Source organism: Sulfolobales archaeon (assembly GCA_038897115.1).
Lineage (GTDB): Archaea > Thermoproteota > Thermoprotei_A > Sulfolobales > AG1 > AG1.
On the sequence record JAWAXC010000002.1, the window covers coordinates 1 to 57,671 of the forward strand.

Annotated in this window: 63 protein-coding genes and 1 tRNA gene (1 of these 64 running past the window's edge); 32 read left to right on the forward strand and 32 right to left on the reverse strand. The window is 43.5% G+C overall.

Features of this window, described 5'->3' with window-relative positions; translation table 11 throughout:
• The 5 genes from QXE01_00455 to QXE01_00475 form a co-directional block, all read left to right on the forward strand.
• On the forward strand, positions 1–397 hold a 397-nt coding region (locus tag QXE01_00455), incomplete at its 5' end, for a hypothetical protein (GenBank protein MEM4969703.1).
• 151 nt (positions 398–548) lie between these two features.
• Positions 549–1,499 carry an ABC transporter ATP-binding protein gene (locus QXE01_00460; GenBank protein ID MEM4969704.1) on the forward strand — a complete coding sequence of 317 codons (951 nt, stop codon included), beginning with the start codon at positions 549–551 and terminating at the stop codon, positions 1,497–1,499.
• A 26-nt stretch (positions 1,500–1,525) separates the two neighbouring features.
• A complete protein-coding gene (locus QXE01_00465; GenBank protein MEM4969705.1) occupies positions 1,526–2,299 on the forward strand; it encodes a hypothetical protein in 774 nt (257 codons plus the stop codon).
• Entirely contained in the window at positions 2,296–3,084 is a 789-nt protein-coding gene (locus QXE01_00470) for an ABC transporter permease (protein MEM4969706.1), read from the forward strand. The genes QXE01_00465 and QXE01_00470 overlap by 4 nt, the downstream gene beginning before the upstream one ends.
• A 125-nt stretch (positions 3,085–3,209) precedes the next feature.
• Complete coding sequence (locus tag QXE01_00475; GenBank protein MEM4969707.1) at positions 3,210–3,914, forward strand: VTT domain-containing protein; 705 nt, start codon at positions 3,210–3,212, stop codon at positions 3,912–3,914.
• Between the two features lie 9 nt (positions 3,915–3,923).
• On the opposite strand, the gene QXE01_00480 is transcribed toward QXE01_00475, so the two are convergent.
• Positions 3,924–4,169 (reverse strand): hypothetical protein, encoded by a 246-nt coding sequence (locus tag QXE01_00480; GenBank protein MEM4969708.1) that lies wholly within the window; start codon positions 4,167–4,169, stop codon positions 3,924–3,926.
• A gap of 5 nt (positions 4,170–4,174) precedes the next feature.
• The gene (locus QXE01_00485; GenBank protein MEM4969709.1) at positions 4,175–5,011 is read right to left on the reverse strand and encodes a sulfurtransferase; all 837 of its coding nucleotides are present in this window, start codon (positions 5,009–5,011) and stop codon (positions 4,175–4,177) included.
• A 156-nt stretch (positions 5,012–5,167) separates the two neighbouring features.
• Between QXE01_00485 and QXE01_00490 the strand changes: the two genes are divergently transcribed.
• On the forward strand, positions 5,168–5,611 hold the full coding sequence (locus tag QXE01_00490) for a 30S ribosomal protein S12 (protein MEM4969710.1): 444 nt from the start codon (positions 5,168–5,170) through the stop codon (positions 5,609–5,611).
• Between the two features lie 158 nt (positions 5,612–5,769).
• On the opposite strand, the gene QXE01_00495 is transcribed toward QXE01_00490, so the two are convergent.
• From QXE01_00495 to QXE01_00510, 4 genes are all read right to left on the reverse strand, one after another.
• Positions 5,770–6,225 carry a DUF151 domain-containing protein gene (locus tag QXE01_00495; protein ID MEM4969711.1) on the reverse strand — a complete coding sequence of 152 codons (456 nt, stop codon included), beginning with the start codon at positions 6,223–6,225 and terminating at the stop codon, positions 5,770–5,772.
• A 297-nt stretch (positions 6,226–6,522) separates the two neighbouring features.
• Complete coding sequence (locus QXE01_00500) at positions 6,523–6,774, reverse strand: Lrp/AsnC ligand binding domain-containing protein (protein ID MEM4969712.1); 252 nt, start codon at positions 6,772–6,774, stop codon at positions 6,523–6,525.
• Positions 6,775–6,841: 67 nt separating this feature from the next.
• Positions 6,842–7,975, reverse strand: a complete 1,134-nt coding sequence (locus tag QXE01_00505; GenBank protein ID MEM4969713.1) for a GTPase — start codon at positions 7,973–7,975, stop codon at positions 6,842–6,844.
• A gap of 112 nt (positions 7,976–8,087) precedes the next feature.
• Positions 8,088–9,671, reverse strand: coding sequence for an aldehyde dehydrogenase family protein (locus QXE01_00510; protein ID MEM4969714.1), 1,584 nt, complete (start codon positions 9,669–9,671; stop codon positions 8,088–8,090).
• A gap of 134 nt (positions 9,672–9,805) precedes the next feature.
• On the opposite strand from QXE01_00510, the gene QXE01_00515 reads away from it, so the two are divergent.
• From QXE01_00515 to QXE01_00535, 5 genes are all read left to right on the forward strand, one after another.
• Positions 9,806–11,362 (forward strand): glycogen/starch/alpha-glucan phosphorylase, encoded by a 1,557-nt coding sequence (locus QXE01_00515; protein MEM4969715.1) that lies wholly within the window; start codon positions 9,806–9,808, stop codon positions 11,360–11,362.
• A 311-nt stretch (positions 11,363–11,673) separates the two neighbouring features.
• Positions 11,674–12,228: an exosome complex RNA-binding protein Csl4 gene (locus tag QXE01_00520; GenBank protein ID MEM4969716.1), complete on the forward strand. Its 555-nt coding sequence runs from the start codon at positions 11,674–11,676 to the stop codon at positions 12,226–12,228.
• Between the two features lie 10 nt (positions 12,229–12,238).
• A complete protein-coding gene (locus QXE01_00525) occupies positions 12,239–13,087 on the forward strand; it encodes a TIM barrel protein (GenBank protein MEM4969717.1) in 849 nt (282 codons plus the stop codon).
• Positions 13,057–14,535 carry a preprotein translocase subunit SecY gene (gene secY / locus QXE01_00530; protein MEM4969718.1) on the forward strand — a complete coding sequence of 493 codons (1,479 nt, stop codon included), beginning with the start codon at positions 13,057–13,059 and terminating at the stop codon, positions 14,533–14,535. The genes QXE01_00525 and secY overlap by 31 nt, the downstream gene beginning before the upstream one ends.
• Positions 14,536–14,581: 46 nt before the next feature.
• Complete coding sequence (locus QXE01_00535; protein ID MEM4969719.1) at positions 14,582–15,049, forward strand: metal-dependent transcriptional regulator; 468 nt, start codon at positions 14,582–14,584, stop codon at positions 15,047–15,049.
• 95 nt (positions 15,050–15,144) lie between these two features.
• Here the strand turns inward: QXE01_00535 and QXE01_00540 are convergent, their stop codons facing one another.
• The 8 genes from QXE01_00540 to QXE01_00575 all read right to left on the reverse strand — a co-directional run bounded on the left by QXE01_00540 (position 15,145) and on the right by QXE01_00575 (position 21,367).
• Positions 15,145–15,984: an ABC transporter ATP-binding protein gene (locus QXE01_00540; protein MEM4969720.1), complete on the reverse strand. Its 840-nt coding sequence runs from the start codon at positions 15,982–15,984 to the stop codon at positions 15,145–15,147.
• Positions 15,962–16,837, reverse strand: a complete 876-nt coding sequence (locus QXE01_00545; protein ID MEM4969721.1) for an ATP-binding cassette domain-containing protein — start codon at positions 16,835–16,837, stop codon at positions 15,962–15,964. The genes QXE01_00540 and QXE01_00545 overlap by 23 nt, the downstream gene beginning before the upstream one ends.
• A gap of 13 nt (positions 16,838–16,850) precedes the next feature.
• Positions 16,851–17,666: an energy-coupling factor transporter transmembrane component T gene (locus tag QXE01_00550; GenBank protein ID MEM4969722.1), complete on the reverse strand. Its 816-nt coding sequence runs from the start codon at positions 17,664–17,666 to the stop codon at positions 16,851–16,853.
• A complete protein-coding gene (locus tag QXE01_00555) occupies positions 17,663–18,973 on the reverse strand; it encodes an amidohydrolase family protein (GenBank protein ID MEM4969723.1) in 1,311 nt (436 codons plus the stop codon). Before QXE01_00555 ends, QXE01_00550 begins: the two co-directional genes overlap by 4 nt.
• Before the next feature lie 18 nt (positions 18,974–18,991).
• Positions 18,992–19,831 carry a QueT transporter family protein gene (locus QXE01_00560; GenBank protein MEM4969724.1) on the reverse strand — a complete coding sequence of 280 codons (840 nt, stop codon included), beginning with the start codon at positions 19,829–19,831 and terminating at the stop codon, positions 18,992–18,994.
• Between the two features lie 5 nt (positions 19,832–19,836).
• The gene (locus tag QXE01_00565; GenBank protein ID MEM4969725.1) at positions 19,837–20,127 is read right to left on the reverse strand and encodes a hypothetical protein; all 291 of its coding nucleotides are present in this window, start codon (positions 20,125–20,127) and stop codon (positions 19,837–19,839) included.
• Between the two features lie 212 nt (positions 20,128–20,339).
• Positions 20,340–20,672 carry a methionine--tRNA ligase gene (locus QXE01_00570; protein MEM4969726.1) on the reverse strand — a complete coding sequence of 111 codons (333 nt, stop codon included), beginning with the start codon at positions 20,670–20,672 and terminating at the stop codon, positions 20,340–20,342.
• 17 nt (positions 20,673–20,689) lie between these two features.
• Positions 20,690–21,367 carry a metal-dependent hydrolase gene (locus tag QXE01_00575; GenBank protein ID MEM4969727.1) on the reverse strand — a complete coding sequence of 226 codons (678 nt, stop codon included), beginning with the start codon at positions 21,365–21,367 and terminating at the stop codon, positions 20,690–20,692.
• Positions 21,368–21,483: 116 nt separating this feature from the next.
• On the opposite strand from QXE01_00575, the gene QXE01_00580 reads away from it, so the two are divergent.
• Both QXE01_00580 and acs read left to right on the forward strand, forming a co-directional pair.
• Positions 21,484–23,130: a cation:proton antiporter gene (locus QXE01_00580; protein ID MEM4969728.1), complete on the forward strand. Its 1,647-nt coding sequence runs from the start codon at positions 21,484–21,486 to the stop codon at positions 23,128–23,130.
• Between the two features lie 211 nt (positions 23,131–23,341).
• Positions 23,342–25,312 carry an acetate--CoA ligase gene (gene acs, locus QXE01_00585; protein MEM4969729.1) on the forward strand — a complete coding sequence of 657 codons (1,971 nt, stop codon included), beginning with the start codon at positions 23,342–23,344 and terminating at the stop codon, positions 25,310–25,312.
• Here acs and QXE01_00590 read toward each other — a convergent pair.
• Positions 25,309–25,641, reverse strand: coding sequence for a rhodanese-like domain-containing protein (locus QXE01_00590; protein MEM4969730.1), 333 nt, complete (start codon positions 25,639–25,641; stop codon positions 25,309–25,311). The genes acs and QXE01_00590 overlap by 4 nt on opposite strands.
• A gap of 103 nt (positions 25,642–25,744) precedes the next feature.
• Complete coding sequence (locus tag QXE01_00595) at positions 25,745–26,341, reverse strand: hypothetical protein (protein ID MEM4969731.1); 597 nt, start codon at positions 26,339–26,341, stop codon at positions 25,745–25,747.
• A 254-nt stretch (positions 26,342–26,595) separates the two neighbouring features.
• Between QXE01_00595 and QXE01_00600 the strand changes: the two genes are divergently transcribed.
• The gene (locus QXE01_00600) at positions 26,596–26,916 is read left to right on the forward strand and encodes a hypothetical protein (protein ID MEM4969732.1); all 321 of its coding nucleotides are present in this window, start codon (positions 26,596–26,598) and stop codon (positions 26,914–26,916) included.
• Between the two features lie 40 nt (positions 26,917–26,956).
• Here the strand turns inward: QXE01_00600 and QXE01_00605 are convergent, their stop codons facing one another.
• Positions 26,957–27,709: a geranylgeranylglyceryl/heptaprenylglyceryl phosphate synthase gene (locus QXE01_00605; protein MEM4969733.1), complete on the reverse strand. Its 753-nt coding sequence runs from the start codon at positions 27,707–27,709 to the stop codon at positions 26,957–26,959.
• Positions 27,710–27,749: 40 nt separating this feature from the next.
• A complete protein-coding gene (locus tag QXE01_00610) occupies positions 27,750–28,067 on the reverse strand; it encodes a transcription elongation factor (GenBank protein ID MEM4969734.1) in 318 nt (105 codons plus the stop codon).
• Positions 28,068–28,220: 153 nt separating this feature from the next.
• On the opposite strand from QXE01_00610, the gene ppa reads away from it, so the two are divergent.
• The 5 genes from ppa (at position 28,221) to QXE01_00635 (ending at position 33,818) form a co-directional block, all read left to right on the forward strand.
• Complete coding sequence (ppa, locus tag QXE01_00615) at positions 28,221–28,742, forward strand: inorganic diphosphatase (GenBank protein ID MEM4969735.1); 522 nt, start codon at positions 28,221–28,223, stop codon at positions 28,740–28,742.
• Positions 28,743–28,785: 43 nt separating this feature from the next.
• Positions 28,786–29,994, forward strand: coding sequence for an Nre family DNA repair protein (locus tag QXE01_00620; GenBank protein MEM4969736.1), 1,209 nt, complete (start codon positions 28,786–28,788; stop codon positions 29,992–29,994).
• Positions 29,991–30,923, forward strand: coding sequence for a radical SAM protein (locus tag QXE01_00625; GenBank protein MEM4969737.1), 933 nt, complete (start codon positions 29,991–29,993; stop codon positions 30,921–30,923). Before QXE01_00620 ends, QXE01_00625 begins: the two co-directional genes overlap by 4 nt.
• 237 nt (positions 30,924–31,160) lie before the next feature.
• The gene (gene gatE, locus QXE01_00630; protein MEM4969738.1) at positions 31,161–33,089 is read left to right on the forward strand and encodes a Glu-tRNA(Gln) amidotransferase subunit GatE; all 1,929 of its coding nucleotides are present in this window, start codon (positions 31,161–31,163) and stop codon (positions 33,087–33,089) included.
• Between the two features lie 186 nt (positions 33,090–33,275).
• Positions 33,276–33,818, forward strand: a complete 543-nt coding sequence (locus tag QXE01_00635) for a hypothetical protein (GenBank protein MEM4969739.1) — start codon at positions 33,276–33,278, stop codon at positions 33,816–33,818.
• A gap of 11 nt (positions 33,819–33,829) precedes the next feature.
• Here QXE01_00635 and rpl7ae read toward each other — a convergent pair whose 3' ends face one another.
• Positions 33,830–34,219, reverse strand: a complete 390-nt coding sequence (rpl7ae, locus tag QXE01_00640) for a 50S ribosomal protein L7Ae (GenBank protein MEM4969740.1) — start codon at positions 34,217–34,219, stop codon at positions 33,830–33,832.
• Between the two features lie 72 nt (positions 34,220–34,291).
• On the opposite strand from rpl7ae, the gene QXE01_00645 reads away from it, so the two are divergent.
• The 5 genes from QXE01_00645 to QXE01_00665 all read left to right on the forward strand — a co-directional run bounded on the left by QXE01_00645 (position 34,292) and on the right by QXE01_00665 (position 39,993).
• Positions 34,292–35,062 (forward strand): isopentenyl phosphate kinase, encoded by a 771-nt coding sequence (locus tag QXE01_00645; GenBank protein MEM4969741.1) that lies wholly within the window; start codon positions 34,292–34,294, stop codon positions 35,060–35,062.
• Positions 35,059–36,171, forward strand: coding sequence for a type 2 isopentenyl-diphosphate Delta-isomerase (gene fni, locus QXE01_00650; protein MEM4969742.1), 1,113 nt, complete (start codon positions 35,059–35,061; stop codon positions 36,169–36,171). Before QXE01_00645 ends, fni begins: the two co-directional genes overlap by 4 nt.
• A 73-nt stretch (positions 36,172–36,244) precedes the next feature.
• On the forward strand, positions 36,245–37,609 hold the full coding sequence (locus tag QXE01_00655) for a glycosyltransferase family 4 protein (GenBank protein ID MEM4969743.1): 1,365 nt from the start codon (positions 36,245–36,247) through the stop codon (positions 37,607–37,609).
• The gene (locus QXE01_00660) at positions 37,610–38,377 is read left to right on the forward strand and encodes a mechanosensitive ion channel (protein ID MEM4969744.1); all 768 of its coding nucleotides are present in this window, start codon (positions 37,610–37,612) and stop codon (positions 38,375–38,377) included.
• Between the two features lie 161 nt (positions 38,378–38,538).
• Positions 38,539–39,993, forward strand: coding sequence for an aldehyde dehydrogenase family protein (locus QXE01_00665; protein MEM4969745.1), 1,455 nt, complete (start codon positions 38,539–38,541; stop codon positions 39,991–39,993).
• 517 nt (positions 39,994–40,510) lie between these two features.
• Here the strand turns inward: QXE01_00665 and QXE01_00670 are convergent.
• Entirely contained in the window at positions 40,511–40,705 is a 195-nt protein-coding gene (locus QXE01_00670) for a hypothetical protein (protein MEM4969746.1), read from the reverse strand.
• 85 nt (positions 40,706–40,790) lie between these two features.
• Positions 40,791–42,065: a transposase gene (locus tag QXE01_00675; GenBank protein MEM4969747.1), complete on the reverse strand. Its 1,275-nt coding sequence runs from the start codon at positions 42,063–42,065 to the stop codon at positions 40,791–40,793.
• Positions 42,066–42,290: 225 nt separating this feature from the next.
• Here QXE01_00675 and QXE01_00680 point away from each other — a divergent pair, with 225 nt between their 5' ends.
• A complete protein-coding gene (locus QXE01_00680) occupies positions 42,291–42,488 on the forward strand; it encodes a hypothetical protein (protein ID MEM4969748.1) in 198 nt (65 codons plus the stop codon).
• A gap of 10 nt (positions 42,489–42,498) precedes the next feature.
• On the opposite strand, the gene aspS is transcribed toward QXE01_00680, so the two are convergent.
• Positions 42,499–43,821, reverse strand: coding sequence for an aspartate--tRNA(Asn) ligase (gene aspS / locus QXE01_00685; protein MEM4969749.1), 1,323 nt, complete (start codon positions 43,819–43,821; stop codon positions 42,499–42,501).
• 137 nt (positions 43,822–43,958) lie between these two features.
• On the opposite strand from aspS, the gene QXE01_00690 reads away from it, so the two are divergent.
• Positions 43,959–44,573 carry a Snf7 family protein gene (locus QXE01_00690; GenBank protein MEM4969750.1) on the forward strand — a complete coding sequence of 205 codons (615 nt, stop codon included), beginning with the start codon at positions 43,959–43,961 and terminating at the stop codon, positions 44,571–44,573.
• Positions 44,574–44,913: 340 nt separating this feature from the next.
• Here QXE01_00690 and QXE01_00695 read toward each other — a convergent pair.
• A tRNA-Val gene (locus QXE01_00695) sits at positions 44,914–44,991 on the reverse strand.
• Between the two features lie 126 nt (positions 44,992–45,117).
• Here QXE01_00695 and hpaD point away from each other — a divergent pair.
• On the forward strand, positions 45,118–46,047 hold the full coding sequence (gene hpaD / locus QXE01_00700; protein MEM4969751.1) for a 3,4-dihydroxyphenylacetate 2,3-dioxygenase: 930 nt from the start codon (positions 45,118–45,120) through the stop codon (positions 46,045–46,047).
• 166 nt (positions 46,048–46,213) lie between these two features.
• On the opposite strand, the gene QXE01_00705 is transcribed toward hpaD, so the two are convergent.
• From QXE01_00705 to QXE01_00715, 3 genes are read right to left on the reverse strand one after another with little or no spacing between them, the layout of a single operon-like run.
• On the reverse strand, positions 46,214–47,044 hold the full coding sequence (locus QXE01_00705) for a rhodanese-like domain-containing protein (GenBank protein MEM4969752.1): 831 nt from the start codon (positions 47,042–47,044) through the stop codon (positions 46,214–46,216).
• The gene (locus QXE01_00710) at positions 47,045–48,223 is read right to left on the reverse strand and encodes a cobalamin-independent methionine synthase II family protein (GenBank protein ID MEM4969753.1); all 1,179 of its coding nucleotides are present in this window, start codon (positions 48,221–48,223) and stop codon (positions 47,045–47,047) included.
• A 3-nt stretch (positions 48,224–48,226) separates the two neighbouring features.
• A complete protein-coding gene (locus QXE01_00715) occupies positions 48,227–48,757 on the reverse strand; it encodes an OsmC family protein (GenBank protein ID MEM4969754.1) in 531 nt (176 codons plus the stop codon).
• 168 nt (positions 48,758–48,925) lie between these two features.
• Between QXE01_00715 and QXE01_00720 the strand changes: the two genes are divergently transcribed.
• Genes QXE01_00720 through QXE01_00735 form a run of 4 tightly spaced genes read left to right on the forward strand, consistent with a single transcriptional unit; the run spans position 48,926 to position 51,174 of the window.
• Positions 48,926–49,204, forward strand: a complete 279-nt coding sequence (locus QXE01_00720; GenBank protein MEM4969755.1) for a sulfurtransferase TusA family protein — start codon at positions 48,926–48,928, stop codon at positions 49,202–49,204.
• Entirely contained in the window at positions 49,201–50,640 is a 1,440-nt protein-coding gene (locus tag QXE01_00725; protein MEM4969756.1) for a SelD-related putative sulfur metabolism protein, read from the forward strand. Before QXE01_00720 ends, QXE01_00725 begins: the two co-directional genes overlap by 4 nt.
• A complete protein-coding gene (locus tag QXE01_00730; GenBank protein MEM4969757.1) occupies positions 50,630–50,926 on the forward strand; it encodes an acylphosphatase in 297 nt (98 codons plus the stop codon). Before QXE01_00725 ends, QXE01_00730 begins: the two co-directional genes overlap by 11 nt.
• Positions 50,927–50,931: 5 nt before the next feature.
• Complete coding sequence (locus tag QXE01_00735; protein MEM4969758.1) at positions 50,932–51,174, forward strand: sulfurtransferase TusA family protein; 243 nt, start codon at positions 50,932–50,934, stop codon at positions 51,172–51,174.
• Positions 51,175–51,246: 72 nt separating this feature from the next.
• Here the strand turns inward: QXE01_00735 and QXE01_00740 are convergent, their stop codons facing one another.
• The 6 genes from QXE01_00740 to QXE01_00765 all read right to left on the reverse strand — a co-directional run bounded on the left by QXE01_00740 (position 51,247) and on the right by QXE01_00765 (position 56,664).
• Positions 51,247–51,627, reverse strand: coding sequence for an iron-sulfur cluster assembly protein (locus QXE01_00740; protein ID MEM4969759.1), 381 nt, complete (start codon positions 51,625–51,627; stop codon positions 51,247–51,249).
• 42 nt (positions 51,628–51,669) lie between these two features.
• A complete protein-coding gene (locus QXE01_00745) occupies positions 51,670–52,476 on the reverse strand; it encodes a nicotinamide mononucleotide deamidase-related protein (protein MEM4969760.1) in 807 nt (268 codons plus the stop codon).
• A 17-nt stretch (positions 52,477–52,493) separates the two neighbouring features.
• Positions 52,494–53,801: a serine hydroxymethyltransferase gene (gene glyA, locus QXE01_00750; protein MEM4969761.1), complete on the reverse strand. Its 1,308-nt coding sequence runs from the start codon at positions 53,799–53,801 to the stop codon at positions 52,494–52,496.
• Positions 53,802–54,224: 423 nt separating this feature from the next.
• A complete protein-coding gene (locus QXE01_00755; protein MEM4969762.1) occupies positions 54,225–55,361 on the reverse strand; it encodes a pyridoxal-phosphate dependent enzyme in 1,137 nt (378 codons plus the stop codon).
• A gap of 23 nt (positions 55,362–55,384) precedes the next feature.
• A complete protein-coding gene (locus QXE01_00760) occupies positions 55,385–55,888 on the reverse strand; it encodes a ZPR1-type zinc finger protein (GenBank protein ID MEM4969763.1) in 504 nt (167 codons plus the stop codon).
• A 62-nt stretch (positions 55,889–55,950) separates the two neighbouring features.
• Positions 55,951–56,664, reverse strand: coding sequence for a helix-turn-helix domain-containing protein (locus tag QXE01_00765; protein MEM4969764.1), 714 nt, complete (start codon positions 56,662–56,664; stop codon positions 55,951–55,953).
• 157 nt (positions 56,665–56,821) lie between these two features.
• Here QXE01_00765 and QXE01_00770 point away from each other — a divergent pair, with 157 nt between their 5' ends.
• Positions 56,822–57,671: the 5' portion of a malate dehydrogenase gene (locus QXE01_00770; GenBank protein MEM4969765.1), read on the forward strand. Its footprint extends 86 nt past the window's final position; 850 of the gene's 936 nt are visible here — the first part of the coding sequence; it begins with the start codon at positions 56,822–56,824; the stop codon falls past the right edge of the window.

The following is a 57,671-nucleotide window of genomic DNA, read 5'->3' on the forward strand; positions in this document are numbered from 1 at the left end:
GCCTGAGAAGAAGACAGGTATAGCTAGATCTGTGCTTCCTAAGCAGATATCGCTGAGAGATTATGTGAGGAACTCATCAAACCTAGCAAAACTCATATACGGCATAGTCTTAGGAGACCCAAGGCTCGCTGGTGAGGGGATGGAGGATTATGTAGTGGAAGCTGCAAGGACGTCAGCAGGGTTGATCCCATTATATGCCGATGTTAAGAAAAGAGCTAAGGAGCTCGGAGCCTACGGTGTTGCAGTAAGTGGTGCTGGCCCCAGCATCCTCATACTAGCTAGAAGAGAGATTCATGATAGAATAGGTGAGGAGATATCAAAGCTATACGCTGAAAAGGGGTACAGGGTATCCATAGTAGGTGCTGAACCAGCCCCACAGGCACATGTGATTAGCTAGCGGTTCAAGCGGATCCGCTTCAACAGCTGAATATGGCTAGCTCCATATTTAAAATATCATCTAAGAGCTAGCTTCCAACCGATAATCGTATTTAGCTATTGAATAGATTGATATATTACCGAGGAGATATATTATTAGATGGTTTTTTGAGATGGAGCCGGCGGTGAGGATCATAGATCTGGTGAAGAGATTCGGTAACACAATCGCTGTCAATGGTATTAGCTTAACAATAGAAGAGGGGGAGATCTTCGGTCTTTTAGGACCCAACGGATCTGGTAAGAGCACGACATTACTTATAATAGCAACTGTGTATAAGCCCACATCGGGAGACGTAATAGTATTTGGGAAGAGCGTTGTTAGGCAGGGAGACGAGGTGAGGAGATATGTTGGGATAGCTTTTCAGGAGCCCAAGGCTCTCTGGGTTGACAAGCCCTACGAGCTTCTTCTCTGGCATGCAATGGTTGTTGGATATAGCATGGGCGATGCTAGGAGGGTTGTTAGAGATGTTATGGAGGATCTAGGTATTTGGGAGTATAGGAATAAAGCCTTTGCAGAGCTCAGCGGTGGAAATAAGAAGAAGGTTGAGCTGGCTAAGATATTTATACAGAGGCCAAGGCTGGCGATATTCGATGAGCCGACTGCTCAGCTAGATGTTATAACTAAGCACGCTGTTTGGAGGATGATAGAGGATCTCAGGAGAAGCGGTTCAACGATAATAGTTGCAACCAATGAGATGGCCGAGGCTGAGAGGTTAAGCGATAGAATAGGGATTATATATAGAGGCTCTCTCAAGGCCCTAGGAACGCCGAGCGAGCTCAAAGACGGCATTCCTGGAGGAGATATAATAGAAGCTGTGGTAGATGGCTATGTAAGACAGGATCTCCTCGAGATGATCAAAAGCGATGTTGAAGCAACAAGGATAGATCTGAAGGATGCTGTTATAAGGATCTATTTGAATAAGGGTGAGGAGAAGATAGCAAAGATCGTAGATCTATTTACGAGGAAGGGTATAAGGATTAGGCAGATAAGCTTGAAGGAGCCTACATTGGATGATGTCTTCTTCTACTATACTGGGGCAAAGCTCGTAGGTGATGAAAACTGAGGGAGGATCTTAGGGCGCTTCTGCTAATGATAATATGGGATGTTAGGAAGGTGGCTAGATACAAGGTATTCCTTTTAATGAGGTTCGCATGGTTCGTGGTTCAGGTATCTGTTTTCGCGGTTCTCATATCATATTTAGTAGCTATAAGGCCCTCCACAGCCTCCGGCATTTCGTATTACGAATATTATTTATTCGGAGCCTATACAGCCCTGCTTTTCTCGATCTCCATGTTCAGAGGCTATGAAATAGCTGAGGAGTTTGAGGAGGGGATTATAGAGTATCAACTCTCGCTGCCTGTTAGAAGGAGGATACTGGCTATAGGAAGAACCATTGGTGGGGGGATAGCTTCCTTCATATATACACTTCCAATGATGCTATTCATACTAATCATGCTCAGGATATCGAACCCACTTTTAATAGCAATAGCCATGATCTCAGCTCTAGCCTTCTCGATAGGTATTGTGGGGCTAGCTATAAACATAGTCTTTGGGCTGAAATCTGGGGATAAAACGGATATTCTCTTCGGGGTTGTAGATGCTCTCTTGGTAAGGCTCAGCACTATATTCTATCCACTCCCATTTCTATCCACAATACCAGCGTATTTCTACGCAGCATTGGTTAACCCTCTCTCAAGCCTGGCAGATTTCCTAAGAGCTCTATTCCTCTTTGAAGATCTAAAGGCATTTCTATATCTAAGCCAGGAGCAGATGATCTCATATATAGCAGGTCTTGCTATAGGTCTTTCTGTTCTGGCGATGCTCTTCATAGAGAGAAAGGCTGAGGGGGGTGGGTGGAGATGAGGATCGCTAGCATGGGCTATGCTAGAGGGCTGTATATAGTTATGAAGAGAGATCTAGATAGGTTTTGGAAGTATAAGTGGTGGCTTGCAGGGCTTATAACAATGAATCTAACGGATCTCTTTATCTTCGCCCTAATATTTAATAACATAGTAAATAGGGCTTATATCAACAACTACCTCCTATTCCTAGCACCGGGGGTAACAGCTATAGCTACCTTCGCCTCAGCATTCTCTATAGGCAGGGAGGTTGGTGTTGAGGTTAGGAGGGGCTATACACAATATCTCCTAAGCCTCCCCCTAACCAGGATGCAGCTCTCTATGGGCAGAATATTGGGGGGAGCTGTTAGAGGACTCATCTATCAAATACCATTCATACTCCTCCTAATAATACTCCATGGAAAGCTGCCAACCCCCGCCGAAGCTGGGGTAATTGTCATCACATCAGTGATGCTCACAATATCCATGTCAAGCCTATCCATAGTGATCTCCACAGCGGTTAGGAGCTTCGATCTTCAGGCTACTATGAGGAGCTTTACATACTTTGTGTTATTCTTCTTCTCAAACGTATTCTATCCAGATGCTTTGATATCAAGGTATTTTCCACATATCCTCTACACAATGATCTCGAACAACCCGGTTTCAATAGCAACAAGCATATATAGAGGCATCTTCACATATAACGCATCAATAGAGGATCCATTAATCCTATTGCTAAAGCTGGCATCATGGTGTATAGTCTTCCTCATAATGGGGAGTATATTTTACCTCAGAAACCTCACACACTGACCTCATATAGAAGGGCGAGGCTTTCAGCTGCGACACTTCCCCCTCTATAGTTTCGGATATGCTTCGATAGCTTGGTTTTCAGGGCATCTATTTTAGTTTCCATGTTACTCTATATAAGGATAATATTGGTCGTTCATGATGAGATGCTAAGAGCACTTGTGGAGGGGATATACTATATATTTATGAGCATAAGATCCAATCCATATATATTTGTATTTATAGTATCTTTTATCGGGAACTCTATCCCATATGCTGCCGTGCCCTATTATCTACTTCTGATATATTATTCCCATAGATATCGCGATCCCTTATCCCTCGTGTTTATCGCTATTGCCTCCGGCGTTGGATCTACTCTTGGGAAGATGGTGATCTATCTAATAGGTAGGGGGATTTCAAGGATAATATCAGAGGAGAGTAGGAAGAATGTAGAGGCCTTCGGCATTCTTATGAAGAGATGGGGGTTCTTATTTGTTTTATTGGCGACCTCAACACCTCTTCCTGATGATGTGATATTAATACCTATGGCATTCACAGGATATAGCATATACCTCTACTTCCTAGCCACCCTCCTGGGAAAAACCCTAGCATCTCTCATAATAGTTTTCTTTGGTAGAGGCTTCTCAGCGGCTGTTGAGGATGTGGGTCTTCCACAGTATCTACAGATCCCGCTTCTCCTTGGAATATCTATAGTGTTTATGATAATCATAATGAAGATAGATTGGATTGGAGTTGTTAGGGAGTACCAGGCAGGCGGGTTAAGAGGCGCTATTACAAAGATCTCTCAAGATCTAAGAGGGCCTTGGCTTCCCAAGTTGAAGGGTAAAAAATAGTTTGAATATCTATCTACGTTTTATCCTAACTATATATCTATTATTCTCCTTCTTCGACTCCAAAACATCATATCCCAGCTCATCGCCTAGATTAGCCAGTGAGTACCATGTCTCAGGGTCGCTTGTAAGTACCACAGCTTCTTCCCCCTGTCCGAGGCTTTCTAGAACCTTTCTTCTGATCTCTCCAAGTCTTGATGTGCTGCATAAGACGCTGAGATCACCTATATCTATTATCCTAGCCCGCCCCTCCCCCATAGGGATCACTTCTCTATTGGAGCACCTACCATATTACCCCACTCGCTCCACGAGCCATCATATAGCCTTACCTTTGGATATCCGAGGAGCTCCTTAAGCACGAAGAATGTGTGTGCGGCTCTCTCACCTATTCTACAATATACTATAACCTCCTTGTCTCTCGTAACCCCCTTGCTCTCATATAGCGCTCTAAGCTCTTCAACACTCTTAAAGGTTCCATCCTCTCTCACAGCTTGGGCCCATGGTATGTTCACTGCACCGGGTATATGGCCTCCCCTCTGGGCTGCCTCGTTTGGATACTCAGGCGGTGCTGTGATCTCTCCCCTATATTCTGCGGGGCTTCTAACATCAACAAGCACTATATTGGGGTTTCTTAGGTTCTTAAGCACATCTAGGAATGAGGCTCTTATAGTTAGATCCACCTTTGTAACTTTATAGCTTGTTGGCTTGGGCTGGGGAACCTCCTTCGTTAATGGTTTTCCTAGTTCTATCCACTTCTTCCTACCTCCATTTAGGATCTTCACTTTATCATGCCCATATATTTTGAATACCCAGTATGCAAATGCTGCGAACCAGTTGTTATAGTCCCCATATAGCACCACGAGATCGTCATTTGAGATGCCTAGCCTAGACATTAGCGATTCAAAGCCTTCCTTATCTATAATATCTCTCTCTGGATACTTATTCAGATCCCTTTTCCAATCTATTAAAAGAGCTCCCGGTATGTGGCCTATGTTATATGCTGATGCAGGATCGTAGTCTACCTCAATTACTTTGACCTTATCTAAGTTCCTTTCAAGCCAATCAGGCTCTACAATTGGAGACTCATGTATGCTTGACATTTTCTAATATCACCAGATATTATTTACTAGAAGGTTAATAAATACATATTCTCAGTAATTTTATTTATTCGAAAATAAAATGATCTTTGCTTCACTGAGATCTACCAAGAATCTTTAGCTTATAAGTCCTAGAAACACTATATCATATGATATAAAATGCCTGGTAAGAAGGCACCTTCAGGGCTATACGCTGCTAGAAAGCTGGAAAGAAAGAGGCTTAAGTTTAGATGGAGTCAGAGGGACTTCAGAGTTAGAATGCTAAGACTTAAAGAGAAATACGATCCTCTTGAGGGGGCTCCAATGGCTAGGGGTATAGTACTTGAAAAGGTTGGTATCGAATCCAGACAGCCTAATTCAGCCCTGAGGAAATGTGTTAGGGTGCAGTTGGTTAAAAACGGTAAGGTTGTAACAGCATTCGTTCCAAAGGATGGGGGTATCACGTTTATAGATGAGCATGACGAGGTAATTATAGCTGGGATCGGTGGCACCAGGGGTAAATCCATGGGAGATCTTCCAGGTGTTAAGTATAAAGTTATAATGGTTAATGGGGTTTCCTTAGACGCCCTTTTAAAGGGTAAAAAGCAGAAGCCCACAAGATAAGCTGTGGCCGGAAAACCAATTGATCTAGTCACTAACTGTGGAACCCTTATTATGGTGATTATGCTCTAAAATAAGGGGTTGATCTATATTTGCTTCCCCCGATTTATAGCTTTTTTACTATGCACTAGAAAAGTGGTAACAATATGTCTATTTAACAGCTAAACATCTTCCTCCAAGCTTTTCTCATTTGCCTCCTGCCTGTCCACTAGATCTTTGGAAACATATATAGGGCTTCCTATTAAATATGCTAGAAATATTGCGTGGCTAGGTATCATTCTCTTTACAAATGTGAATCCAGATCCCTTTATATATACCTTAGCTGTATAGAGATGCGTCTCTTCACTTACCTCGTCAACAACAACCTTCTCTATCCTATTCCTCAAGACCTCCAGCTCACTGAATATTGTGAGAAGTTCGAAAAGCGTCTCTCTATTATTCTCTATCCCATGCCCCTTTAACTTATTCATAGCAAGTACAATCTCTATCGGAACTAGATAGAGGTTGAAGAGCCTGCCATCCTCTAGAGTGCATTGAAGAACCGTATATGGGTTGAAGCCCTCAGCATAGCTTACATATGCATCTACATCAACCACCTTTAATAGCTCATCCGTCAATGGGGCACCTCTATAGATGATGCCGTGGGGAGGTTAATAAGGTAGATGGTGCGTTAATATAATGCCTATACCGAGGAGCGACTCTCTTTAGAATTTTATCTTATAGCTATATAGCTGTCTTTTTAAAATTAAGGGTAAGCTGGGTGGGCTAGAAGTGCTTTAATGGTATCTGTATAGTGGCCCTTGTGATGCCCAGTAATTATGGATCAAAAAGTATTTAGGAATAGGTACTATTAATTTTTGATCTTATATTTATTTTTGGCTAAGAGCTACTGTTGTCAATTGTAATTGCGAATTCTAGCTCTTCTCCAGCCTCTTACCTTCTACAACTACCATTGTAAGTGTTGATTTGACCTTAGGCAGCTTCCTAATACTTGTTGTGACGATTGTTTTAAGAGACTCTATATCGGGAGCTCTTATCTTTGCTACTACATCATATACTCCATAGACTACATATGCTTCTTCAACCCCCTCGACCTCCATTAAGGCTTTTAAAACATCGCTTTCTCCACCAACTTCTGTGTTTATAAGCACAAATGCCTCTGCCATCTTTAACACCTCTACCTAATATTTATACAGCCTTATATACCTATATTTCAGATCTTAGATGGTATATTCATTGGTAAAACCTAGAGGGAGCATTTATATTATTTATACCGATTGTGGTGCATACTACCATCAATAGCTCCTCTATGTTGATTGCCTTTGATGCTGAGATCCAGGAGAATTTATGGGGTTTGAAGCCTCTGGATTCCATAGCTCCTCTAACTAGATCCTCGATCTCTTTCCTTCTATCTATCCCTTCTAATAGATCTATTTTGTTGAAGGCTATAACCATGGGCTTATCAACAACACCGATCTTTTCTAGAAGATCTAGCGCTGTATCTACCTTTTCCAGCATCTCCTCAGGCGGATCTAAAGCATCTATAACGAAGATAAGCGAATCTGCATATCTAATCTCAGAGATCACGGCATGGAATACCTCTATAAGCTCGCTAGGCATTTTCCTTATAAATCCTATTGTATCTGTGAATATGATCCTTCCACATGGTGTATCTCCACCCCCGCTCTTAGGTGAAAGGGTTTTGAAGGGCATGGGCCCTGTGGGCTTTCTATCCCCAGTTAGCCTGTTATAAAGGGTTGTCTTGCCCGCGCATGTGTAGCCTATTATAGCTACATGTGGATATCCCTTCTTAGTCCTTGAGAGGACGAGCCTCTCCCTCCTAGCCTTTATAGCTGCGAGCTCCCTAGAGATCCTAACCTCTTTCATCCTCAAAGCCCTTAAAAGGCTCTCATACCCATAAGCACCTGGCCCCATAAAGCCTACTTGCTCACCCAGCTTTGTCATTCTAATGTACTCCTTAACAACCGGGATCATATGCTTTGAGTGGGAGAGCTCTATCTGGAGCTTAGCCTCCTTAGTACCAGCGTGGATCTCGAAGATCTTTAAGAGGAGGAGCACTAAATCCCAAACATCACATCCAAGATCCTTTGATAAGTTATAGAACTGCCAGGGCTTTAGCTTATCATAAACCACTATTAGATCTGGTTTCTCTCCATTTGAAATCATCTTCTTAACAATCTCCTCCTGAATATAGTATCTATGATTAGGCCTTCTAACAAACAGAGGCTCTACACTATCTATACCCAGTGTTTTCACAAGTGATACAGCTTCATCTAGGTATTTACGCTCGTCTCTCCTTATAGCTAGAATAACCTTTCTATATCTACCCGCATCCAGGCTCTGCATCCACCACATTAAATATACATTAAGCCCTATTTAACGATACCAGATTGTGGTTAGAGAGGATGGTTAAAAAGAAATATGGGGATAGCTCATGCATAGAGTTGGGCTAGTCTTATCATCTCTTAGGCTCTTTAACTATGGTTCTAGCCTGTTCTCTAAAGTAGTTTAGGAGATAGTAGGGGCCACCAACACCTCTTCCAGTAGCTCCGCTAGCTTTCCACCCAACGAATGTCTGTGCACCTGGCCAAGCACCTGTTGTAGAGCCTCCCCTTCTATTAGCATATGTAACGCCGAACTCTATCTTTCTGAAGAATAGCTCATATTCGCTCTCATCCTCAGTGAAGATCCCTGCTGTTAGCCCATATTCTGTGTTGTTAGCCTTCTCAATAGCCTCCTCCAAGGTATCGAATTCAGAGACTAAGAGTATTGGTAGGAAGAGCTCTTGCTTCCAGAGATAGTGATCCTCAGGAACACCGATGATTACAGTTGGCTCTACATAGAATCCCCTCGCATAGAACCCCTCTTCGAGAACCCTTCCCCCAACTAGGATTTTGCCACCTGCTTTTACGGCATCCTCTATATATTTTCTGTAGTTCTCAACAGCCCTTCTATTTATCACAGGGCCTAGGAAAACCTCTCTCCTCCTAGGATCTCCCACCACTACCTTCTTAACCCTTTCAACTAGTTTCGCTATGAACTCATCCCTTATCCTTCTATCTACATATAGCCTTGATGTTGCACTACACTTCTGCCCCCCATATCCGAATGCAGCCCTCACAGTACCTTCAACAGCTTTATCGAGATCTGCTTTAGCAGTAACTATAGTTGGGTTCTTACTCCCCATCTCAAGCACTATTGGCTTTGGATATGGCTGCTCCGAGGTGAATCTCCTATATAGCCTCATACCAACATCTCTAGAACCTGTGAATGCTATTCCAGCAACTAGTCTATGGGATACAAATACATCCTCGAACTCCTCACCAGGGCCTGTAACTAGGTTAAGCACTCCTGGTGGGATTCCACCATCCATATATATTTTATATAGTAATGTAGCTGTTAGAGGTGCCTCACTAGTAGGCTTCCAAACAACTGTGTTGCCTGTGAGGAGGGCTCCCAGCATCATTCCATTTGCAAGCATTAATGGGAAGTTAAAGGGCGATATAACTACCCACACGCCATAGGGTCTAGCAACGCTCCAGGTCTCCTCTCCAGGCGCTCCAGGCATCATCTTCTTTATATATCCATTCTCCCTCTCCATTAGATCGGTATAGTATCTTATCGCATCTATAGCCTCGTGAACCTCGGCTAGGGCTTCGAGCCTGTTTTTACCAACCTCATATGTTATTGCTGCTGCAAGCTCGAATCTCCTGGCCTCAATTATATCAGCTATCTTCCTAAAGATTCTCACCCTATCTCTCCAATTACTCTCTCCCCACTCCTTGAAGGCTTCATAAGCTGCCTTTAGAGCCTCAACAGCGTGATCCCTAGAACCCCTCTGGAACCTCCCAATAAGGATACTAGTATCTATTGGGCTCCTCTTCTCAAACTCCTTATCACTATAGACCTCCTTACCAGCTATATACATCGAATATCTCTTACCCAGAAGCTCCTTCTCAACGGTGGAGAGGGTCTCCTCATACTTAGGATGTATCGATTCATCTGCTAAGAGGGTTACATATGTTATTTTATGGCTACTCAAACCATCCACCAGAGTTTCTATTGCTAGAAGAGATATATCTTTAAAGAGGAAAACACTCTATTCAGATCCCATGTTGATGGGGGATTCTATTTTTAAGGCTTATAGGGTGGATTAGATACTCTATAGAGGTTAAAATGGCTATTTTAAGCATCACCATGGAGATCGCTTTAGAAGAAGTTCCAATATATGCAGGCGGTCTAGGCGTTCTAGAGGGGGATAAGTTCTACGCAATGGCTAGGAAGGGGCTAGAGTACTATGTGATTACATTATTTCATAGGAATGGCTATGTTGAATATGAATATAGAGATGGCTCTTTCATCGAGAAGGATCAAGAGCCTGTGATATCCCAGATCGAGGGTAAGCTTAAAAAGGAGAAAGAGCTGGCAGTTACCACAAAACTATATGGAGAGATAAGGGTCGAACCACTTGTCTATGAGATGGGGAAGGCTAAGGCGATCTATTTAAAGCCTGTGTATCCTGATAATATAGCATATATAGCTAGAAGGCTATATATAGAGGATTCGCCGGAGCAGGCTATAACTAAATATATAGTCCTCGCTAGATCCTCCGCCCAATATATAAGGGAGAGGATAGGTGTTGATAAAATAGAGTATATAGATCTTCAGGAGAGCAATGCCTCCCTAGCCGCTCTAGCTTTAAAAGAGATTAGAGATCGGGTGAGGCTTGTGATCCATACCCCAGGGCCTTGGGGCCATCCTATGATCCCCGGTGAGATTGTTGGAAAGGAGTTTGAAGTAGATGTTGGGAGCGGGCTTAAGAGGCTAACAGATATAGTTCTAGACCATGTTGAGAGAGGATATGCTGTATCTAGAAAACATCTCGAGACACTCTCAAGAATCTTTCCCCAGCACTATTGGAAGCTGAGCTATGTTAGAAACGGTGTTGATCTTGATAGGTGGAGCCATAAGGAGATAAAATCACTGGCATCCAAGGGTTTAAGGAATATAGGGTTATATGAGTTTAAAAGGGCCAGAGATAGTGCTAGGGAGGATCTAATATCTCTTTTAAGATCTAAGAAGCCTGGGGTCAGAGTTGGAAGAGCTATAGTAGCCTGGGCTAGAAGGATTACTAGGTATAAGAGACCCTATCTTGTTGAGAGGCTTATAGGGGAACTGGGTAGGGAGTTAGATGTAACATTCGTCCTAGCTGGCAAGGCTCATCCACGGGATGGAGATGGTAGGGAGATGATGATGCGATTTAGAAAGCTTCATGAGGAGATGGATAACGTTGTATATATATATGATTATGGCTTAGAAGAGGCAAGAACAATACTAAGCGGTGCAGATCTACTGCTATTCACACCATTTCCAGGGTGGGAGGCCTGTGGTACGAGCTATATGAAGGCTGGGATCAACGGAGTCCCAACTCTATCCTCAAGGGATGGTGGTGTGCTAGAAACAATAATAGATAGATACAATGGATGGTTATTCGGCTTGGAGGTTACACAGTTTATAAATATATATGAAGATACCGCAAGCGTATCTAAAATAGATGAAGAGGACTATAGAGATCTTAGGAAAAAGCTTATAGAGATCCTGAGCATTATAGAGAAGGATTTAGATATATATTTAGAAATATCTCTTAATGCTTTAAAAAGCTTCAGAATATCCTCAGACATATATAGAGCTCTAGAGGAATATGGCTATATTAGGGGAGCCCGGGCTTCATAGAGCATAAGTTTTTCAAATATCTATCCTTAGTTTCATAGAGATCCAATAATTTAGGATTACAGCTGCAAGCCTTGCCCTTTAGGGTAGGGATGAGACCGGCTATATCCTCCTCTTTTATATATCTGGCTTAGTATAGAGTTTGTATTATGGATCTCCAATCAGATCTTTTTAACATCTATCACAACATTGTTTGGTTCATTTATCTTTAATGTGAGAAATAATTCGATATTTAAAGGCGATGGATATGTATTAGATGCTCACTATTTAATAATCTAGTATCTCATTAATTCATATGAGGAGGTGAAGAAGCTATGGCAAGTGAGCAATGGGTTCTCCCAGGAACTATGTTAGGCGTTATTGAAGAATATTTTCCTGGGAGTAATGTGTATGAGCTTAATGGAAAGCTATATTCAAGCGTTATTGGCTCTCCAAAGCTTGATATGGTTAGAAGGGTTGTGTGGGTGGAACCTAGAAGCAAGATCCAGATGCCAACACCTGGCTCGATGGTATATGCGTATGTAATAAGTGTTAGAGATGAATCCTCTCTTCTAAGGATCATCGCTTCAGATCTTAGGAAACCATATAAGCAGGGGTATGCGGGCATCCTACATATATCTCAGGCTAGGCAGGATCCTAGTGAGAGGAGTCTTCTAGATATAATAAGAATCGGAGATCTAGTATATGCTAAGGTTTTATCGAGGAATAATCCATATATCTTATCTTTGAGAGCCCCAAAAGCAGGGGTTGTTCTTACAATGTGCCCGAAATGTGCTAGCTATATGAGACCAAAGGGTGGGAAGCTAGTATGCCCAAGATGCGGGTTTGAGGATAGCAGGAGGATCTCACCACTCTATATAACGATATAGGATGCCTAGTATGCCCAGGCTGGGTTTTTCTGTTTGGAGAGAGGATGCTAAGAGGATCTCGGAGCTGGTTTCTAAACTCATAGAAGCTGGCTATGATCATGTTGAAGTGAGTATCGAAAGCCCAATGGATCTAGAGGATCCTGGGTTATCTCTCATAATAAACACTATCAGGGGTGCAGGTCTCAGCATAGGCTTCCATGCCCCGTGGAAGGAAATATATATAGCATCTCCTGTGGAGGAGATAAGATCTGCTGCCGTTGATGTCATAGCTAAGGTTTTAAGGACTATCCTTAGATTCGAGCCTGAATATTTTGTCCTACACGGCTCTAGCGAGCAGAATATCTGCTCCAAAAACGAAGATCTATGTCTAGCTCAGTTAGGGAAATCCATGGAATCCCTTTTAAAGATATATGGGAACATATATATAGAGACGATTCAAGGTATATGTTGTGGGAAGATCTCGCAGATCTTAAAGCTTATGGAAATATATAGAGAGCTTAGAGCCTGTCTAGACCTAGCACATATAGCTGTGGAAAACATGGTTAAGGGTAAGAATAAATGGCCATCAAGGATAGCTGATGCTCTAAACGAGATCCCAGAATCCGTGGGCAAAAGATCACCATTGATCCATTTACATGGCCTGAAGGGCGGAGATAAGAGGGTGAGGACGCACTATGACTTCTCCTACACGCCTCTAGGGGCTGAGGATATTGCTAGGGCTGCTAGGTTATGGGGTGTTAAATATATAGTTTTCGAGGTATTCTATAGATCAGCAGGCGATCCTATAGAACCATCAGATCTATATGAAGAGATTAAAAAAATGCGAGGATGGCTCTCACTACTAGGAGGCTCAACTTAAAAGTCTCCAAAGACATTGTAGGTGGGAAGGAGTTGGGCGTTCTAGATGCGTTAGCATCTATAGGGGAGTACATACCTGGTGTGCCTAAGCCTGCTGTGAAGCCTAGCCTGGGAATCAGATTTCTATATACCTTCCTAGCTGTTGCTATATACGTATTAATGGCGTCCACCCCTATCTATGGGATCCAGCATACTGCTGGCGCTGCAGCAGCCCTCCCAACAATCGTGCAGATTGTATTCGCATCTTCCCAAGGCACCCTTGCCCAGCTTGGTATAGGGCCTATAGTTACTGCTGGCCTTATAATGCAGATCCTTGTTGGATCTAAACTCATAGATCTAGATCTCTCAAAACCTGAGGGGAGGAGAACATTCACCCTAGCCCAGAAATCCCTCTCACTAATAATAGCCGGTGTAGAGGCTGGAGGCTTCGTGATAGTCGGATCTAACTTCTGGGAGCTCACAGGGCCTAACCCCGTGTTTGATGTTGCCGCGAGCCCCCTGATAAGATTCGTTGTATGGCTGCAGCTCGTAAGTGCAACGCTTATAGTGATTCTCTTGGATGAGATGCTTCAGAAGGGCTGGGGGATAGGGAGTGGGATATCTCTCTTCATACTAACTGGAACCGCTGGCGTTATAGTTAATGATCTCTTCTCGCCCTTCCCAGTATCAACAGGCTCTCAGGAGCCTCTTGGCTTTATACCATATATAACATATAGCTTGATGGGTGGAAGCCTAACCATCGAGAATCTATTTGTTAGATATAACCCAAATCTGGGGTATCTACCCGCTCTTATGGGGCTTCTATCCTTTATAATAATGGCGGTTGTTCTGATCTATCTACAGAGGATGAAGGTATATATCCCAGTAACTACTCAGAGGCTGAGGGGGCTCAAGACAAGGGTGCCTCTACAGTTCCTCTACGTAACCAACATGCCAGTGCTCCTTGTCTCGATACTATTCTCGGATCTCCTGATCTTCAGGGCGATATTAGGTGGAACAGGTGCTAGCAGTATCTTGGATCAGGTGCTTCTCTACCTAACACCTCCCCGGGGATATCTAGAGCTGATAGCTAACCCAACCAGGGTAGCGGTTTACACCGTGATCTTCACCTTGCTAGCCCTCGCATTTGCCTTTATGTGGGTCGAGGTAGCTGGTCTCAACCCATCTGGGCAGGCTGAGAAGATAATACAGTCGGGGCTAGAGATTCCAGGGCTTAGAAGGAATCCCAAGGTGCTAGAGATCCTCCTTGGAAGATATATCTACCCACTAACCCTTCTAAGCACGCTAATAGTTGTTGCTCTAGTTATAATCGCTGATCTAACACTAGCATATGGCTCTGGTGTTGGGATACTGCTATCGATAGGTATAGTTGAGCAGTATTACCTATTGATAGTAAGAGAGAGAGCTATCGAGGCGTATCCAGCGCTTAAGAAGATACTTGGAGAATAATTCAAGAACTTTTTAACCTCCACACATATGATCATATGGATGTGTTTTGGAGAAAACAGCATATGATCAGCTTTACAATGTGATTAGAAGAGGTCATAATAGGAAGGATAGAAAAAGCTCAGCGGTTGAGGAGTACCTCGAGACGATCCACGAGCTTGAGAAGATAATGGGATGGGTCAGAATAAAGGATCTATCGAAGATATTGAATGTGAAACCAAGCAGCGTTACCAAAACAATAAAAAAGCTACACTCAGAAGGCCTAGTTATATATGAAAGATACAGAGGTGTTAGACTTAGCGCATCAGGCATCGAAGCTGTGCACAAGCTTGGAAGAAAACACAAGATCCTAGCGGAGCTCTTAAAAGAAGCAGGCTTAGAAGAGATCGAGGCCCAGGCGGAGGCTGAAAGGCTAGAGCATATCATACCGGATAACCTCATAGAGCGTCTAGAAAGACTTCTCAAGAAATATAGAGAAATAATGAGCATATGTAGAGAAAACCGTGTACAAGGATAAAGCTGGTTATAAGGTATATTTCAATATCATGCAAGTAGTGAAAGAGAAAGATCCATGTAAATCCCCTTTTCTATTAAAATCATAATACACTATCTCTATAAACTCCTATGTTGCTCGGCTCTACTTTTAATTCTCCTACTTAGATCTCTAGCCATATCCTCAACCCTTATATATCTGCCCAGCCCTGTTCTAACCCCTACTACAGTTACTTGAAGCGGCATGTATCCATTCTCCTCTAGGAAGCCTATATCACCTAGTATCTCTTCTACGTCTCCATCTCTCACTATAGATCCATGTTTCATAACAACTACTCTATCAGCTACCTCACCTATCAATTGTAGATCATGTGCTATTAGAATTATTGAGTGGCCCTCCATTACTAGCTTTCTAAGTATTTGGAGCATCTGAAGAGATCTTCTATAATCTATTCCTGCAAAGGGCTCATCCAAGATAATTACGTCTGGCTTGAGAGCCAGCACTGTTGCTATTGCTAGTCTGTGCCTCTCGCCAAAGCTTAGAATATGTGGAGAGAGTGTTAGCGGTTTCCTAAGATCTACTGCCTTTAAGGCATATTCGATTCTTTCATCAATCTCCTCCTTACTATAGCCTAGCTTTTTAAGTCCAGATGCTATTTCATCATATATTGTTGCTGCAAATATCTGTGAATCTGGGTTTTGGAAGACATATCCGACATGCCTAGCTATCTTTGATGTAGGAGTTCTCCTAGTATCCATTCCAAGGACTTTTACAAAGCCTCTATGGGGCTTTAGAAGGCCGTTTAAATGCTTCGCAAGTGTTGTTTTTCCAGCCCCGCTTTCTCCTATTAATCCTATAAACTCTCCTCTCGATATATTTAGGCTAACGTCTTTTAGAGCCCACTCACTTCCTTGGCTATATCTATACCACAGGTTTTTAGCTTCTATTAGTATATCCAAGATGATCACCAAGGATTCTCTTAATAGCATCTATACCTTCACTAACGGTTACGGGGATTCTGTGGATCTCTAAGCCCTCCTCGGCTAGTCTATAGAAGACCTCGCTAATCATGGGAGGTCTAATACCTGTCCTTCTCACGAGATCAGGATCTCCGAAGACTTCTCTAGGATCTCCGAACGCTTCTATTCTACCATTATTCATTATAGCAATCTTATCAGCAACCTCAACAGCCCATTCTATTCTATGCTCGACAACGATCACCGTGATCCTTGCTTCCCTCTTAAGCCTCTCTATTAGGCCTAAGACTCTAGCAGTGCCTATGTGATCCAGCATTGATGTTGGCTCATCGAGGATCAGGATTCTGGGCTTTAGAGCAAGTACAGATGCTATGGCAAGGATCTGTTTTTCACCAGCTGATAGAGATCTTGGAGATTGTCTAGCCTTCCCCTCTAATCCAACATATCTGATCACATCCCAAGCCCTCGCAAGGATCTCTTCCCTCGGAAGACCTAGATTCTCTAGACCCATAATTACCTCCTCGAGCACTGTGGGCATTAGAAGCTGGGAATCTGGGTTTTGAAAGACGAAGCCAACATTTCTCACAATATCCTCAGGACGTAAGTTCAGGATTTCTCTCCCAAGCACCCTTACAGATCCCTTTATCTCTCCTTTAATCATATTTGGTATAATTCCTGCTAATATATAGAGGAGCGTTGATTTACCACATCCAGAAGGCCCCATTATCGCTACAAATTCACCCTCTCTGATATTGATGTTTACACCTCTCAAGACCCAATCCTCTGAGAGTGGGTATCTGAACCATAGATCCTCAATCTCTATTGCATAGCCCAAAGCCATAGCCTCCCTATAGGGGTTTTGGGATAAGGCTATATAGTGAGAAGCCCATTAACCTATAAACGGCTATAGAGGTATATATTGCTATAATCAATATAGATGCTAATGTATCTTTTCTACCCCATTGGAGGGGAAAGGCATAGCTTCTAACCCTCGAATATCCAAAGCCCCTTACCATTAGAGTTATGCTTAGCTCCCATGCAAGGCTCATTATCCTTATGATCAGGGGTATGAAGACAGGGATCATGTTGGAAACCCTTTTAACCGGGTTCTTAGAATCCACCTCTATCCCTCTAGCTTTCTGCACATCCATTATATTTCTGATCTCCGTAACAGCTAGTGTAAGCATTCTAAGTGATAGGAGGAACATAAAGCCAGCTTTATATGGTAGCCCCAGCTTTGTAGATACCTGGATAAGATCGTATGGCTTAACTGTTGAGAGAAAGATTGTCATGGCGATTACTGGATTCACTATTAAGAAGAACTTCCCAGTCCCAACGAGGAGCCCCACATCTGTTATCCTTATACCAGCGAGGGGGAATGTAAAGAGGTACTCCCCAGTATTCTGGTAATAGCTTGCCCATACCAGAATGGCAACTAGGAAGAATATAGAGCTATAGAGGAAAGTTAATAAAAACCTTATCAAAGGAAGTCTAGCGAGGATCATTCCTATAAGCAATGAGATAAAGATCAAGGAAGATACAGAGCCATCGAATTGGCATATTATCGAGGATATTAGCACCATAGCGAACCACAAGATCTTAACCCTAGGATCTAGAGAGTGGATCAGGCTTTTCCTATCTACATATAGCCCTAACTCGCTCATCGCCTTCCACACCTATCTATAATATCTCTCCTAGCCTTTTCCATCTCAATATATGCCCTCTCCAGATCTATAGTGAGGAGCTTTCCATTCGAAACCACATGTCTTCCATTTACAAAAACGTCTCTAACAGAGAAAAGCCCGAAATCATATACTAAGTTGTGAGACGCTTCCACATGATCTTCGATGCTGATGGGGATAATGGGTTCTAGAACCACTAGATCTGCCTTAAAGCCCTTTCTAATGATACCAATATCATCCCAACCAAGTGCTCTAGCTCCGTTAACAATAGCCTGCCTCAACAGATCTTGGGAAGAGAGTCTATAGGGGATTGAATACAGAGATCCCTGTGCAGCTATCGCAACCTTTATTTCGAAAAGTATGTTCATCCATCCAGCTGTTGCTGGGCCATCAGTTCCCATGGTGATCCCGACCCCCCTTTCAATCATCTCAGCCACCCTGGCAATCCCAGATCCCCAGCTCATAATAGTGAAGGGGCAATATGATATATAGGGTTTATATTTAGATAGGATCTCGAGATCTGAGTTGCTAACATATACAGCATGAGCTAGAAGGGGGTGTGTATCTAAAACACCTAGGATCTCTAGTGCTTTAGCAGGTGTTGTTCCATAGATTTTCCTAACGATATCCACTTCATCCTTAGATTCTGCAAAGTGCATATGTATCCCGACACCCCTCTCCTTAGAGGCCTCCGAAGCTTTTCTAATAGAATCGCTAGATACAGAGTATAGCGCGTGAATCCCTATCATACCTTTCACAATTCCTTCACTCTTGCTAAGCCTGGATGCAAATGATATAGACTCCTCAATGGTATGTCTAGGAGGCCCCTCAAATAGCTCTATAACTCCAAGGGAGAGAGAAGCTCTTATCCCAGCTTCTCTGCAGGCTTCTACCACTTCGTCTTCATAGAAATACATATCGCCGAACAGTGTTATCCCATTTAGAAGCATCTCTGCTATCCCCATCATAGCTCCTGCACGTACGTGATAGGGTTTTAAACATGATTCGAGGCTCCAGATTTCCTTGAGCCATGCTATGCCAGTATGCTTTATCGATATCCCCTTAAAAATATACATTGGTATATGGTTGTGTGTATTGACTAGCCCGGGTATAACAAGGCTTCTACTAGATCCAAAAACATATTCTAACCCATATTCCAACCCCTTTTCATAGCTAGTAACATCTATAATCACACCTTTCTTATCATCAAAAACAACGATCCCATTTTTTATAAAAGGTCTCTCTAGATCTAGCGTGAGTATTCTACCCCTAACCCCAATCAAAGCCATGTAAGATCCCTTAAATTATTATCTCTTTATAACCACCCTATCTCTCCAGTAAAGCCCCCTCATCTTGATCGGCTGGTAGAGTATGTAGCCAAGTATAGGAGTTATTGTTAGTGTTACGATGCAGTTGTTAAATATAACCCATGGAGCGAACCACCCCCATATCAAGGGTCTTGGAAGCCCTATCACAGGTTCTAACAGATCTAACCACCAAGATATATAGAGGGATACCCATATAGAGCTTATAACGCCTCCCCATATGTAATATTCTATAAGGCTTCTAGGAGTTCTGAAGGAATGATCCCTCATGAATTTATAGGGAACCCATGCTATTATGAAATTGCCTATAAAACCACCTATGCTTCCTATGCTTAGATATCCTGTAAGGGCATCTGCTATGAAGTTCCCAATTGCAACACCCAGAGCCCCTGGGACGCCAAAGAGTATGCCGAAGAGAGGTGCCAAGGCATTTCCAGGTCTAACCCATGTGAATCCAGGTATAATCGGTATTCCCCCTGTAGCTGCTAGAGCCCCTCCATAGAGTGCTGCACAGAGCGCCGTTATAGATACATCGACAGCATCCCATCTGAGCTCCTGTCTAACTATTCTAAAGCCTGAGATAGTCCTACCACTGATTTCTAAGAAAAATACTATGGTTCCGATGATCCATAATACTCCTCCCACAGCGAACCAGAAGTCCCTTCCAAGGACTATAAAGGGCTGGGTTATAAGCCATTTACTAGCTGCATCAGGAGAGATCCCCTTGCTAACTATATCATATGCTATGAATATGAACAGGGCTATGAATAGAATAGCTATAACTATACTTATAGACCATAGAGATGCTCCAGGCCTACTCACCACGATCACCTCCTTGTTCTTCTAAAAACATATAGCAAGATCCCCACGCCAGCCAGGAATATTAGGAATCCAAGTGCGGTAGTTATAGCAGGAGCGATAGTGCCCTGGGCAAGGCCTCCTGTTGATGAGTAGAAGCCACTATATTTATATATAGTATATAGAGCCATTGCTAGCAGCCATAGCCCTCCTACAGAGATAGCTGCTAACCACCCCTTAACCCGTGTAAATGCCATTACCACTCCTGCTATCAGAACAACTAGGCCTATCAATATTAAGAGTATCTCGTACTGGTTCACCTAGAATATCCCCGAATCACTATATATATTTACAAATTTATATGTTTTTGATCTACTGATCTCAATGGGTTAACCTATCTATATTCACATAAGGATTTAAAAACAGGTGTTAATGTTTGTTAGTGGTTCATAGATGATCTTATCTCTTAATATTAGTTGAATATTATTCCATGATCCTTGGTGGAAATGGATCATCTCTTTCCAAGCACTATTTAGCAGATCTTGGAGCCAGGGTTTGGCTCTCCATCTATTGTTAATATAAATGGTCTTTCGTCTTTTCCACAACCCGCTGCTAGGATCATACCCTCACTTATATATCCTCTTATAGCCTTTGGCTTTAGATTTGCTACTACAACAACCCTTTTCCCCACTAGCTTATCTGGCTCATACCACTTTCCAATCCCTGCTATGATCTGTCTCTCGCCCATCGGGCCTAGATCTACTATGAGTCTTAGAAGGCCTGTACCCTCTATCCTTGAGGCATTTTTAACTACACCCACCCTAAGATCTATTTTTGAGAACTCATCTATCGAGATCTCTTGCATATGGTTCACTCTCTATGTTATATAGTTATTGTCTCTCCAGGCCTCATGATCCTTACCTCTGTTTTGAGACCTTTCTTACGTATTAGCTCTGCGAATTCGTTTGGATCTGCTTTAATTAGTGGGAATGTATTGTAGTGCATAGGTATAACGATCTCGACTCCTAGGAGCTCTACAGCCTTCACAGCCTCTCTAACCCCCATGGTGAAGTGCCCTCCAATTGGTAGCATAGCTATTCTGGGGCTGTAGAGCTCCCTTATAAGGGCCATATCGCTGAACACGCCTGTATCTCCTGCGTGGTAGATGCTATCCTCGCTACTCTTGATAACAACCCCGGTTGGAGATCCTTTTGAAGAGCTATGCATAGCTGGTGTGAGATATACTGTGATCCCCTCAAGGGATATTGGGCCGCCGATGTTTGCGCCAATAGCCCTTTCCCTAGCACCTGCTTCAGAGGCTATGTGCTCTGCAAGCTCGAAGATAGCAACGAGCTTTGTATTCACACTCCTCCTCAAGAGCTTAACAGCGTCCCCCACATGATCTCCATGGTCATGTGTCACTATTATATAGTCAGGGTCTGGAACCTTATCAACGCTTATAGGTGATAGAGGATTCGAGATCCAAGGATCTATCAAGATCTTCTTCCCAGACATTTCAACTAGGAAAGCTGCATGTCCATACCAGGTTATCCTAGCCATCTAGAGCCACCACCATAAATACCATAAGCAATATAAAAATAACCCCTTATATTTCAAGCATCTCTCCAACTTCTAAAGCCGTTAAATATTGCTATAGGCTCTTACTAAATGGGCCTATGGCTGTGATAGCGGATCCGCTAACATCTCTACTGATCATAATATCCCTCTCTGGAGCCATGGCTATGATCCTTAGGAGAGCTGGTTTTAGCACTATAGTCGGATATATCCTTGGAGGGATCCTGGGATCCCTGATCGGGGCCCCCGTAGAGGTTTCCCCATTAATAGCTCAGCTAGGACTGATCCTACTTGGTTTCGAGATCGGTGCTGAGATTGGTGGGAAAAAAGCCTTGGGATCCTTTAGACAGGCCTTTATTATAGAGATAATATCTATGTCCCTAATATATATATTGACCGGCTTGATCTCAGCGTTCCTCAGGCTAGGGGTTATAGGTCATATACTCCTCTTCCTAATAGCTATTAATACATCGACGGGCATATTATACAAGGTTATCCATGGAAGGGCTAGCGAGGATGTAAGATCCCTCCTCCTAGCATCATCGGTAATAGAGGATACAGTTGCAATATCCGGTATAGCCATACTCATGGCTGCTAGAAACATATCCAGCCCTATAGACACCATAATATCGATAGGAAAGGTTGGGCTTCTAGCGGTCATAGCTTTTGCCATAGGAATATATGCCTTTAGAATGCTAGGCAAAAGGCTCAGCGATCTCGAGATGCTACCCATCATAGCGATCTCAGCTGCGCTAGCATACTACGTAGCCTTTGGAATGATCGGGGTTAGCCAGTTGCTGGGCACATTCATAGCAGGCTTTGCGCTTGCGAGAGCAGTGGATCTCGGAAGAGCCATAACCCAGCTGGAAGGCCTCAGAGAGCTAGGTCTTCTTCTATACTTCTCCTCATTAGGCGGGGTGATCTCACAACTGGGGGGCGGAGAGCTCTTAATACCAGCTCTCATAGCTCTAGTAATGGTAGTTGTTATTATAAAGTTTATCGCATTTTCAACAGCCCTCTGGGTATTGGGGCTTGAGGCTCGTGAATCTATTAGGGCTGCGCTGTACATGACATCCATCAGCGAGCTAGGGATCATAATATCCTCCCAGGCCTATGAGGCTAACCTTATAGGCTCAACATATGTCCTGCTATCAATATACGTTGTTCTGATATCAGCGATCATATCTTCAACAGCTGTGAGGTTTGAAGATATAGTTGTTAAAGGGATATATTATCTAATCCCCCATAAGATAGAAGAGATCGCCAGGCAATATCTATCTAGAGTGAAATATGTTTTAGCTATAAGGGCACGTGGGTTAATGGTTTTCCTATATGGATTTATATTCATGGTGTTCACAGCGGTTGCCATAGATATAGCTATAAGTCTTCTGAGATATCTCCCAGAGCTTCTGCTCCAATATGGTCTAATATTATCTGTGCTAATCAGCACCGCTTTCATCTTCTCAATACCGTATTTCACATGGAGATCTTATAAGAGCAAATTAGAGGAGGATCCGCCTGCTAGAGTATATGTAGAAAAAATAATTGGGATAAATATGTCGTTGCTCTTAGTAATGCTCGGCATATTTCTAGAAGCCTATATTATTAACAAGATAGTCTCGGAGTACCAAGTGGATATAGGGGGCATTCAGGGGCATACAATATTTATAGTAATTTCTATACTTATAATACTATATATATTGAGAAGTATATATTATTCTATTTCGAGGATATATATGAGAGGTTAGATATCAAAGATAATAACGGGATCATGATGACATAAAACCCATTACCATAGGATCTTCTAAGTACTTTTCATGCTTAAACATGTATTCATGAACTTTTTTAGAGTTAAATATAAATATTATGTGGTATACATATTTGAATGGGTTTGGTGAGAGCGTGGGTGGAGAGGTAAGGATCCTTGGGGAGGCTCTTCCATTTGAGGAAAAGATAGAGATGCCTAATTGGCTTAGCAGGCATACGAAGATAGAGAGTTATTGGGAGATGCATAGGAAATCTCTACAGGATTATGAGGGTTTCTGGGCATCTATTGCTAAGGAGCTAGATTGGTTCACACCTTTTGAGAAAGTTGTTGAGAAGGGCGACTACCCCTATGTCTATAGATGGTTCCCAGGTGGGAGGATAAACATATCCTATCTAGCTCTTGATAGGCATGTGGCTGGGTGGAGGAAGAATAAGGTTGCATATATATGGGAGGGCGAGCCTGTTGATGCTAGCGGGAATCCCAAGGAGGTTAGGAAGCTCACATACTATGATCTCTGGAGGGAGGTGAATAGGGTAGCATATATACTTTCAAAGAACTTTGGGCTTAGGAAGGGGGATAGGATAGCTATATATCTCCCAATGATCCCTGAGCTCCCGATATTCATGCTAGCAGCAGCCAGGCTCGGAGTTATATTCACGGTTGTCTTCGCAGGCTTCACAGCGGAGAATCTAGCGATAAGGGCTAGAGATCTTGGTGCAACTCTGCTTGTAACAGCCGATGGCTTCTATAGAAGGGGTAGGGTTATAAGGCTGAAGGATATAGCTGATAAGGCTATAGAATCTGTGCCCAGCATTAGGAATGTTATTGTTGTGAGGAGACTCGGCCTCGACATTAACATGGTCGATGGTAGGGATTTCTGGCTTGACGAGCTATTGAGAGGGGTTCCAGCTAATGTTTATATAGAGCCTGCAAGGCTTGAAAGCGATCACCCGCTATATGTTCTATATACCTCTGGCACCACGGGGAAGCCCAAGGGGATTATACACGATCACGGTGGCTACTCCGTGCTTCTCCATGCAACTATGAGGTGGGTCTTCGATGTGAGGGATGATGATATATATTTCTGCACAGCAGATATAGGCTGGGTTACAGGTCATAGCTACATAGTATTTGGCCCATTGATAGAGGGGCTCACAACTGTGTTCTACGAGGGAGCCCCCGACTATCCAGCTCCAGATAGGTGGTGGTCTATAGTGGAGAGATACGGCGTATCAATACTCTATACAACACCAACAGCTGTTAGGATGCTCATGAGATATGGTGATGAATATGTGAGGAGACACGATAGATCCACTCTAAGGCTTATCCACAGCGTTGGAGAACCTATAAACCCATCTGCATGGAGATGGCTCTACGAGGTTGTGTGTGAGAAGAGATGCCCAGTAGGATCTACCTGGTGGATGACAGAGACAGGGGGGATATTGATTAGCATAGCGCCAGGCCTATCCCTAGTCCCTATAAAGCCTGGAACCAACGGACCACCCCTACCAGGTGTTGATGCAGATGTTGTAGATGAGAATGGAAACCCCGTGGAACCTGGTAGGAAGGGCTTTCTAGTTATTAAAAGACCATTCCCAGGCATGCCGGCACCTCCAACAGGTATGTGGGGCGATCCAGATGGATATAGGAGAATATACTTCGAGAGAATACCTGGCAAGGGATACTTCTTCACAGGAGACTATGCTGTGAGGGATAACGATGGATATATATGGGTTATCGGGAGAGCTGATGAGGTGCTCAAGGTAGCTGGGCATAGGATAGGTACATACGAGCTAGAATCAGTATTGGTATCCCACAAAGCGGTTGCAGAGGCAGCCGTTGTGGGTGTTCCAGATCCTGTTAAGGGTGAGGTGCCAATAGCATATGTAGTTCTGAAGGAGGGCTACCAGCCTAGTAAGGAGCTTGCGGAGGAGTTGAGGGAGTGGGTTAGAAATAACTACGGCCCTATAGCGGTTCCAAACAACATATTCTTCGTCACCAAGCTCCCCAAGACGAGAAGCGGTAAGATTATGAGAAGACTTGTTAAAGCCGTAGCCATAGGAGCACCGTTAGGGGATATAACTACTTTAGAGGATGAGGCAGCAGTTGAGGAGGTTAAAAAAGCATATGAGGAGTTCATAAAATCACTTGGAAAGGGCTAGGCAGATGATTCTGTGGGGAGACCAGCTGTCTTCCACTCTAGCAGCCCACCAACAAATCTATAGACATTAGTTCTCCCAAGCTCTGCGAGTTTTCTAGCAGCTACGAGAGATGCTGTGCATGAATAGTTTGTACAATACACTATAACAGGTTTATCAGCAGGTATCTCGGATAACCTCTTCTCAATCTCACTAGCAGGTATATTTATAGCGCCCTTTATATGCTCCTTCGCATAGCTCTTCGGCTCCCTAACATCTATTATTAGCCCGCCATGCTTTAGGAGCTCCAGAACCTTTTTATAGTCAACCTCCTCGAACTTCCCCTGCATCATCTCACCCTCGTAAATAAGCTTAGATGCTTATAAGCATATATGGTAAATGACAAGTCAATAGATCTTTAAAACTGAGATATATAAGGTCTAGGGAAGTCTCTGGTTAATCAATACTTATAGGTAGTGCTATCCTTAACGACTTATCAGAGCTTATATCCTGAATCCCTATAGCTATATAGATATTCATAATCCCCATATCACCTGATAAAGATAACGTTATATTCAATGCATCGATAACCAGATTATCCCCTATATTTACATATTTTAGCAGAAGTGCTTCATCGAGGTATAGGATTTTCTCACCATCAAATAATCTCCACGGGATCACGATCATATATGTTGTCGTGTTATCTCTAACATATGCAACACTATTCCTTATTATAACGAGAGATCCATTAACAGATGCTCTAGAGATCGATATATTGAGATTCTTTAAATCTAAACTGATATTTCTGCCTATATATTTTAGCAATGAGTTTATATAGCCCGATATGTTTCCAAAATTCTGGATAGAAGATGAAGCGTTGACCCTCCAATAGCTCTGTGAACCTTCAGAAATACTTTGTGGATAGGAGCTTCTGCTCCCCATCGAATAGCTATTTACGATCTCAGGATTGGTTTTACCTATGAATGCAGCTATAACAATCATAGATCCTCCGAGCATAGCTATTAATAGAAGAGCTACAGCTCTTAACCTCATATAGACCCAAAAACAATTTATCTACATAAATTAATAAGCTAGCTTTTCCCCTCTTACAATGCTTCTAATTTTCCGATTATACTATTCTCTATCGCCGATGTCAGCTCTATAGAGCAACGGCTCCTTTTTTAGCCCTCTTTAACCTTATCATATAATCAGTATTTCATCCTAATCAAAAGTTCAGCCCCTGGCAAAATGGGTCGGCCTCTAATGAAGGTTTTATCTATAGCTGCGAAAATATTATAGGGGTAGCATTGGCGGTAGCATCGATAGAAAGGGTTATAAGGGTGGGGGGTAAGAAATGGGATACATATGTAAATCTATCTATGAATAATAAAAATTATGTAATATATATACCAATGCTGCCTAAAAAACCTACTAGCGTTTCTGTAGAGGTTAGAGAACAGGATAAGAAGGTATTTATAAGGCTTACAAGCAGTGATGGGGGGATATGTACTTGTGAATTAGATCTCCATACTCTGGATATCTCTAAATGCTATAATATCTCTTGCACCCCAGGCGCTACATGGGTGGCTGACCAAGAGATCCTTAGATCCCACATAAGATCTAGCTAGCTATATAGATTCAGCTATTCAAAAGTATAGCTAACTATATTCAAGGTGTCAGGGCTTTCACTATTTCCACTATCTTCCTAGCCTTCTCCGGATCCCTCTCTAGAATTGTTCCCAATACTATTGCATCAGCACCCGCCTTAAGGATCTCTACCGCTGTCTCTGGCTCTCTAATACCCCCGCCGACTATTATATATAAACCTGTGGATCTCCTAACAGCCCTCACCACCTCCGGGCTCACTGGTTTAGGAGCTCCTGAGCCCCCTTCTAAATATATATATCTCATCCCCAGAAGCTCTGCTGCCATAGCATATGCAGATGCTATATCTGGCACCTCCTCAGGGATCGGTCTTGCCCACCCTATATGCCCAACAGCTGTATTGCTTCCCATGAGTATATATGCTGTTGGCAATACCTCTAATCCATATCTCTTGACTATCGGAGCACCTATCACCTGAGCCCCTATTATATAATATGGATCTGCGCTGTTTAAGAGGGACATGAATAAGATGGCGTCAGCAGCCGGGGATATCCCATTCACATTGCCTGGGAAGAGTATTATTGGAAGCCCAGCCTCTCTAAGTATAGACACAGCTCTGCTAACCTCGATCTCAGATACCCCTAGGCTCCCCCCAACAAGTATAGCATCTACACCCCACCCCTTGATGATCCTAGGTATCTCCTCAATGCTATTTTTTACATGCTTAGCAGGATCTGGATCTACTAATATGAATACCGCCTTCTCACCCCTCCTAGCCTTCGATCTTAGATATTCCTCCACCTTACCCCTCCACATAGCCTTGACACCTATTGTATATCCGGGCTATTCCACCTTGCTACCCAGCTTCCTCACCTTCGCTCTCTACCCCTTCCCCCTCCTCAAACCATACCTCAGCGGTTCCCGAGAAATACTCATCTATAAATCTACCATATACATCTACAGGCTGTGCAAGCATTGGGACATCTCTAACAATAGATCTTAGCCTGCATTTTGGATTAGAGCATGCTATATAGGCGATCCTCTTATTATCCTTCTCCTCGATTTTAACCGATATAGATATAGATCCGCATTCAGGGCACTGAAAGGTCTTTGGAGGCTTTCTCTTAGTCCAGTGAATAGTTCTTAATGTCCTTCTCTTCTTCCTCCTCCCCACCGGCTACACCTAAATCTCTATATCTCTGAGATTATTATATATCAATAAAAATCAATGATCTAGGAAGCATAATCACCTTCCTCATACATCGTGGAAAGGGGCTTTTAGTTATGAATTTAATTCTGGGAAGTATAATAGTGGTTAGGGCTGGTTATGAAGAGAATCGGCCCTGGAGATAAAGCACCGGATCTAGTAAATGTTATAATAGAGATCCCGGCGTATTCCTCGGTTAAGTATGAGTATGATGAGGAGGCAGATGTTATAAAGGTTGATAGGGTTCTATATACATCTATGGTATATCCATTCAATTACGGCTTTATACCAGGCACTATGGAGGAGGATGGAGATCCTGTTGATGTTCTTGTTATCAGCGATCACTCATTCATACCAGGATCTGTTGTTGAAGCCCGTCCAATAGCCCTTTTGGAGATGGAGGATGAAGAGGGCGTCGATTCCAAGGTGGTTGCTGTTCCCAAGGATAAGGTTGAGCCCAGATATTCCAATATAAAGGATCTCAGTGATCTCCCTGAGATAATTAGGAAGAAGATCGAGCATTTCTTTGAACATTATAAGGAGCTCGAGCCGGGTAAGTGGGTTAAGATTAGAGGTTGGAAGGGCGCTGAAGATGCTAAGAAGAAGATTGCTGAGGCTGTTAAAAGGGCTTCTAATAGATAGCTATAGGTGTTGATCCATAGTAAAGGTTCCTCCCCAGCTCTGTATAAGGTGTAGGGGCTCTAAATACCTCTGTGGACTAGCATATTGCCCCATAGTTGTTGAGACAATTGCGAGTATAAGGGTAAAGCGGGCTGAGCGTGGAGAGCTAGATGGATCCTCACCGCCGAGTGTTTTCATAGGTAGGGAGGGCTATCCATTTGTAAGGGTATACCCAGCCTCTCCTCCTGTTAAGGGCGATACCTCTCACTATGAAGATCCTTCGAAATGGATCCATATGGATCTGGAGGAGTTCCTTACTATGAGACTATCACTTGTGAGAGGCTATAAAACATTTAGAGTATATGATGCTAATAATCCTACCAGGGAGCTAGAGGAGATAGCGATTCTCTCTATGAGCCCAACACCATTAGATGTTGAGATGCTCTTTGAGCGGAGCCCCAGGGGAGATGTTATTCTAAGCGAGATCTCCCCTCCAATGGGCCCCTCAGCACCGCTTAAAAGGATAAGCATCACCTCCTCAAAGCCTTTGGAAAGGGTTGTTGAGAAGGTGTATAGTGATAGAGATCTCAAAGCCAGCGAGGCAATAGCTATTCTATATAGAGGAGGTATAGATGTGCATAGGATCTCTAGGATCCTCAGTATAGGGGCTATTGGTAGGAAGAGGAGGCTAGTTCCTACTAGGTGGGCCATAACAGCTGTTGACAAGATAGTCTCTGACACATTATTGGAAAGGGTTAAAGAATATAAATTGTTAGATAGTGTTTTACTATTTAAGAGATCGGTTGATAAAAACCTCTTCATAGCTATTATGATACCACATACATGGGCATTCGAGTGGGGGGAGGCATGGTATCCAGGAACCACCTGGAATATGTGGGGATCCGAACCCTGGGTCGAGATCGACTACGAAGGCTACCATGGCAGGAAAGACTATCCAGGGATTGGTGGGTGCTACTACGCATCAAGACTAGCAACGCTTGAAGCTCTGAGCCATATGAGGAGACAGGCTGCTGTTATAACGTGGAGAGAGATATATGAGGGGTTTAATCTACCTATTGGTGTTTGGTATGTTAGGGAGAATATGAGGGCCATGTATAGGTCTAAGCCGGAGGAATTCAGCGATTTAGGCGAAGCGTTAAAAAGGGTTGGGGAGATCATGAGAACCCCTATAAAGAGGTTTCTAGCTAGATCAGGCGTCTATTCCCTACTCACCTCGAAGAAGATCACAAGCTATATTGGTGATAGAACTTGATACCCAAGAAGATCATCGAGATAAAGGTATCTAAAGCCCTGTATAGGTCAAAGCTCCCAGATCTAGATTATAGCATTAATCCATATCAAGGATGTACCTTTGGATGCATCTACTGCTATGCTAGAGACTTCACAGGGATAAGGGAGGCTGCGGATAACTGGGGCGAGGTGGTTGCTGTTAAGATAAACTTCGTTGAGGTGCTCAAGAAAGAGATTCTGAGGGGTGCTAAGAAAGGCGTTGTTGGTGTCTCCACAATAACGGATCCATATATGCCTATAGAAGCTAAGTACCAGCTTACAAGAGGATCTTTAGAGCTTCTTTTAAAATATAGATTTAGGGTATCTATACAGACAAAGTCTCCCCTAGTCCTGAGGGATTATTATCTGTTGAGACACTTCAGAGAGATCGTAGATGTTGGTATGACCATAACCACAATGGATCCCTCGCTAGCTAGGGTAATAGAGCCAGGAGCCCCCCACCCACTTGCGAGGGCCAGGGCTCTTGAGAAACTCTCTAAAGCCTGGATCTATACATGGATATTCCTTGGACCCATAATACCTAGCCTTAACGATAGTGAGGAGCATATAGAACCGGTTATAGAGGCTGCTAGAGCAAGCGATAGCTTGGTTGTATTCGACATGTTTAACATATATGATAGGGCTTGGAATATCATGAAGGAAAGGCTTGATAAAGGCGAGATCATGAAGATCTACAAGACCGTTAAATACGGCAGTGAGGGTTACTGGTCTAGGATAAGGAGAAAGGTATTCAAGATATGCTCTAAACACAGTGTCACATGTATTGATTACCAGTGGTACGATCCATGGGATAAACGGAGCAACTGGGCCAACTGGAGGAAGGCTTGGTATAAGGATAAAAAGAGAAGATCTATAGAGTTTAACTTCTTAGATAACTGGACAACAGGTTAGCTTAAACCCACCATAGAAATCTAAATCGCCTTTGAACAAGGCTTAACAACTAAAACCCCGACTCTTTAGAGTGGGGGGAATCGAAATGTTATATAGGGTGGGGTTCTAGTTATTATGGAGACTCTGACCCCCTACTCTGAGAGACAGGGTTTTGGTTGTAAAGCGGAAAACCTAGCTATATAGGGATCTTTAGTATAAAGTGTTTGGCTATAATATTATCTAGGTGAAGGGGGCGAAATGTATAGGCTTGACTATAGAGAGCTCGGCCTTGTAGTGGGTCTCGAAATACACCAGCAGTTGGATACAGAGTCTAAGCTCTTTTGCAGCTGCCCCACAAAAATAGTTGAAAATCTAGAGGGGGCTCCAGTTATTATTCGAAGGCTTAGGGCTAGTAGGAGCGAGTTAGGGGATATAGATCCTGCTGCTCTCTTTGAGTATCAAAGGGGAAGGCTATTTAAATATATAGCTCCCAGAGAGGCTACATGCCTTGTGGAGTTGGATGAAGAGCCTCCCCATATGATAAATAGAGAGGCTGTTGTGATAGCCCTAGCTATTGCGAAGGCTCTCCACGCCAGACCAGTTGATGAGATCCATGTTATGAGGAAAATAGTTGTTGATGGATCTAATACAAGTGGGTTCCAGAGAACAGCTGTGATAGCCCTTGGAGGCTATATAGAGGATGAGGAGGGTTTGATCAGAATACAGAGCATAACCCTTGAAGAGGATTCCGCTAGAAAGATAGGGGAAGAAGATGGAAGCGTGATATACTCGCTAGATAGGCTTGGAATACCACTTATCGAGATATCCACAGGACCCGATATACATAGCCCTGAGCAAGCTGAGAGGGTTGCATATAAGATAGGGCTTCTCCTAAGACTTACTGGGAAGGTTAAAAGGGGTCTTGGGACGATCAGACAGGATCTCAACATATCTATAAAGGGAGGGGCTAAGATCGAGATTAAGGGTGTTCAGAGGCTCGAGCTCGTATCAAAGGTTGTTGAGTATGAGGCATATAGACAGTATAGATTGCTCCGGCTAAGAGATGAAATCCATAGAAGGGGGCTTAAGAAGGAGGAAATCTCTAGAGAGGCTCTCGTAGATGCTACAGAGATCATGGGTAGATGTGAGAGCAGGCTGGTTAGATCCGCTATTCAGAGAGGAGCCTCAGCCTTGATCCTACCTCTAAAAGGGTTTAAAGGCCTCCTAGGATGGGATCTAGGTCCTGGAAGGAGATTTGGAACCGAACTTGCGGACTATGCAAGACAGTGGGGAGGTGTTAAGGGTCTTATACATAGTGATGAGCTACCAGGCTATGGGATCGATGAGGGGTTTTTAAACACTCTCTATGAATATTTAAAGCTAGATAGATCTAGAGACGCGTTTATATTAATAGTAGATCAGAGGGAGAAGGCTTTAAAGGCATTTGAAGCAGTGATCAAAAGGATCTTAGAGGCTTTCGATGGAGTCCCGAGAGAGACTAGGGCTGCTAACGAGGATGGCACCACATTCTATATGAGGCCCCAGCCAGGTGCTGCTAGAATGTATCCAGAAACAGATATACCCCCGCTCATAGTCACAGACCAGCTTCTAACAGAGGCTGAGAAATATGTGCCAGAACCAGTTGAGGTTAAGATGAAGAGGTTTGTAGAGGATCACAAGCTTAGTAAGGAGCTAGCCGAACAGATCATTAGATCTAGATATTTACCCCTCTACGAAGATCTAGTAAAGAGATATGGAGAAGCTATCCAACCTTCCCTCATAGCCTCAACCCTTATAAATACACTTAAATCCCTCAGATCTGAGTGTCCAAACATAGATATGATCTCAGAGGAGACTATTGAGGAAGCGATAAGCCTACTCGCCAAGGGAGCCTTCTCTAAAGAAGCTCTGCCAGATGTAATTAAATATGTATGTATGAAAAATGTACCGCCTTCAAAGGCTATAGAGGAGATGGGGATCAAAAAGATCGGGAGGGAAGAGTTGGAGAAATTGATCGAGGAAATGATAGTGAAATATAGAGATGAGATCCTGAGAAGAGGCGATAAGGCATATGGCTATATGATGGGAAGGATCATGGAAGTGGTGAGGGGAAAGGCGGACGGTAGAGAGGTATCCGAGATACTTAGAAAGAGGTTAGAGATGATTTTAAAAGATCTTAAAAAGTAATGAATATAGCGATATTAGTAATCGAGAGATCGCTATAATCGGTTTTCATCTCTGACATACCTTGTTATATTATCCTTGGAAAATAGTGTCTTCCTTTAACCTCTTTCTGTTTCATTTCTAATGCTAGGAGATTTCAGCTATGACTGCTTAAAAGCATATTAAATATCTACACAGAGGAGAGGAGCTATGGAAATCAGATATGATCTTCCAAAGTATTTAATAATTGTAATGCTAGTATCAACCATGGTATTTCTGGGATTTCAGGGCAGTGCTAGTGCTATCGGGAATACCGATGCTCAGGAGGGTTCTACGAGCGCCACAAATACTACATTGAATATCCCTACCACGGCTTTAACTACTAATGAAACAGTTACCAACACTAGTGTTGTAGTTACTAATACAACTCCTACACCAACCAACACATCTATAAATGCTACCGCAACCAATACCTCTACCCCTATAGGGGCTACAGCTGCTATCGGCGTAGAGAACGTTACAGCTAACATCACTACGGTAACCGTTATATCATATATAACTCTTCCACCCGTTACCAGGCCTCCAAGTAATGTTGAGATAGCCAGATGGCTATCAGGTGGAGTTATAGCTGGCATACTTGTTGGGCTTTCAATTGGCTATGCCTTTTTCGCAAGAGGTGTTTCTATTAAAAGACAGCAGGTGAGTGGTAAAGGTGTTAGGACTGGTGAGAAGGCGGAAAAAAGAAGAAAATAGAAAATAATGTATTATTTACCCTTAGCTTTTAGCTCATTAGCTGTTTTCACTATTTCCTCATATAGCTGTTTAGCTTCCCCAGGATCTAGAACCGCTACGCTTGCAGCAGCAACGGCGATGCCAGCAGCTTCTCCAAGCCTCTTTTTACTAGGTACATAGATATACGGCACCTTCTTCTCTTCACATAGATATGGAAGGTGTAGAACCACCTCAGGAGGCTGAACATCTTCCGCTATCACCACTAGTTTAGCTTGGTTTCTCTCAACAGCCTTGGTTGTTTCGTTTGTCCCCTTCTTTATCTTCCCTGTTTTCGCGGCCTTGCTCACAAGCTCATATACCTTCTCAGCTACCTCTGGTGGGACTGAGAATTTAACATGGATCTTCTCTGCGCTCATCCTCATCCTCTCTCGTCGCAATTAATAATTACTCTGAGACCTTATATTCTCCATAGGAGAGGGTTGCAGGAGGGCCCTTTGATCCTCAAGATTGGTGGCTCCATAGTAACGGATAAGAATAGACCTCTAACTATAGATATCAATGCTATTGAAGCAGTATGCTCTGACATAGAGAAGGCATATAGAGAGGGGGTTAAAAGATTGGTGATAATCCATGGAGGGGGTAGTTATGGACACTATATAGTTAGGAAGATTCTGGAGAGTAAGGGGCATATAGATGAAGATGGTTTTTCAGAGATTACCTGGTGGATGGGTGAGCTTAATAGAGAGCTGGTTAGCAGGTTGAGAAGAAGAGGGCTACCAGCTATATCTATAGCCACTCATGCTGTATTCTACGAAGATTCCCCAGGACTCTTTAACTATCTATTTGAACCTATACATATAATGGTTGAGAGGGGTTTAATACCTGTTCTATATGGGGATGCGATAGTCTCTAGAGAGAAGGGATATGTGGTGCTCTCTGGAGACACGATCTCATGGCTTTTAGCATTGAGGCTAAATAGTAGGAAGGTTTTGTTCGCCACTAATGTTGATGGCGTATTTGATAGAGATCCTTCCCAGCCTGGTGCTAGGCTCTTGAAGGAGTTCAGGGTTTCAAGGGATATGGCGAGTCTCGAAGGGAGCTCCTCGAGCTACGATGTTACAGGGGGTATGAGGAGGAAGATTTTAGAGGGTATAGAGGCTCTGAGGAGCGGTGTGAGAGCCTTGGTGTTTAACGGTAGGAAAAATGGGTATATATATAAAGCTCTTATTGGATATGAGGACATTGGGACGGTGATTCTATATTGAGTACACCATCAAGAAAGCTCGAGCATATAGATATAGTTCTAACACACGACGTTGAGGGTCCCGGGACTACATGGCTCGAATATGTATATCTAATCCATAGGGCTATCCCTGAAATAAACTTTGAGGATGTCGAGCTAAGCATAGATTTTCTTGGTAAGAAGCTAAGAGCACCCATAGTTATAACGGGGATGACAGGTGGCCACAGAGATGTTACCCATATAAATAAATCTCTGGCTGAGGCTGCTGAGGAGTTTGGTATAGCGATGGGGGTGGGGTCTCAGAGGGCAGCTATAGAGGATCCCTCGAGAATCGAGTCGTTCTCAATAGTTAGAAAAGTTGCTCCCAGCACAGTTCTAATAGCCAATCTAGGCGCACCACAGCTTGTCAAAGGCTATGGGGTTAGCGAGGTTCGGAGGGCTATAGAGATGATAGATGCAGATGCAATAGCAATACATCTAAACCCAGCCCAGGAGGTTATACAGCCGGAGGGAGAGCCCGTATATAGGGGTGTTCTTAAGAGTCTCGAGCATATAGCATCGGTTCTAGAGAGACCGGTAATAGTTAAGGAAACAGGGTGTGGATTGTCGATGGAGGTTATAGAGGATCTCAGAGGGATAGGGATCAAAATCGTAGATGTATCTGGCTATGGAGGCACTAACTGGGTGCTTGTCGAGAAATATAGGGCAGAGAGAAGGGGTGAAGATCTTAAGGTATTAGTGGCTAACGATCTATCTATGTGGGGTATACCAACTGCAGCATCTATTATAGAGGCTAGATATGCTGCTCCAGACTTCACCATAATAGGTAGCGGGGGTATAAGATCTGCTTTAGATGCCGCCAAAGCCCTCGCCCTAGGCGCAGATCTAGTTGGAATAGCTAAGCCAGCCCTGGAGGCCTATTACTCTGGGAGGTTAAAGATATATCTTAAAAGCCTGATACATGGTATAAAAGCAGTGCTATTCCTCACAGGATCTAGAAATATTGCTGAGCTTAGGCAAAAACCCCTTATAATAACCGGTGCATTGAGGGAGTGGATGATCGAGAGAAGGATCGATAGGGAGGCGTTTGACATGGCTAGAAGAAGATCTACAGGTATCGGCATATTATAATAATTTCGAGAAACCCTCTTCTATTTTATCCCCCCGGTATAACTATATTTGGTGGTATTCCATAGTATTTCATATGATCACTATTACCCAGACCCCTTTGGTTAGATTCAAGATAGGCATTGAGGAGATAGTCAAAAGGCTCGGGTCTGTCCAGGGCCAAGTAGATCTCTCATTACTTAGAGAAGGTGAGGACTATATATTAAGCCCTGGCGGCGTCACCAGAATGGTCTACCCTTTTCTCCGCAGGCTTGTAGACATGGGTGGATCCCCATGGTGGGTCTCGCTTAATCCCAACGCTCCTCAAACTGTGGTTGCCAATGGGATAAAGATCTACCATGTTTCGGTTCCAACAGAGAGGATAAAAGGGTATGGAAAGGCGAAGGAGGTTATATGGGGAACTCTTCATATGATCCATGAGAGTGTCTCCCAAGCCCAGGATCTAATGTGGATGGATGAATATATAGATTACATATACTATAATAGAAGGGTTGCCCAAGCAGTAGATATGCTTGATCGTGAGGAGGACTTCGATATAATATATATACATGACTTCCAACATATCCCGCTAGGGACTATGCTGACTACTATAAAGCCTAGAATCTTTAGATGGCATATTCCGCTGGAGAAGAGTCTGATACCGGATACGTGGATCCCCTCACTAGATCTCTATCTCAATAAATATAATACTATAATCGTAAGCAGCAAGAGATACTCAAAGAACCTGGTTGAGATGGGCTATAGAGGTAGAGTTGTTGAGATGTACCCATATATAGATCCTACACAGTATAAAATCCCCTCAAGGGATGAGGTGGAGAAGTTTGCATCTAGATACGGTATTGCCCCTGATGATAAACTGATTCTCGTTGTCGCTAGGATGGATCCGATGAAGGGTCAGGATAGAGCTATTAAGGCTCTTAAGCTTGTGAAAAAGGAAATCCCAGAGGCGAAGCTTATGCTTGTTGGAAACGGCAGCTTCTCAAGCTCTAAGAACGGGATAGGGCTTAGCAAGGGGGAGAGATGGGCTGGATATCTCTCTAGCCTAGCTAATGAGCTCGGCTTGGCGAATGATGTGATAATGACTGGGTATTTAGGTCAGAGGGATCTTGAGGCAGCATATTCCAGGGCAGACGTTGTTCTTCTCCCATCCATTATAGAGGGGTTTGGGCTTGTGGTTGTTGAGGGCTGGCTATATAGGAAGCCAGCTATTGTGAGTTCCAATGCAGGTGTAGCAGATCTTGTGAGGGATGGTGAGAACGGCTTCATAGTAGATCCAAATAGTTTTGAGGATATCGCAGAGAAGATCAAGATTGTTTTAAAAGACGAGAGACTCGCAGAAGAGCTTGGAAGAAGGGGGTATGAGACTTCTAAGAGATGTTATATCGATACAGTATTTAAGGAGGAGATGGAGGTTATAGAGAGAACCATCGAGGGTAGGTAGATGGTTCTGGAAGAACTTATACCTATTCTTCAAACAATATACCCTCTCTTCTACTTCATAGGAATCATCTTAGCAACATGGCTAGTAGTAAAAATCCTTGATAGTATTGTGAAGAGAGCATTCTCAATATTACCACACCTGGTTTTAACTAGGATTAGAAAGGGTATTTCAGCCTTCATATGGGCTGTGGGGATCCTTATCGCTATTGAGCAGCTGGGCCTTAGGGCAGAGATCCTCATAGCTATAATAGTTCTCCTAGGTATAGCAGCTATAATAGCTCTCAAAGATGTGCTGTCTAACATAGCGAGCAAGTACTTCTCAGATATATATGTTCCATATAAGGTGGGCGATAGAATAAGCATCGCCGGATATACAGGATCTGTGATAGAGATCAACCCCCTAGTAACTGTTCTTCTGACAGATGATGGTAAGACTATATCGATACCTAACTCGTTCTTCGTATCCAATATAGTTGTTAACGAGACTAGGGAGGCGTGGAGAGAGATCATAATACCGATTCTTATCGAGAAGGGTCTCGATATAGCGGAGGTTGAGGCAGAGATTTTGAAGAGAGTTAACAAGCTTAGATCAAGATTAGATGATAGATTCCCACCAACAATTATAACTAGAAGAGCAGATGAAAATAACGTCGAGATCATACTTGTTGCGAGGATAAAGGATCCGATGGATAAAGATGCTATTACTAATGAGATAAATAGGAGGGTTTTAGAGGCTATAGAGTATATGAAAAGCAGGGGCAGGAAATAGAAGCATTTCTAGAGCCGATCTTCAATCCATTCTTTAAATAGCGAGTATTGGTTTAGCCAAGGCTCAAGTCTGTTACTAAGAGCTCCAAGGATCAATAGCTATTCTAGGAAAAAATATATTTTAGCTGGTGGAGTATTATCTGAGGTCTTTGGGTGGCCTCTATGAGGAAGTTAGTTATCGGGGGTGAATGGATCGAAACCGGATCTTATCAAGATATTATATCACCTGGTACAGGGGAAGTTGTTGATCGTGTATCCATAGCCTCGGATAGGGACACGGTTAGAAGGGCTATAGATATGGCATATGAGGCCTTCGAGAGGTTTTCAAAAGAACCTCTAATCAATAGGATAAGGATTTTGAAGAAAGCAGCGGATCTCATGGAATCCTCTAGGGAGGAGCTCGCCAAAACCCTCTCTATGGAGGCTGGAAAACCGATAAGGGATGCTAGAGTAGAGGTTTCTAGAGCTATAGCGCTTTTCAGAATAGCTGCTGAAGAGGCTAGAATGGTGTTAGAGGGCAAGGTCCATAGGGTCGACGCCTATGAATATCCGCCTGGCAATGAGAATAGAATAGTTATGGAGGTGAGAGAGCCCATAGGGGTTGTAGGGGCTATACTCCCATTCAACTTCCCAGTTAATAGCTTTGCACATAAGGTGGCTCCAAACATAGCTGTTGGCAATACTATAGTCGTTAAGCCTGCCTCTGCAACACCTCTCTCTGCTCTTGAGCTCGCCTCGATCCTCTATAGGGCGGGGCTTCCAAAGGGGGTTCTAAGCGTCTTGCCAGGGCCGGCATCTGTGGTTGGGGATGAGATTGTGAGTAATAGAAAGGTGAGGGGCATAACCTTTACAGGATCTACAGCAACAGGCCTAGCTATAGCTTCGAAGGCTGTTACAACGGGGAAAAGGGTTATGATGGAGATGGGCGGTTCAGACCCTATAATAGTCTTGGAGGATGCTGATGTTGAGAGAGCTGCTCAGATTGCTGCTAGAGCTAGATATGAATATGCTGGTCAGAACTGCAACGCTGGCAAGAGGATCATTGTTCACGAGAAGATCAAAGATAGATTTACAGAGCTATTTCTAGAAAATGTTAAGAGAATAAGGGTTGGAGATCCTCTTAGTGAGGAGACAGATATGGGGCCTGTTATCTCCGAGGATTCCTTAAGAAACCTTGAAAACATGATTAGAGATGCTGTTGAAAAGGGCGGGAAGCTCCTCTATGGGGGTGAGAGGATGAGGTTAAAAGGCTTCTACCTCTACCCAACCGTTATATATGAACCGCCCATAGAATCGAGGGTTATGAGGGAAGAGGTGTTCGGACCAGTAGCACCTATAGTTAGCTTTTCTAAGGAGGAAGAGGCTATAGAGCTAGCTAACATAACAGATTATGGTCTCCAAGCAGCAATATTTACGAAGGACATAGCTAGAGCCCTTAGAATAGCTAGAGAGATAGAGGCTGGAGGTGTAATGATAAATGATAGCACAAGGCTTAGATGGGACGCGCTACCATTCGGAGGTGTTAAGCTAAGCGGGTTAGGAGGTAGAGAGGGTGTGAGGTCAACTATACTCAACCTAACAGAGATCAAGATCATCTCTATAAATATCTCTACATAACATCCATTATAATATTTTCAGCAACCTGAGGCATGTTATGGATGTGCCTTTAGCATCTTCACCATCAACACCTAGACACCTCTCATTAAACTCTACATCTAGGTATGTGTAGAATTTTCTATATGGGAATGTCTCTAATCTATATTTTAGCCTCCTACCCCTCCCCCTACTCTTCTTCCTTCACTCTTTAGGTCTAGGTGTCTCTAACTAGAGTATGTCGACAACCGAGAACCCGCGCCTCCGGGGCGAACAGTTGGGCATGTATATTAATGCTTTTAAGCTTTGTTCAACATTTTCTTATTGGGTTTGAAGCCGATGAGATTAGCGAGGCTGATGAACACTATGCCCTTTATTACCTGGGGGAGCACAGCTCCCCGAAGGGTGGTAGAGAGCGAGACCCAGCCGTGATGAGCCAAGCCGTGGCAGATATATATCTGCCACAGTTCAGGTGAACGGTTCTCAACCCTCCTCTGAATACCCCTCCTAATACATCTATACAACTGAAAGCCTCGCCCCTTTAGGGCGGGGAGGAGGTCAGAGTGTATAGAGGTTCTAAATAACCCTCATGATCCTGGAATGTTTTGAGTAGAAATGATATATCCGCCATCCTCTCTAGCATTTCAATATCATATCTAACCTCTCTGAGAATCCTCTTAGCAACACCTATGATCTCCTTAAAACCCTCCTCTAGAAAACCCTCTTCCCTCTCCATAATCCCATTATTATGTATATAGAGGTGCCATATATTCCTGACCTCCTCCCCGCCCTAAAGGGGCGAGGGTTCCCTTCAGGGCGGTTCATTGGTTTAGGGCTACATTCCCGGCTTTCGCCGGGTTTAGCCCTGGGCCGGGTCTCCGGCCAATTACCCCTATCCCGCATAGCGCGGGACTCGGGGTTATGGCCTTCTTTTTAGCTAGTATGTTGAACGCCCCAACGAGGTCTGCGTTGAATATGATGTTATGTTTATAGCATTTGAATAGCCCCCTTGTTATTCTCTCATGATTCTCTATACTTCTGCATATTGGGCATGTCCTAGATGTATTTTTCTCATCAACATGCTCGATCTCTATCCCGTATTCCTCAGCAACCTCTCTCAATCTTCTCAATAGATATCCATAGCTCCATATATGGACAATCTCGAAGTTAACCTTAGAACCCATACCAGGCTCCTGTACAGCATATTTTGGATGACCAACATATATCTTCTTAACACCTTCACTATATAGCCATTCTATTGTGTTCCTAACAGCCCAGTCTATATAGCTCTTGATCTGTCTTCTCCATTTTTTATACATCCTCCTAAGCCTCCTAGAAGATCTCAAACCATATCTATTCAAGGTGCTTTGATAGCTAGAGATCTTCTCCCTCCAGTAGAAGCTAATAGCCTTCAAAGGCCTCCCATTAACCAATAAAGCAGATCCATCATCAACATATATAGCCAATAGGTTGTTAACACCTATATCTATGCCGGCCTCCTTATCCCCAAGAGGCTTTAGAGGAATCCTAAAGCTACTACCCTTGACTACCTTCTTATCAACCTCGTAGGATATGTATATATACCATTTCTTATCATCAGCATCATAGTGTATCTCAGCCCTACCCTGCCTCCCAGAAATATGTATCCTGCCTGAGTATCTAACTCTCATAGATCCAATAGCTCCTAAGCCCTTAATAACTATATACTCACCATCAACCCTATACTGGTCGTTTCTAAGCACAGCCCACAGTGTTCTGATCTTCCCCTTCTTCCTATAACCAGGTGGGTTAACCCTTGTTATGAACGGTGGTAGCCTACCCTCCTTCTTAGCCTTCAAAGATGAGAAGAATGATCTCCAGGCCTCATCATTCTTGTTGAGGATCTGCTGTGTTGTTGCAGATCCGATTATCTTCTTATATCTCTCGTAGAACTCCTTATACGTGCTCTTAAGATCTACTTTTTTGGTTTCGAAGAACTGTCTCCTCCTAGCATAGTTCACCTCGTTCCAGAGCTTTGAAGAGATATTACAGAGCGTCTTTAGCCTCTTCTCAGCCTCCTCATCCGGCAGTAGCCTTAGCATCACAGTTCTGATCAATGTATCACGCCCGGGGCCCTGGCGGGCATAGAGATAGAGGGGATAGCTATATTTTAGCCGCTTGAGGTTGGCCCGCCAAGGCCACCGAAATACACTAGAGGACTCAATTTATAAGCTTATCGCCATCCCCGCCTTAAAGGAACAAGGTTTTCAGTTGTAAGCGCTATTGAAGGTGGGTATAGGTTCGTAATAGATGTTCCGTGTGCAGATAAAGATACTATTGAGGTGAGTAGTGTTAAGAAGACTATAGAGCTTAGGGTAAAGATATCTAGGGATAAGATTAAAGCTCTAAGTACTATGGGGGCTGACACACTTCCTATTAAGGGATATAGATTGAAGTATGATCTACCGTTTGAACCAGATCCAAATAAGATCCGGGTTAGAATGAGGGCAGGTTTCATAGAGCTTATAGTTATGAAATAGTTCTCAGATCCTATGGGAAGAGCCTCTCGGGATCTCGTGGGAGCAATCTGGCTTCCCTTATATTCGGTAGCTTTAGTATTTGCATTACAACCCTCTCAAGGCCTATTCCAGCCCCACCATGTGGTGGGGCCCCGTATTTGAAGAACTCTAGGTAGAACCAGAAGTTCTCTGGATTTAGCCCCTTCTCCCTAGCCTGTTCCACCAGGATATGATATCTATGCTCTCTCTGCCCCCCTGTAGCTACCTCCAATCCCCTGAATAGTAGGTCGAAGCTTAGAGTCCACTCCGGCTCCCCAGGTTTTCTCATAGCATAGAACGGCCTTACCTTCCATGGATATTCTGTTACGAATATAAAGTCTGAAGAGTATTCTTTTCTAGCATATGTCCATAGCAGTTTCTCGGCCTCTGAATCTAGATCCTCTCCATATGGTATCCTCTTACCCATCCCCTCTAGCACTCTATATGCTTCTCTCATTGTTATCCTGGGGAACTCCTTCGGAATCAATATATCTGATGCTCCATAGCTCTCTATGATCTCCCTTGTCCTGCTATTCCTAAGAACACTTTCAACAACATATTTGAATGCTCCCTCAGCCACCTTTAACACGTCTTCAAGCCCCTCTATAAAGCCTACCTCATAGTCTATCGAGTGATACTCTGTTAGATGTCTCACCGTATGATGCTTCTCAGCCCTATATACAGGGCCTATCTCGAATACCTTCTCGAAACCAGCTATCACACCCATCTGCTTATAGAACTGGGGTGATTGGGCTAAGAAGGCCTGTCTATCGAAATATACTATGGGGAATACCTCCGCCCCGCCCTCAGTGGCTCCACCAACTATCTTTGGTGTGAAGATCTCTATGAAGCCATTTGATCTGAAGTACTCTCTAAACGCGTTGGCAACCTCAGCCTCTAATATGAATACCCCCATCACCTTGGGGTTTCTAACATCTAGCCATCTCCATCTCAGCCTTGTCGAGAGATCTGATTGGAGGGAACTCCCAACCTCTATCGGTGCTGGCTCAACCACCTTAGATATAACCTCTATCCTTTCGGCAGCTATCTCAGCACCGCCAGGGGCCTGGGGGTTTCTCCTGAGGATTCCAGTTACACATATAACATCCTCTCTATCAAGCGTTGCTATTGTCTCTAAAACCTCTTGAGATGTCTCTCCAGCCTTTCCAACGATCTGTATAGAACCCTCTCTATCCCTTAATATCACGAATTTAACCTTACCGAGATCCCTTATTCTATCAACCCAACCACAAATTCTATATTTATTTCCATCTACACCTACTCTGAGCAGATCCTTAGTATATAGCGTCTTCATACCCCCCACCTATTGCTGCGTAATCACTATATGTATACGGTTTCAGAAGCTCTTAAGGACATGCTATTTGAGCCTCGCTTAAGGGCCCCAGGCTATATAAGGGGATATATAACCACCTCTCTATCTAGGTGGGGTATATGGGCATTCTAGGTGGAGGGCTATTCAGCTCCGGGATTAAGGGTCTTGATAGGAAGAGGCGTGAGAAGGCCGAATCGGTATTGATCATGCTGAGGAGCCTATTAACAAGAATCGATACATATATATCTAGGCTGGAGGAGAGGGAGAAACAGCTCTTCAATAAAGTAGTAGAGCTAACATCGATAGGAGATGACGCTAGAGCTAGAATAGTTGCTGGGGAGGTTAGTCAGATAAGATCCGTTCTTAGGCATATGACAGCCCTTAGATACATAATAGAGGGAATAGCCCTTAAAATAGAGAACTATCTAGCGATTGGGCAAGCGATAGAGTCGCTAGGATCAGCAGTAGCGGCCTTAAGAGAGATTAAAGGAGTTTTCAAAGGACTTATACCAACTATGGAATTAGAGGTACAGATGATAGAAAATGGTTTAAAGGAACTAATAATGGAATCAGGGGAATATACAGCTCCATCTACATGGTATAGCCCTCAGGCAACTCAGGAGGCTAAAAAGGTGTTAGAGGAAGCATATACTATAGCGGAAAAGAGGCTTAGGGAAATATTCCCCCAAGTATCAAGAGAAGGCGAAAGATCTAGCGTAAATAAACAAACATAATTAGAATATATTATCGATACAGAAGAAACCCGGGTAGTGATGAGTAGCTGAGTCTTCATAAAGTTCATTGTGTCTTATATCTCTACTCGTCCTCACACCCTCTATATTCTCTCTGCACCACCTGCAGGAGCTTATCTCTCCTCTTGGGACGTGGGGTTTTTCTCAAACTGCTTCCTCCCCCATCGCATCGCTCATCAAGCTCATAGTGTTATCGCCTAGTTAAATAACTAGCTATAAACATATGATCTTGGGCTATAAGGGAGGGCTTGATAAACGCACAGAAGCAACATATTTAAACTGTAAGAGGATTAGCTAGTCATAAAACCAACGCATATAAATTTGGTGGGCCCGCGGGGATTTGAACCCCGGACCTCCGCCGCGTCAGGGCGGCGTCCTAACCGGGCTAGACGACGGGCCCTCATAAAATGAATAGCTAATTCTGGCTATAAGCGTTTACTCCTATTCTTAGTAGAGTATCAAACGTATTAGATTTAAACGATATATCCGATATATGTTTCAGAATTTTCGAGGAGGTATAATGCCTATATATAGTATACATAGACTCTCCCATGTAGCTGTGAATGTCTCCAGTATTGAAAAGGCTCGAAGCTTCTATGTTGATATATTAGGGTTTGTAGAGGTTGAGAGAAGCGGGGGCAAGCTCTACTTAAAAGGGGTTGAGGAGGGCCAGCACCATAGCTTAGTTCTTAGAGAGGCAGGTCAGCCGGGTCTTAGCTATGTTGGGTTTAGGGTTGGCTCTCCAGATGATCTTGATAGGGCTAGGGAGTACTATATGTCTAGAGGGTGTAGGGTGTTTAAGTTTAAAGAAAAGGGTATTGGAGATGCTCTAATGGTTATAGATCAATTTGGTGTTCCGTTGGTGCTACACTATGATATAGAATATATTGGGGATCTAGGGCTTAAGTTCCATATGCACCGGGGCGCTCCACCTATAAGGCTTCACCACGTTAACCTCGGGCTAAAGCTAAAGGATCTTGAGGATGGGATTAAATACTATATAGAGGATCTCGGCTTTATACTCACAGAATACTTCCTAGGACCCGATGGTTCTAAGCAATTAGCGTGGCTCTCTACTAGATATACACATAGCTCCCACGAGGTCGCCATAGCTAAGGCTGAGCATGTGGCTTTCCACCATTTCGCATATTACGTATATGAGCCGAGGGATCTGGTTAAAATAGCAGATCTATTAGCAAGTCTCGGCATGTGGGACTCAATCGAGAGAGGCCCCGGTAGGCATGGAGCTACAAGGGGTTTCTATCTATATCTAAGAGATCCTGATGGAAATAGGGTTGAGCTTTATCAGGGAGACTATGTTATATTAGATCCTGATAAGTGGAAGCCCATAGAGTGGAAGTATGAGCAGCTAAGATATAGATCTGATTTCTGGGGAAGACCAACACCGGAAAGATGGAGGGAAACAAAACCAGTAAGCCCGCCAATCGAGGAGTAACCTCCTCTCCACCCTAGAGGGTGAGGGTTTCCTAGGGAGAAACGGGATTTGGACTATATTCCAGTCTCTTGCCCGGTTTAGCCAATGCCTAGTCCTAGGCGTGTTATCCCAAGATAGCTAGAGACACTAAATAATGGTTTGAATAGTTTGATAGGATTATTGAAAATTAATAGTTAGCCGACGGCTCGCCTAGTTCTATTTCTAGCTCTTTTTTTGATGAATATTCATAGAAGGATTCTGGGTAGAGTTTTACATTCTCTAGACCTAGTATCTTGCTGAGAACCAACCATGCTATTGAGGCTCTCTCGCCTGTTGCACAGTAGGTGATTATCTTTTTTTCTCTGGCTTTTTCAATGATAACCGCTATTCTTTCTAGAGCTGTTCTATCCCCATTAAGGATCTGTATGAATATGTTTGGATGGATCCACAGGGCTCTAGGGATCCTCCCCGGCCTTGGGGTGGTTTGGAGCGAGCCTATGTACTCCTCATATGTTCTTATATCTAGAAGTAGGGCTTCCTCCTTCCCCCCTACGATCTTTGCTATTTCATCTAAAGTAGATCTTATAAAATCCCTGATCCTTGGTCTATACTCCTTCGGCTGTGGCTTTACAACACCTTTTTCGAGAGGAAAGCCCCTGCTTTCCCACTCTTCCATACCCCCTTTCAATAGGTAGATCTCCTCCTGCCCCATGTATTCTAGATACCAATATGTATAGCTGGCAAGCCCGATGCTCATTCTATCATATGCTATAACTACCCTATCCTCTCTAGCTATGCCGTTTTTGCCGAGTATCCTTGCGATCTCTTGGGGATCCTTTGGCTTTGAAGGCATCCCCTTCTCATGTTCTGTGAAGTCCCAGAAGTATATCCAGAGCGCCTTGGGTATATGTGCTCTCGCATATTTGGAGAAAGGCCTTATATCAACTACAACCAGCGATCCTGAATCGATCCCTTTTAGAACGGCTTCAGCATCAATAAATATATCCTTTGGATCCAACTACTTTTCACCATATAGCCTTCGAAGCTCCTCAGCAGCGATTCTCATAGACCTGAGCTTCTTAAAAGCTGTCCTCGGAGTATTCACGGGAGCCTCTGCAAATGTCCCGAATCCACAGTCTGGGTTGAGATATATCTTCCTAGCATCCATGAACCTAAGTATCTTGTTAACCTTCGATATAATCTCCTGGGGGCTCTCAACCTCATCTGTTCTCGGATTAACAACCCCGTAGCCCAGCTCCTTATCCCCTATATAGTCTCTCAGAGCCTCTACATCCCCTGCTCTCGGTGTTGCGAATTCAAGCACTAGCTGGTCAACCTTTGTCTCAGCTAGATATGGCATTAGAGGCACATAATCTCCTTTTAAGAGAGCCTCTTCCCTTCTGCTCCAGTTACCTCTGCAAATATGGATCCCTGTCTTTATACCGCTTATCCCCTTTACAGCCTCGTTTATTAATTCTACGGCGAACTCCAGCTCTTCTCTAGGATTTCTCCTGCTGAATAGGGCTGCACACATAAAGGTCTGCTGAGACTGGTCAGCTCCATATACCACCTCGGTTAACACAGGCTCGTCTAGCTGGACGAAGAAGACGCCGAGATCTCTTAGAGCTATGATCTCATCCCTCAAGATCTTAGCATATTCGAAGCCCAGATCCTCTCTAGATTGATAATATTTGTCACTTATCCCAGGAACCCAGCTAGATCTTGTGAGGAGATAAGGCCCTGGTAGGGGAACCTTTATAAGCTTTGTGGTATGCTCTCTCAGGAACGATGCTTCATCCCTGGCAATCCCTCTCGGGCCAACCCTCAGCCTAGAGGTTACAACCGGGTTTCTAATGGAGTATGTGGGGACATCAAGGCTTCTGAGGAGCGACTCAAACCTAGATTTATCTGGCACGAGATCTACTATCTCCGCAACAGTCTTTAACTCTACCCCATAGACCTTATCAGCGATGAAGGAGTAGAAGTTATCCCTCCTCTGCTCCCCATCACTAAGGATATCAACTCCAGCGTCTTCTTGATATTTAACTGCTAGAAGCACAGCTTCATCTGCGATTACATCAAACTCCTCTTGGGATATAGCTCCCTCCCTCCTCTTTCTAAGGGCCTCGAGAAGCCATCTAGGCCTGGGCCAGCTACCAACAACTGTGACTGGGAAGAGTCTGGGGATGCTCATCATATTTCACCTCACAATCTTAACCTCAGGTATTATTTCTACTTGTCTTGCTAGTGTGTTTCCTACTGGTGATGTTCTTACTGTTTCTTCCCATATTTCTTTTATTGTTTTTTCGTCTGCTTCTGCGTCTATATAGGCTTTTGCTATTATTCTTCTATATCCTGGGTGTCCTTGGTTTGATAGTCCTAGGAATACTAGTATGTTGTCTATCTCACCCTCGAGGGCTATCTCTAGATTTCTAATCCTAACACCCCTCTTAGTAGCATTAAGAACAAAACCAGTAGCATAACAAGCACCGAGAGCTGAGAGAACATATTCAACAGCGTTGGGACTTGTATCGGGGCCTCCTAATTCTGAGGGCTCAGATATTAAGAAGCTATGGTTTCTAACATATGATCTGAAGTTAAAGCCTTGGCCAAGCCATCTAACTCTAGCCGTCCATCTATTGATCTTTGACACAAGATCTGGGTTCTTCTCAGCCTCCCTCAGAAGCTCTCTCAACCTATCCACATCGATCCCATTTATGATCTCTCCCATTTTATCGCCTCAGATAATACATTATTACAAGGCTAATAAATAATCAAATAGAGATTATTTAGAGTTGTATAATTATAGATCTCAGTTTAATTTGATATAATATAAAATGATAATCCCCGATTATCTTATATTCTTCCAAGCAGAAAAATCTAATAGAGTGTTCTAGCCATGCATGGCATGGAGATAGATCTTGAGAAGATTAGTGATGGAGTTTACAGGCTGGATGCTAGGGGCTATATGTGTCCATATCCACAGATATTTACATTAAAGGCTATAGATAAGATTGAGGATGGATCTATACTTGAGGTGCTCATAGACAATCCACTCAGCTGTGAAAATGTCCCTGCAGTTGCTAGGAAGAATGGGCATGAGGTTCTCTCGATAGAGAAAATTGGTGAGGGGGAGTATAGGATCTCTATTAGGAAGAGGGGTGGGAGGGTAGGTTGAGCTATGAAGATCTCTTCAGGGAATTCTCTAAGAGGATTGAGGAGTATAGAGCTCTAGGTGTAAACCCATTCTCACTAGCAACTGGATGCGCAGTTAAGGTAGATCTCTTAACAGTTCTATATCCAGCTATAAGGAGTATCAAAGGTGAGCTTGAGAGGCTTGGGATGAGTATAGCGCCGAGGAGAGATGCAGATATATTCCAGGGATCTATAGATGGGTTCACAGTATCAAGGGAGATCTATAGGAACGAGGATGATGTGGATCAGGAGAGGCTTAGAAAACTATCGCCAGAAAGAGCTATAGTCTTGGCCCAGGTCTATCAGAGGATCGCTGATAACCCCGATTCCCTTGCAAAGGTGGTTAAGGCCATATATTCAAGGGTAGCACAGGCATCGCCGGGTATAGTGATTGGGAAGGGGCACTCAATAGTAACTGCAGATCCTAAGGCGCAATTTATGATCTTCGATTATATAAAAGTAAGAGATAGTAATAAAGATAGGCTTGTTGTTGGCAATAACGATACCATCCAGATAATCGATCCTGCAGAGGATCCTGGGAGTATGAGGCAGACAGCTGTTGCCCTTGGAAACTCCCTAAACGATCTATATACCCTCGGGGCATGGAGAAATACGATAGTAATCCCTGTGATAGATTCTCCCTCTAAGGATCTGAGGAGGAGAATCGAGGATAATGTTAATAGATATGCGGAGGCATTGGGAGCGAGGGTGGTTAGAGCTCCTCAGCCAGATGCAGGATCTCTTCTTATGGGGGCAACAGTATTTGCTGAGACAGATAGAAAGCCCCCGTTCTTCTATGACGAGGTCTCACCTGGAATGGAGATCCTAGTTACAAGGCCTATAGGGGAGCTAGCCTCTATAAATGTGTATATGATGTGCATGCTAGATAGAGAGATAGCGGAGGAGCTGAAGAGACAATACGGGATAGGTGTTGATAGGCTTCTAGAGATTAAGGAGGGGATAATAGATAAAATGGCTAGGCCCAATATAGAGGTTGCAAAGGCTATTGAGAAGAGACTACCCCATCTAGAAGAGGAGTTCGACCCAGAGAGACACATAGCTGTTACAACAGATGTTACAGGCCCTGGGATCTATGTTATAAAGGAGCTCGCAGAGCTCTCAAGAGCATCTATAAGGATCGATAGGATCCCGCTCCTCTCCCCAGAGCTAAGCGAGTTTGCAACAAAGAACTATATAATACCAAATGCAACCTCAGGAACAAATGGTGCAACAGTAATTATAGCGGGTAAGAGGGTTATAGACGATATAGAGGCAGAGCTGAGAGAGAGGGGTGAGGAGCCTATACGAATAGGAAGGGTGATCTCAAAAGGCGAGGCTAGGGTTCTAGCACCATCAACGATCAGGAAATATATTTCTGCAAAAGCATATCTAAAGGAGTTCGAGCTCTATGAAGCGTAGAGCAGTGATCAAAGTATATGGAGAGGTACAGGGAGTAGGATATAGGAGTTGGACGCTTAGAAGAGCAAAGAAGCTAGGATTAACGGGGTTTGTGAGGAACGAGCCAGATGGAAGTGTATTAATAGTAGCTGAGGGAGAGGAGGAGGATATAAAAAAGCTGATCGATGAGTGTAGGAGAGGCCCACCACTAGCTAGAGTTGAGAAGGTGGAGATAGAGTGGCAGGAATATAGGGGAGACTATAGGGATTTTGAAATAGAGTATAGAGAGTATGAGCTTCCAAGGTGATATCCATGGATACGGAGAAAGAGGTTATACTAGATACGAGGGGCCAGCTATGCCCCAAACCCTTTATAGAACTTGTTAAAGTATTTATGAAGCTAGGGGGAGTTGGGGTTGTCAAGGTATATACCGATGACGAAACATGTACAAGCGTGATCCCTAAACATGCTGAAGAAGTAGGATTCCAGGTTATCTCCATAGAAAGAAAAGAGGGCTACGTAGTTATTACTGTTAAAATGGAAGGCGGGATCTAGGCTCTAAGTAGGATTTAAGATCTATTATCCTCGACACTGGCTGTTTCTAAGAAGATTAGATGTGTCTTCTAGCTAGCCTAGCCCCATTCTTTTCTTCCACTGCTCGACTATATCATATCCATATATCTCTATAAACATCCTTCTACCCTCTTCAGTCATCTTAGTTGGATTCCATGGGGGGTCATAGACCACGTCCACATATATCTCTTTAGCTTCTGGTAACGCGCTAACAAGGTTCTCATAGACAAAATATGGGAGTTCTGTAGAAACAGGGCATCCAATCGCTGTGAGGGTCATTGTAACTGTTACTATGCCCTCATCGTCGACCTTTATATCGTATATAAGCCCTAGATCATATATGTTTATCGGTATCTCAGGATCATAGATCTTTTTCAGGGTTTCAATAGCCTTTTCAATGATTCTCTTCTTATCATCTTCACTTAGCTTAGGCATGGGCCCACCTATTTTTTAGACACTAGGGGGTTTATATCTTTCTTATGTGCATAAACATGTATCCCAGATCCTCCCTCCAAGGTTTCTCAGCTCTTCCACAAGCTTTTCACATGTACTCTCACACTCCCTCTTAGCCTCTTCATATCTAGGTGATGATGCCATTATATATATATCTAGGATAGGTGTTCCAAGCTCCATACCCTTTGGCTGGCTCTTCACATAGATCCTGGGGTTCTCCTTTACAAGTCTATTTATAATTCTCGCAGCACTAGACTCCATAACACCTTTTACAGTCACAGTTTTCTCAGAGATCCTCATATCACTCATACTCCTTAACGTAGGCTCAACACTCTGCTCCCACATAGCCTGCATCTCGCTTGGAACACCTGGGAGGGCTATAAAGATAGTATTATCCTTCCTAACCATTATCCCTGGGGCTGTGCCTATTGGATTATATATTGGTGTAGCGCTTCTAGGCATCATTGCCATCTTAATCCTCTCCTGGGTTAGCTCTAGCCCCCTTGAGGCATATTTCTCCCTTACCATCCTCAGAGCATCCTCATTGATCACATATTCTTCTCCTAAATATCTTGAGAGAGCCTCAGAGGTTATATCATCATATGTTGGTCCTAAGCCTCCTGTAGATACTATTAACGTTGATGAGAATCTTTTATGCGCTATCTCAAAGATCTCTATTATCAGATCCATTCTATCAGGCACAGATGCTGATAATACAACATCGAAGCCTAGTAGAGTGAGTCTTCTACCCAGGTATTGGGAGTTAGTATTTAGAATCCTTCCCTGCACAACCTCATTCCCAATAGTGAGTATAGATGCTCTCAACATCATAGGAAGTCCAACCTCGACTAGACCTTAGAGAGGAATGGTATTCTATATGGGCTCGGCATTGATGATAGATCTATGTCGAAGGTATATTGGATTGTGGTGAAGTTCATTCTGAAATCTATAACCTTTTTCCTAACATCCTCAGGATCTCTACCATCTATAAGGATCATTCTAAAGAATCTAGCTATCTCCCTGAAATCCCCCTCCCTCATTCCATATCTAGTCATCTCCTGCACACCTGTCCTAATACCGCTGGGGTCTTTAACAGCTTCTGGGGGGTCATATGGCAGTAGATTCTTGTTCACAATTATGTTAGCCTTCTCAAGAAGTGTCGCAGCCTTAGCCCCCCCGCCATATGATCTTACATCTATAACAACCTGGTGGGATCTTGTATAACCTAGATGCTCACCCAAAACCTTAAAGCCCTCGGCCGCTAGGGCTTCTGCAAAGGCCCTTGCGTTTCTCACTATCTGATCTGCGTAGCTCTCCCCAAAGTAGATCATCTCTATGGCGGTTACAGCCGTTGCTGGGAGTCTGTGGAGATGATGGTTGCTCACAAACCATGGAAAAATGGTTCTGGCTATTGATTTATAGAGGTTCTCGTTGTTAGTTAGGATTACCCCTCCCTGGGGTCCTGGGAAGGTCTTATGTGTTGAAGCTGTAACTATATCTGCACCAGCTGCAAAAGGATCTCTCCACCTCTTACCAGCAATTAGCCCGAGGACATGGGCAGCGTCATATACCACCACAGCGTTTACCGAGTGAGCTGCCTCTGATATCTCCTTTATAGGGTGTGGGAAGAGATATAGGCTTCCACCCATAACCACGAAGGCTGGTTTAACCTCCTCAATAACCTTTCTAGCTTTATCAACATCTATATTTAGGTTTTCCATGTCAAACGGCATCTCTATATGCTCAATCCCCAACGCCCCCAGGGTCCCAAACTTGGTATGGCTTACATGAGCCCCAGCCTGGACAGGGGCTACAACTGCTTTAGAGCCTGGAGGTGCTAGAGCTCTGAAGGTAGCTGCATTAGCTATAGTACCGCTAATAGGCCTAGGCTCTACATATTTAACCCCGAATAGCCTTGACATGAGATCCATTACCAGCTCCTCAACCTCATCAACATATATAAGCCCTTGATAGAGCCTTCTCCTAGGCCTGCCCTCGGCATATCTATGCATCATATCACACATATACACAGCCTCTGCCAGAGGGCTCATTACATTCTCGCTAGGAATTAGATTGAGCGAGCTCCTCCTCCAAGTATTATGCTCTATAGTTAAGCTTATTACCTTGCTCAGCTCGCTAGGGATCTGTGAGCCCATATGGTACACCAAAATAAAATTCAGTAAAGATATATATAGCATCATTTGAAACCATCAGCCGGCCTATGGCTTTTAAACCTCATAGCCACCTCTAATAGTCATAAGTAGTGGGTAGCGTAGATGAGAAACCCGGCCTATAGAGATCAAAACAGCTAAAACAATAAGCATAGAAGACCAAGTCGCATTTTACATTGTTCGCCGGAACTAATCAGGATCTCCTATTAGAGATAGTAGCATCCATCCAGATGGGTTATAACCGGTGCTTCGCCCTTTTAAAGCATATAGATGCCTATCCTCCGGTATCATTTAATTACTTCTGAGAGTCAAATCCAGATATTTATAACCTCTTTAGCTATCTGAGAGGCTTTTAGTTATAAATAATTTATTAATATTAGGTTCCAGCTATAATTGGGATCTAAAATGTTATTTAGTATAGGCGAGTTCAATGAGTCTCTGTGGCATCTTAAGCCCCGATCCTGTGAGAATAGCCATTGGGCTGTTAAAATTATTACCGCTCTGTATAGCCTTTATAATGCCCGCTATAGAGGTGGCTGATGTTGGCTCAACTATAAGGCCTCTAGCTAGTAGTAGTTTTAGGGAATGTTTTATCTCGTTATTGCTTACAACAACTACATCTCCCGATGTCTCTTTAATAGCATCGATCATCTGTTTAAGTCTGGGGGGTTTATCAAGGGATATCCCATCTGCTAGGTTCTCATCTTCAAGAGGCATTTCTTCCCCTTTTAGGGCTCTGTAAAGGGGGTGGAAACTCGTTGTCTGGACAGCTATAAGCTTAGGGATCTTCTTCCTATATCCATATCTCACAAGCTCTTTAAACCCCCTATACAGTCCTAGGAGAAGCGTTCCACTAGATGTGGGGATGAATATTGCGTCTGGCAGCTCATCTACCTGATAGTGGATCTCATATGCAATTGTCTTCATAGCCTCAACGAAGTGAGGTAGCCATGTGTGAGGAAGATATGCACCGCCTTTTTCAACAGCGATCCTAGGTGCTAGATCTGCAGCGTGGCCTCTAGTCTCAGCTAATATAATTTCAGCTCCACATAGACTTAGGAGATCAAGTTTACCCCTGGGAGCCGTTTTTGGAGCAACTATCACGGCTCTCAATCCATAGGCTCTGGAATAGCATGAAGTAGCTATACCCGCATTCCCCGAGGAATCCTCTACAATTATCTTAGCCCCCTTAGAAAGGGCCATCGAGACGGCGAGTGCAGAGCCCCTATCCTTAAAACTCCCAGTTGGGTTCTGATACTCAGCCTTAACCATGATATCTAGGTTCTCAAGCCCGATAGCTATAACCCTAGTCATTCCTTCTCCAAGCGTAGCTCTATATTTATAGCTTGGGAGCTGTTTCGAGAAACACCATATACCACTTCTACATTTAAGAATCTCTCTAGGTTCTGGAAGAATGTCTTCAATGCTATATTCAAGCTCTAGTGGCGAGCCGCATCGGGGACATGAATATATGTTTAGCTTTTCCTCACCTCTCCAGCCACAGGATCTGCATATAAGGAATATCTGATCCGACGCCTCTCCCAAGGCTCAACACCTTCAAATACCTTTTATATTTTTATATCAAGCTCTCTTGATCTGCCCGAAGGATCCTCTATTATCAATGTAAACCTTTCTTCGCCCCTCATAGCCCTTTTCATCCACTCAACCACCTCACGGCATCTCTCAGGATTCTCTGTCTCATCACACAAAGGCTCTAGATGATCTACGTATTTTTCTAGAAGCCCATCAACAGTTGTTATTTCATCTACGGCTGCAGATCTAGGGGTGCTTACAAGGCCTATCTCAGGGATATATATTGTAGCATCTTTTGACTTTAAAAACTTCCTCGATAGATCATTAGGGCTGTTAACCTCGATTATAACCATTTTCTCCTCACCAACATTCTCTGGTATCTCCTCAAAATATTTATAGCCCGGCTCAGGACATATGATAGCTATAGAGATCTGATCCCCAGCAATCGGATCTCTTCTCCGCATAACCCTCATTATACCTCCAGCCCCGCACTGAGGATCATCTATTGGGATCTCTAATAAGATCTCTGTGGATGACAATAGCAGCTCCCAAATATATCGTTAAATACATTGAATATATCTGATGGTTCTTATAGCTATGGTTAATAGGAGTATTGTGTATAACTTCTTAAACCATTTATTATTTCCTCAACGCTTTCAGCTGTAGATAGTATGAGGGGTATTCCCTCAGCCTCTGCTAGATATATTGCTAGAGGATCCACTCTTTTTGTTCCATGAAGAACTACCGAAGCAGGCTTTATCGGAGCAACCCTCACAGCGATCATCGGTGATCTTCCGGTGGTGACTTTTGTGAATATTAGCGCTCTCTCCGACGTCATCCCCATTATCTGCCAGAATTCATTGCCTGAGAGGCTTGAGATCGCTTTTATCGAGTCTATTATTGTATAGCCGTAGAGCTCTCTATGTTTATATGTTGCATTCAACAATATACCCTTCACCCTCGTTACAAGCGTATCTATCCCCATGGGAACCTCGAACTCCCTCGCATCGAGGACGGCTTCTATATTAAGGCTGAAAGATCTAGCGAGGTTTTTTACAGTTTGATAGCCCCTCATAGCATCAAACCTGATTAGGCTCTCAACATATCTTCTAATAAACTTAGCACCAGGGCTTCTCCTACCCTTTTCATAGTCGCTTATAACGCTCTGAGATACTCCCATCAGCTTCGCTATGTCGCCCTTAGATGCGCCAAAGATCTCTCTCCACTTCCTAAGCCCCATAGAAATGTCGTTACTCCACACAATATCCCCAGCTATTCTTCTCGCCACGTCATCTATAACGTGTTGGGATACCATGTCCTCCCAGGTATCTATATATGAGTTATTAATAAATTATTCAACTGAGGGATCCAGCGTTTTCAGAATGGAGAGGATGTTAGAGGGTGATATTCTCTTGAAAATAATTCACTAGATTTATACCTGTTTAGTCTACCTATATCTGGGGGTAATAGGTTTGATTGCAATAATAGGTGCTGGCAGGGTTGGCACTGCTGCAGCTATGTACATATCTATGATGGAGATCGATGATATAGTATTAATAGATGTGATCAAGGGAAGGCCTCAGGGGGAAGCTCTAGATCTAGCCCATGCCCTCTCTATATTAGGGAAAAGCGTATCTGTTTATGGATCTAATGATTATAGGGATATAAGCGGTGCTGATCTAGTGCTTATAACAGCGGGATTCCCTAGAGGCCCGGGTATGACAAGGGAGGAGTTGGTGGCTAAGAATGCTGAGGTTGTTATCGAAATAGCTAAGAATATATTAGAGTATGCGCCAAATGCTGTAAATATAATAACGACTAATCCTTTAGACTCTATGGTCTATCTTCTCTATAAAGTATCTGGCCTTCCTAGAGAGAGGGTTATAGGCTTTAGCGGGGTGCTAGATGCTGGGAGGATGAGATACTATATATCTAAGAAGCTCTCGATATCACCTGCATCTATCGAGGCTATAGTTATTGGGCAACACGGGGAAAAGATGCTTCCCCTACCAAGGCTTTCAACTGTCATGGGTAAACCTCTGAGTGAGATGCTGAGCAGGCAGGACATAGAGGAGATCACTAGGGAGACCATACAAGCTGGGGCAAAGATCATAGAGCTTAGAGGATATAGCTCTAGCTATGGACCTGGAGCGGGTCTAGCAATAATGGCTGAGGCTATTAAGAAGGATCAGAACAAGGTATTCCTCGCAAGCGCCTGCTTAGAGGGAGAATATGGGTATAGAGATGTATGTGTAAGCGTCCCAGTAATACTAGGTAGAGGTGGTATTAAAAAGATATTAGAACTCCCACTCACAGATGAAG

Coding starts and splice junctions, on each gene's coding strand:
- QXE01_00460 (MEM4969704.1), top strand. CDS start 549: ATGGAGCCGGCGGTGAGGATCATAGATCTGGTGAAGAGATTCGGTAAC.
- QXE01_00465 (MEM4969705.1), top strand. CDS start 1,526: ATGATAATATGGGATGTTAGGAAGGTGGCTAGATACAAGGTATTCCTT.
- QXE01_00470 (MEM4969706.1), top strand. CDS start 2,296: ATGAGGATCGCTAGCATGGGCTATGCTAGAGGGCTGTATATAGTTATG.
- QXE01_00480 (MEM4969708.1), bottom strand. CDS start 4,169: ATGGGGGAGGGGCGGGCTAGGATAATAGATATAGGTGATCTCAGCGTC.
- QXE01_00485 (MEM4969709.1), bottom strand. CDS start 5,011: ATGTCAAGCATACATGAGTCTCCAATTGTAGAGCCTGATTGGCTTGAA.
- QXE01_00490 (MEM4969710.1), top strand. CDS start 5,168: ATGCCTGGTAAGAAGGCACCTTCAGGGCTATACGCTGCTAGAAAGCTG.
- QXE01_00500 (MEM4969712.1), bottom strand. CDS start 6,774: ATGGCAGAGGCATTTGTGCTTATAAACACAGAAGTTGGTGGAGAAAGC.
- QXE01_00505 (MEM4969713.1), bottom strand. CDS start 7,975: ATGCAGAGCCTGGATGCGGGTAGATATAGAAAGGTTATTCTAGCTATA.
- QXE01_00515 (MEM4969715.1), top strand. CDS start 9,806: ATGGCTATTTTAAGCATCACCATGGAGATCGCTTTAGAAGAAGTTCCA.
- QXE01_00520 (MEM4969716.1), top strand. CDS start 11,674: ATGGCAAGTGAGCAATGGGTTCTCCCAGGAACTATGTTAGGCGTTATT.
- QXE01_00525 (MEM4969717.1), top strand. CDS start 12,239: ATGCCCAGGCTGGGTTTTTCTGTTTGGAGAGAGGATGCTAAGAGGATC.
- secY (MEM4969718.1), top strand. CDS start 13,057: ATGGCTCTCACTACTAGGAGGCTCAACTTAAAAGTCTCCAAAGACATT.
- QXE01_00550 (MEM4969722.1), bottom strand. CDS start 17,666: ATGAGCGAGTTAGGGCTATATGTAGATAGGAAAAGCCTGATCCACTCT.
- QXE01_00555 (MEM4969723.1), bottom strand. CDS start 18,973: ATGGCTTTGATTGGGGTTAGGGGTAGAATACTCACGCTAGATCTAGAG.
- QXE01_00570 (MEM4969726.1), bottom strand. CDS start 20,672: ATGCAAGAGATCTCGATAGATGAGTTCTCAAAAATAGATCTTAGGGTG.
- QXE01_00575 (MEM4969727.1), bottom strand. CDS start 21,367: ATGGCTAGGATAACCTGGTATGGACATGCAGCTTTCCTAGTTGAAATG.
- QXE01_00580 (MEM4969728.1), top strand. CDS start 21,484: ATGGCTGTGATAGCGGATCCGCTAACATCTCTACTGATCATAATATCC.
- acs (MEM4969729.1), top strand. CDS start 23,342: ATGCCTAATTGGCTTAGCAGGCATACGAAGATAGAGAGTTATTGGGAG.
- QXE01_00590 (MEM4969730.1), bottom strand. CDS start 25,641: ATGATGCAGGGGAAGTTCGAGGAGGTTGACTATAAAAAGGTTCTGGAG.
- QXE01_00595 (MEM4969731.1), bottom strand. CDS start 26,341: ATGAGGTTAAGAGCTGTAGCTCTTCTATTAATAGCTATGCTCGGAGGA.
- QXE01_00605 (MEM4969733.1), bottom strand. CDS start 27,709: ATGTGGAGGGGTAAGGTGGAGGAATATCTAAGATCGAAGGCTAGGAGG.
- ppa (MEM4969735.1), top strand. CDS start 28,221: ATGAAGAGAATCGGCCCTGGAGATAAAGCACCGGATCTAGTAAATGTT.
- gatE (MEM4969738.1), top strand. CDS start 31,161: ATGTATAGGCTTGACTATAGAGAGCTCGGCCTTGTAGTGGGTCTCGAA.
- QXE01_00635 (MEM4969739.1), top strand. CDS start 33,276: ATGGAAATCAGATATGATCTTCCAAAGTATTTAATAATTGTAATGCTA.
- rpl7ae (MEM4969740.1), bottom strand. CDS start 34,219: ATGAGGATGAGCGCAGAGAAGATCCATGTTAAATTCTCAGTCCCACCA.
- QXE01_00655 (MEM4969743.1), top strand. CDS start 36,245: ATGATCACTATTACCCAGACCCCTTTGGTTAGATTCAAGATAGGCATT.
- QXE01_00660 (MEM4969744.1), top strand. CDS start 37,610: ATGGTTCTGGAAGAACTTATACCTATTCTTCAAACAATATACCCTCTC.
- QXE01_00665 (MEM4969745.1), top strand. CDS start 38,539: ATGAGGAAGTTAGTTATCGGGGGTGAATGGATCGAAACCGGATCTTAT.
- QXE01_00670 (MEM4969746.1), bottom strand. CDS start 40,705: ATGGAGAGGGAAGAGGGTTTTCTAGAGGAGGGTTTTAAGGAGATCATA.
- aspS (MEM4969749.1), bottom strand. CDS start 43,821: ATGAAGACGCTATATACTAAGGATCTGCTCAGAGTAGGTGTAGATGGA.
- QXE01_00690 (MEM4969750.1), top strand. CDS start 43,959: ATGGGCATTCTAGGTGGAGGGCTATTCAGCTCCGGGATTAAGGGTCTT.
- QXE01_00710 (MEM4969753.1), bottom strand. CDS start 48,223: ATGATGAGCATCCCCAGACTCTTCCCAGTCACAGTTGTTGGTAGCTGG.
- QXE01_00715 (MEM4969754.1), bottom strand. CDS start 48,757: ATGGGAGAGATCATAAATGGGATCGATGTGGATAGGTTGAGAGAGCTT.
- QXE01_00720 (MEM4969755.1), top strand. CDS start 48,926: ATGCATGGCATGGAGATAGATCTTGAGAAGATTAGTGATGGAGTTTAC.
- QXE01_00730 (MEM4969757.1), top strand. CDS start 50,630: ATGAAGCGTAGAGCAGTGATCAAAGTATATGGAGAGGTACAGGGAGTA.
- QXE01_00735 (MEM4969758.1), top strand. CDS start 50,932: ATGGATACGGAGAAAGAGGTTATACTAGATACGAGGGGCCAGCTATGC.
- QXE01_00740 (MEM4969759.1), bottom strand. CDS start 51,627: ATGCCTAAGCTAAGTGAAGATGATAAGAAGAGAATCATTGAAAAGGCT.
- QXE01_00745 (MEM4969760.1), bottom strand. CDS start 52,476: ATGATGTTGAGAGCATCTATACTCACTATTGGGAATGAGGTTGTGCAG.
- glyA (MEM4969761.1), bottom strand. CDS start 53,801: ATGGGCTCACAGATCCCTAGCGAGCTGAGCAAGGTAATAAGCTTAACT.
- QXE01_00765 (MEM4969764.1), bottom strand. CDS start 56,664: ATGGTATCCCAACACGTTATAGATGACGTGGCGAGAAGAATAGCTGGG.